58 protein-coding genes, 1 tRNA gene, 5 pseudogenes and 1 riboswitch (2 of these 65 only partly in view) are annotated in these 54,924 nt (G+C 57.9%); of the genes and pseudogenes, 37 read left to right on the forward strand and 27 right to left on the reverse strand.

What is annotated here, in order from left to right:
* The 5 genes from AC2FJC_RS11850 to AC2FJC_RS11870 all read right to left on the reverse strand — a co-directional run.
* Window positions 1–251: the 5' end (the start) of a hypothetical protein gene (locus AC2FJC_RS11850; protein ID WP_496739668.1), read on the reverse strand. 340 nt of this gene lie to the left of the window's left edge; 251 of the gene's 591 nt are visible here — the first part of the coding sequence; the start codon lies at window positions 249–251; its stop codon lies off the left edge, out of view.
* A gap of 174 nt (window positions 252–425) precedes the next feature.
* Window positions 426–707, reverse strand: a complete 282-nt coding sequence (locus AC2FJC_RS11855; protein ID WP_263953888.1) for a hypothetical protein — start codon at window positions 705–707, stop codon at window positions 426–428.
* Window positions 704–919: a hypothetical protein gene (locus AC2FJC_RS11860; protein WP_263953889.1), complete on the reverse strand. Its 216-nt coding sequence runs from the start codon at window positions 917–919 to the stop codon at window positions 704–706. The genes AC2FJC_RS11855 and AC2FJC_RS11860 overlap by 4 nt, the downstream gene beginning before the upstream one ends.
* Window positions 916–1,119 carry a hypothetical protein gene (locus AC2FJC_RS11865; RefSeq protein ID WP_263953890.1) on the reverse strand — a complete coding sequence of 68 codons (204 nt, stop codon included), beginning with the start codon at window positions 1,117–1,119 and terminating at the stop codon, window positions 916–918. Before AC2FJC_RS11865 ends, AC2FJC_RS11860 begins: the two co-directional genes overlap by 4 nt.
* Window positions 1,116–1,994, reverse strand: coding sequence for an ArdC family protein (locus AC2FJC_RS11870; protein ID WP_263953891.1), 879 nt, complete (start codon window positions 1,992–1,994; stop codon window positions 1,116–1,118). The genes AC2FJC_RS11865 and AC2FJC_RS11870 overlap by 4 nt, the downstream gene beginning before the upstream one ends.
* Before the next feature lie 725 nt (window positions 1,995–2,719).
* On the opposite strand from AC2FJC_RS11870, the gene AC2FJC_RS11875 reads away from it, so the two are divergent.
* A complete protein-coding gene (locus tag AC2FJC_RS11875; RefSeq protein ID WP_263953892.1) occupies window positions 2,720–3,451 on the forward strand; it encodes a hypothetical protein in 732 nt (243 codons plus the stop codon).
* 184 nt (window positions 3,452–3,635) lie between these two features.
* Here the strand turns inward: AC2FJC_RS11875 and AC2FJC_RS11880 are convergent, their stop codons facing one another.
* On the reverse strand, window positions 3,636–3,833 hold the full coding sequence (locus AC2FJC_RS11880; protein ID WP_263953893.1) for a hypothetical protein: 198 nt from the start codon (window positions 3,831–3,833) through the stop codon (window positions 3,636–3,638).
* Window positions 3,834–4,054: 221 nt separating this feature from the next.
* Window positions 4,055–4,288: pseudogene (locus tag AC2FJC_RS11885) on the reverse strand (hypothetical protein); the annotation flags it as partial.
* A 350-nt stretch (window positions 4,289–4,638) separates the two neighbouring features.
* Here AC2FJC_RS11885 and AC2FJC_RS11890 point away from each other — a divergent pair.
* A complete protein-coding gene (locus AC2FJC_RS11890) occupies window positions 4,639–5,235 on the forward strand; it encodes a DUF6088 family protein (RefSeq protein ID WP_263953894.1) in 597 nt (198 codons plus the stop codon).
* 2 nt (window positions 5,236–5,237) lie between these two features.
* Complete coding sequence (locus AC2FJC_RS11895) at window positions 5,238–6,245, forward strand: nucleotidyl transferase AbiEii/AbiGii toxin family protein (RefSeq protein WP_496739669.1); 1,008 nt, start codon at window positions 5,238–5,240, stop codon at window positions 6,243–6,245.
* Between the two features lie 74 nt (window positions 6,246–6,319).
* On the opposite strand, the gene AC2FJC_RS11900 is transcribed toward AC2FJC_RS11895, so the two are convergent.
* Window positions 6,320–7,183, reverse strand: coding sequence for a hypothetical protein (locus tag AC2FJC_RS11900; protein WP_263953895.1), 864 nt, complete (start codon window positions 7,181–7,183; stop codon window positions 6,320–6,322).
* A gap of 898 nt (window positions 7,184–8,081) precedes the next feature.
* Here AC2FJC_RS11900 and AC2FJC_RS11905 point away from each other — a divergent pair.
* From AC2FJC_RS11905 to AC2FJC_RS11930, 6 genes are all read left to right on the forward strand, one after another.
* The gene (locus AC2FJC_RS11905; RefSeq protein ID WP_496739670.1) at window positions 8,082–8,507 is read left to right on the forward strand and encodes a DUF805 domain-containing protein; all 426 of its coding nucleotides are present in this window, start codon (window positions 8,082–8,084) and stop codon (window positions 8,505–8,507) included.
* A gap of 343 nt (window positions 8,508–8,850) precedes the next feature.
* Window positions 8,851–9,510, forward strand: a complete 660-nt coding sequence (locus AC2FJC_RS11910; protein WP_496739671.1) for a hypothetical protein — start codon at window positions 8,851–8,853, stop codon at window positions 9,508–9,510.
* Between the two features lie 220 nt (window positions 9,511–9,730).
* Entirely contained in the window at window positions 9,731–9,913 is a 183-nt protein-coding gene (locus AC2FJC_RS11915) for a hypothetical protein (RefSeq protein WP_496739672.1), read from the forward strand.
* A gap of 219 nt (window positions 9,914–10,132) precedes the next feature.
* Window positions 10,133–10,594: a hypothetical protein gene (locus tag AC2FJC_RS11920; protein WP_496739673.1), complete on the forward strand. Its 462-nt coding sequence runs from the start codon at window positions 10,133–10,135 to the stop codon at window positions 10,592–10,594.
* Between the two features lie 5 nt (window positions 10,595–10,599).
* Window positions 10,600–10,923, forward strand: a complete 324-nt coding sequence (locus tag AC2FJC_RS11925; RefSeq protein WP_496739674.1) for a hypothetical protein — start codon at window positions 10,600–10,602, stop codon at window positions 10,921–10,923.
* Window positions 10,924–11,042: 119 nt separating this feature from the next.
* Complete coding sequence (locus AC2FJC_RS11930; RefSeq protein ID WP_496739675.1) at window positions 11,043–11,654, forward strand: hypothetical protein; 612 nt, start codon at window positions 11,043–11,045, stop codon at window positions 11,652–11,654.
* Window positions 11,655–11,751: 97 nt separating this feature from the next.
* On the opposite strand, the gene AC2FJC_RS11935 is transcribed toward AC2FJC_RS11930, so the two are convergent.
* From AC2FJC_RS11935 to AC2FJC_RS11960, 6 genes are all read right to left on the reverse strand, one after another.
* A complete protein-coding gene (locus tag AC2FJC_RS11935; RefSeq protein WP_496739676.1) occupies window positions 11,752–12,501 on the reverse strand; it encodes a TraB/GumN family protein in 750 nt (249 codons plus the stop codon).
* A gap of 136 nt (window positions 12,502–12,637) precedes the next feature.
* The gene (locus AC2FJC_RS11940) at window positions 12,638–12,838 is read right to left on the reverse strand and encodes a DUF3955 domain-containing protein (RefSeq protein ID WP_496739677.1); all 201 of its coding nucleotides are present in this window, start codon (window positions 12,836–12,838) and stop codon (window positions 12,638–12,640) included.
* A gap of 122 nt (window positions 12,839–12,960) precedes the next feature.
* Window positions 12,961–14,175, reverse strand: a complete 1,215-nt coding sequence (locus AC2FJC_RS11945) for a serine hydrolase domain-containing protein (RefSeq protein WP_496739678.1) — start codon at window positions 14,173–14,175, stop codon at window positions 12,961–12,963.
* A 999-nt stretch (window positions 14,176–15,174) separates the two neighbouring features.
* Window positions 15,175–15,636 carry a hypothetical protein gene (locus tag AC2FJC_RS11950; protein ID WP_496739679.1) on the reverse strand — a complete coding sequence of 154 codons (462 nt, stop codon included), beginning with the start codon at window positions 15,634–15,636 and terminating at the stop codon, window positions 15,175–15,177.
* Window positions 15,637–15,880: 244 nt separating this feature from the next.
* On the reverse strand, window positions 15,881–16,672 hold the full coding sequence (locus AC2FJC_RS11955; RefSeq protein WP_496739680.1) for a DUF3658 domain-containing protein: 792 nt from the start codon (window positions 16,670–16,672) through the stop codon (window positions 15,881–15,883).
* 397 nt (window positions 16,673–17,069) lie between these two features.
* The gene (locus AC2FJC_RS11960) at window positions 17,070–17,702 is read right to left on the reverse strand and encodes a tyrosine-type recombinase/integrase (protein ID WP_496739681.1); all 633 of its coding nucleotides are present in this window, start codon (window positions 17,700–17,702) and stop codon (window positions 17,070–17,072) included.
* Window positions 17,703–18,386: 684 nt separating this feature from the next.
* Between AC2FJC_RS11960 and AC2FJC_RS11965 the strand changes: the two genes are divergently transcribed.
* The 7 genes from AC2FJC_RS11965 to AC2FJC_RS11995 all read left to right on the forward strand — a co-directional run bounded on the left by AC2FJC_RS11965 (window position 18,387) and on the right by AC2FJC_RS11995 (window position 25,792).
* Window positions 18,387–19,358: a VOC family protein gene (locus AC2FJC_RS11965; RefSeq protein WP_496739682.1), complete on the forward strand. Its 972-nt coding sequence runs from the start codon at window positions 18,387–18,389 to the stop codon at window positions 19,356–19,358.
* 14 nt (window positions 19,359–19,372) lie between these two features.
* Window positions 19,373–20,887 carry a bifunctional 3-(3-hydroxy-phenyl)propionate/3-hydroxycinnamic acid hydroxylase MhpA gene (gene mhpA / locus AC2FJC_RS11970; protein ID WP_299353562.1) on the forward strand — a complete coding sequence of 505 codons (1,515 nt, stop codon included), beginning with the start codon at window positions 19,373–19,375 and terminating at the stop codon, window positions 20,885–20,887.
* Window positions 20,884–21,864 (forward strand): fumarylacetoacetate hydrolase family protein, encoded by a 981-nt coding sequence (locus tag AC2FJC_RS11975; protein ID WP_299353559.1) that lies wholly within the window; start codon window positions 20,884–20,886, stop codon window positions 21,862–21,864. The genes mhpA and AC2FJC_RS11975 overlap by 4 nt, the downstream gene beginning before the upstream one ends.
* Before the next feature lie 47 nt (window positions 21,865–21,911).
* The gene (locus tag AC2FJC_RS11980; RefSeq protein WP_496739683.1) at window positions 21,912–22,703 is read left to right on the forward strand and encodes a DNA-binding transcriptional regulator; all 792 of its coding nucleotides are present in this window, start codon (window positions 21,912–21,914) and stop codon (window positions 22,701–22,703) included.
* A gap of 132 nt (window positions 22,704–22,835) precedes the next feature.
* Window positions 22,836–23,849, forward strand: coding sequence for a TRAP transporter substrate-binding protein (locus AC2FJC_RS11985; protein ID WP_496688763.1), 1,014 nt, complete (start codon window positions 22,836–22,838; stop codon window positions 23,847–23,849).
* Between the two features lie 81 nt (window positions 23,850–23,930).
* On the forward strand, window positions 23,931–24,476 hold the full coding sequence (locus AC2FJC_RS11990; RefSeq protein ID WP_496739684.1) for a TRAP transporter small permease: 546 nt from the start codon (window positions 23,931–23,933) through the stop codon (window positions 24,474–24,476).
* Window positions 24,476–25,792, forward strand: a complete 1,317-nt coding sequence (locus AC2FJC_RS11995) for a TRAP transporter large permease (protein WP_299353548.1) — start codon at window positions 24,476–24,478, stop codon at window positions 25,790–25,792. The genes AC2FJC_RS11990 and AC2FJC_RS11995 overlap by 1 nt, the downstream gene beginning before the upstream one ends.
* A 146-nt stretch (window positions 25,793–25,938) precedes the next feature.
* Here AC2FJC_RS11995 and AC2FJC_RS12000 read toward each other — a convergent pair.
* A protein-coding gene (locus AC2FJC_RS12000; RefSeq protein ID WP_496739685.1) for an IS3 family transposase occupies window positions 25,939–27,065 on the reverse strand; the annotation gives its coding sequence in 2 pieces (ribosomal slippage) (window positions 25,939–26,801 and window positions 26,801–27,065; 1,128 coding nt in all).
* A 118-nt stretch (window positions 27,066–27,183) separates the two neighbouring features.
* Here AC2FJC_RS12000 and AC2FJC_RS12005 point away from each other — a divergent pair.
* The 4 genes and pseudogenes from AC2FJC_RS12005 to AC2FJC_RS12020 form a co-directional block, all read left to right on the forward strand.
* Window positions 27,184–27,260, forward strand: a tRNA-Cys gene (locus AC2FJC_RS12005).
* A gap of 376 nt (window positions 27,261–27,636) precedes the next feature.
* Window positions 27,637–27,954 (forward strand): HPF/RaiA family ribosome-associated protein, encoded by a 318-nt coding sequence (locus AC2FJC_RS12010; protein WP_157707881.1) that lies wholly within the window; start codon window positions 27,637–27,639, stop codon window positions 27,952–27,954.
* Between the two features lie 82 nt (window positions 27,955–28,036).
* Window positions 28,037–28,384 carry a hypothetical protein gene (locus tag AC2FJC_RS12015; RefSeq protein ID WP_157707882.1) on the forward strand — a complete coding sequence of 116 codons (348 nt, stop codon included), beginning with the start codon at window positions 28,037–28,039 and terminating at the stop codon, window positions 28,382–28,384.
* A 205-nt stretch (window positions 28,385–28,589) separates the two neighbouring features.
* Window positions 28,590–29,162, forward strand: a pseudogene (locus AC2FJC_RS12020) (tyrosine-type recombinase/integrase); the annotation flags it as partial.
* Between the two features lie 50 nt (window positions 29,163–29,212).
* Here the strand turns inward: AC2FJC_RS12020 and AC2FJC_RS12025 are convergent.
* The 8 genes from AC2FJC_RS12025 to AC2FJC_RS12060 all read right to left on the reverse strand — a co-directional run bounded on the left by AC2FJC_RS12025 (window position 29,213) and on the right by AC2FJC_RS12060 (window position 34,681).
* Entirely contained in the window at window positions 29,213–29,725 is a 513-nt protein-coding gene (locus tag AC2FJC_RS12025; protein ID WP_496739686.1) for a hypothetical protein, read from the reverse strand.
* Between the two features lie 76 nt (window positions 29,726–29,801).
* Complete coding sequence (locus AC2FJC_RS12030; protein WP_496739687.1) at window positions 29,802–29,939, reverse strand: hypothetical protein; 138 nt, start codon at window positions 29,937–29,939, stop codon at window positions 29,802–29,804.
* Window positions 29,940–30,071: 132 nt separating this feature from the next.
* Window positions 30,072–30,878 (reverse strand): transglutaminase-like domain-containing protein, encoded by an 807-nt coding sequence (locus tag AC2FJC_RS12035; protein WP_496739771.1) that lies wholly within the window; start codon window positions 30,876–30,878, stop codon window positions 30,072–30,074.
* A 194-nt stretch (window positions 30,879–31,072) separates the two neighbouring features.
* On the reverse strand, window positions 31,073–31,552 hold the full coding sequence (locus AC2FJC_RS12040; protein ID WP_496668427.1) for a hypothetical protein: 480 nt from the start codon (window positions 31,550–31,552) through the stop codon (window positions 31,073–31,075).
* A gap of 219 nt (window positions 31,553–31,771) precedes the next feature.
* A complete protein-coding gene (gene hflC / locus AC2FJC_RS12045) occupies window positions 31,772–32,860 on the reverse strand; it encodes a protease modulator HflC (protein WP_496739688.1) in 1,089 nt (362 codons plus the stop codon).
* Window positions 32,857–33,924, reverse strand: coding sequence for an FtsH protease activity modulator HflK (gene hflK, locus AC2FJC_RS12050; protein WP_496739689.1), 1,068 nt, complete (start codon window positions 33,922–33,924; stop codon window positions 32,857–32,859). The genes hflC and hflK overlap by 4 nt, the downstream gene beginning before the upstream one ends.
* A 107-nt stretch (window positions 33,925–34,031) precedes the next feature.
* Complete coding sequence (locus AC2FJC_RS12055) at window positions 34,032–34,376, reverse strand: hypothetical protein (RefSeq protein ID WP_073038017.1); 345 nt, start codon at window positions 34,374–34,376, stop codon at window positions 34,032–34,034.
* Window positions 34,373–34,681, reverse strand: coding sequence for a hypothetical protein (locus tag AC2FJC_RS12060; RefSeq protein ID WP_496739691.1), 309 nt, complete (start codon window positions 34,679–34,681; stop codon window positions 34,373–34,375). The genes AC2FJC_RS12055 and AC2FJC_RS12060 overlap by 4 nt, the downstream gene beginning before the upstream one ends.
* 280 nt (window positions 34,682–34,961) lie before the next feature.
* On the opposite strand from AC2FJC_RS12060, the gene AC2FJC_RS12065 reads away from it, so the two are divergent.
* The 3 genes from AC2FJC_RS12065 to AC2FJC_RS12075 all read left to right on the forward strand — a co-directional run bounded on the left by AC2FJC_RS12065 (window position 34,962) and on the right by AC2FJC_RS12075 (window position 36,200).
* On the forward strand, window positions 34,962–35,387 hold the full coding sequence (locus AC2FJC_RS12065) for a hypothetical protein (protein ID WP_496739692.1): 426 nt from the start codon (window positions 34,962–34,964) through the stop codon (window positions 35,385–35,387).
* The gene (locus AC2FJC_RS12070; RefSeq protein WP_235857928.1) at window positions 35,384–35,797 is read left to right on the forward strand and encodes a hypothetical protein; all 414 of its coding nucleotides are present in this window, start codon (window positions 35,384–35,386) and stop codon (window positions 35,795–35,797) included. Before AC2FJC_RS12065 ends, AC2FJC_RS12070 begins: the two co-directional genes overlap by 4 nt.
* Before the next feature lie 214 nt (window positions 35,798–36,011).
* Window positions 36,012–36,200: a hypothetical protein gene (locus AC2FJC_RS12075; RefSeq protein ID WP_099275886.1), complete on the forward strand. Its 189-nt coding sequence runs from the start codon at window positions 36,012–36,014 to the stop codon at window positions 36,198–36,200.
* Window positions 36,201–36,255: 55 nt separating this feature from the next.
* Here AC2FJC_RS12075 and AC2FJC_RS12080 read toward each other — a convergent pair whose 3' ends face one another.
* A complete protein-coding gene (locus AC2FJC_RS12080; RefSeq protein ID WP_496739694.1) occupies window positions 36,256–36,990 on the reverse strand; it encodes a Crp/Fnr family transcriptional regulator in 735 nt (244 codons plus the stop codon).
* A gap of 151 nt (window positions 36,991–37,141) precedes the next feature.
* Here AC2FJC_RS12080 and AC2FJC_RS12085 point away from each other — a divergent pair, with 151 nt between their 5' ends.
* The 10 genes and pseudogenes from AC2FJC_RS12085 to AC2FJC_RS12130 all read left to right on the forward strand — a co-directional run bounded on the left by AC2FJC_RS12085 (window position 37,142) and on the right by AC2FJC_RS12130 (window position 45,829).
* Entirely contained in the window at window positions 37,142–37,378 is a 237-nt protein-coding gene (locus AC2FJC_RS12085) for a hypothetical protein (protein WP_496739695.1), read from the forward strand.
* A gap of 133 nt (window positions 37,379–37,511) precedes the next feature.
* Window positions 37,512–37,799 carry a co-chaperone GroES gene (locus tag AC2FJC_RS12090; RefSeq protein WP_496739696.1) on the forward strand — a complete coding sequence of 96 codons (288 nt, stop codon included), beginning with the start codon at window positions 37,512–37,514 and terminating at the stop codon, window positions 37,797–37,799.
* Between the two features lie 44 nt (window positions 37,800–37,843).
* A pseudogene (gene groL, locus AC2FJC_RS12095) lies at window positions 37,844–39,481 on the forward strand (chaperonin GroEL).
* Window positions 39,482–39,586: 105 nt separating this feature from the next.
* On the forward strand, window positions 39,587–39,721 hold the full coding sequence (locus tag AC2FJC_RS12100; protein WP_496739697.1) for a hypothetical protein: 135 nt from the start codon (window positions 39,587–39,589) through the stop codon (window positions 39,719–39,721).
* Window positions 39,722–39,991: 270 nt separating this feature from the next.
* Window positions 39,992–41,302 carry a Na+/H+ antiporter NhaA gene (nhaA, locus tag AC2FJC_RS12105; protein WP_496739698.1) on the forward strand — a complete coding sequence of 437 codons (1,311 nt, stop codon included), beginning with the start codon at window positions 39,992–39,994 and terminating at the stop codon, window positions 41,300–41,302.
* Between the two features lie 395 nt (window positions 41,303–41,697).
* Window positions 41,698–41,823: a hypothetical protein gene (locus tag AC2FJC_RS12110; protein ID WP_268888901.1), complete on the forward strand. Its 126-nt coding sequence runs from the start codon at window positions 41,698–41,700 to the stop codon at window positions 41,821–41,823.
* A gap of 16 nt (window positions 41,824–41,839) precedes the next feature.
* Entirely contained in the window at window positions 41,840–42,226 is a 387-nt protein-coding gene (locus AC2FJC_RS12115) for a DUF302 domain-containing protein (RefSeq protein ID WP_496739699.1), read from the forward strand.
* Between the two features lie 67 nt (window positions 42,227–42,293).
* Entirely contained in the window at window positions 42,294–42,911 is a 618-nt protein-coding gene (locus AC2FJC_RS12120; protein WP_496739772.1) for a TVP38/TMEM64 family protein, read from the forward strand.
* Window positions 42,912–42,976: 65 nt separating this feature from the next.
* Window positions 42,977–45,310 (forward strand): annotated as a pseudogene (locus tag AC2FJC_RS12125) (heavy metal translocating P-type ATPase).
* Between the two features lie 39 nt (window positions 45,311–45,349).
* Window positions 45,350–45,829 (forward strand): annotated as a pseudogene (locus AC2FJC_RS12130) (DUF411 domain-containing protein).
* Window positions 45,830–46,415: 586 nt separating this feature from the next.
* Here AC2FJC_RS12130 and AC2FJC_RS12135 read toward each other — a convergent pair.
* From AC2FJC_RS12135 to AC2FJC_RS12145, 3 genes are all read right to left on the reverse strand, one after another.
* Window positions 46,416–47,708 carry a type II toxin-antitoxin system HipA family toxin gene (locus AC2FJC_RS12135; RefSeq protein ID WP_496739700.1) on the reverse strand — a complete coding sequence of 431 codons (1,293 nt, stop codon included), beginning with the start codon at window positions 47,706–47,708 and terminating at the stop codon, window positions 46,416–46,418.
* On the reverse strand, window positions 47,708–47,953 hold the full coding sequence (locus tag AC2FJC_RS12140; protein ID WP_496739701.1) for a helix-turn-helix domain-containing protein: 246 nt from the start codon (window positions 47,951–47,953) through the stop codon (window positions 47,708–47,710). Before AC2FJC_RS12140 ends, AC2FJC_RS12135 begins: the two co-directional genes overlap by 1 nt.
* Window positions 47,954–48,050: 97 nt before the next feature.
* Complete coding sequence (locus tag AC2FJC_RS12145) at window positions 48,051–48,914, reverse strand: hypothetical protein (protein WP_496739702.1); 864 nt, start codon at window positions 48,912–48,914, stop codon at window positions 48,051–48,053.
* 693 nt (window positions 48,915–49,607) lie between these two features.
* Window positions 49,608–49,817: riboswitch (cobalamin riboswitch) on the forward strand.
* An 83-nt stretch (window positions 49,818–49,900) separates the two neighbouring features.
* On the opposite strand from AC2FJC_RS12145, the gene AC2FJC_RS12150 reads away from it, so the two are divergent.
* The 4 genes in view from AC2FJC_RS12150 to AC2FJC_RS12165 are tightly spaced (at most 3 nt apart) and all read left to right on the forward strand, a layout consistent with a single transcriptional unit that may run on beyond the window.
* Window positions 49,901–50,290 (forward strand): DUF1636 family protein, encoded by a 390-nt coding sequence (locus tag AC2FJC_RS12150; RefSeq protein WP_496739703.1) that lies wholly within the window; start codon window positions 49,901–49,903, stop codon window positions 50,288–50,290.
* Window positions 50,287–51,342 (forward strand): cobalamin biosynthesis protein CobW, encoded by a 1,056-nt coding sequence (gene cobW / locus AC2FJC_RS12155; protein ID WP_496739704.1) that lies wholly within the window; start codon window positions 50,287–50,289, stop codon window positions 51,340–51,342. The genes AC2FJC_RS12150 and cobW overlap by 4 nt, the downstream gene beginning before the upstream one ends.
* 3 nt (window positions 51,343–51,345) lie before the next feature.
* Entirely contained in the window at window positions 51,346–54,639 is a 3,294-nt protein-coding gene (gene cobN, locus AC2FJC_RS12160) for a cobaltochelatase subunit CobN (RefSeq protein ID WP_496739705.1), read from the forward strand.
* A protein-coding gene (locus AC2FJC_RS12165) for a ferredoxin-like domain-containing protein (protein WP_496739706.1) crosses the window boundary here: on the forward strand, window positions 54,636–54,924 show its 5' end (the start). Its footprint extends 839 nt past the window's final position; 289 of the gene's 1,128 nt are visible here — the first part of the coding sequence; it begins with the start codon at window positions 54,636–54,638; its stop codon lies off the right edge, out of view. The genes cobN and AC2FJC_RS12165 overlap by 4 nt, the downstream gene beginning before the upstream one ends.

The following is a 54,924-nucleotide window of genomic DNA, read 5'->3' on the forward strand; positions in this document are numbered from 1 at the left end:
TGCCGCGTCAGCACCGCATCGAAGCTCGCAAGCTCCTTTGGCGTCAGCCGGACATTCACCAGTTCGGAGCGCACGCGCGCATCAAGCTTGCGGCTTTGATCGGCCTTCAACGTGTAGAAGATGCTGCGGGTCGTGACGCCGAATTCGCGCGCCAGATCCTCGATCGGCACCCCCTCGGCACGCTTGCGCACAATGGCAAAACGCTGGTTTTGCGTCAGTCGCTTGTGCCGTGGTGCGCGCGGTCGGCCCATGTGAAGTAATCACCCCTATTTCTTGCCAGCATCATACAGGCAGCCCTGTTATGGCATTTCGCCACAATTGATTCAATATTATAATATTGCATCAACTGTCTGTATTCCGTTTGGAGCAGCCATAGGCTGCGACCGCAGGGCAAAGCCCGGCCCCATGCGCAAGGCATGGCACCACTAATCGTGGTTCCACGCCTCAGCATCGCCAAGCAATTGCAGCGCTATTGCGCGGGCTGCGCCTTCGGCGCTGGCATAGGTTTTATGATCGAGCAGCTCGTGTAGATCAAAGGGCTGTTGCGGGTCGTCCGGGGTCTCGACCCGGACATAGATCGCCCAGCCATCAATCCGTGCTGGATCATCGCAATACTCCTGCCCGCCATCGGGCAGATTACAGAACCCATGAAGATGCACGCTGGCGCGGCCCTCTCGGGCCGCTTGTTTGATTTCAGAATACGTCATTGCAAAACCTCCGCGCTGTCTGTGATGAAAAACTCTTCTGGCAGCCCGTTCAGGCATGTGCCGTCACGATTGGTCAAACCGATTGCTGAGCCGTTACGTGTGAATGTGATGAGGTACTTCTCGAGGCAATCACGCGTTACGACATACCCGACGTTCATCCCGTGAACGCGGTTGCCCGCGTCCACTGCTGTTTTGATCTCGGCCAAGGTCATCGCAACGCCTCCTCGAGGATCGCGAGGGCTCCCAGACAGTCGTCAATGGACTGCTGATCTTCGCCTTCCAGATCGTTTCGCTCCAGCCGGTTCAATACCGTGTAGAGCGTCGCGCGCGCCTCACCGGCGGCGCTCCGAAGGCTCACGGGATCCTCCAGACGCGCGGTCGAGAAATCATCGCTGTGATAATCAGGGATCATGCTGCCACCTCCTTGCTTTGACCTGCTGCGTGCAAAACAAAGTCGGCCGCCTTCTGCGCCTCAGACGCCGCACGAAAAATCGCCCGCTTGTCTTCTTTGAGGGCCGTCAGCCAACCCTCGACATAGGCTGCGCTTTGGCCAAACTCCGGCGCAACGCCGATTTGTGCCCCCAGAAAACAGGCTCCGATCTCGGCCACTAATTCTTCGAAAGCATAGGCCTCACGGTTCGCAAATTTCTTGATCCGCTCCAGCCGCTTTTCGTTGCCAGTCCAATGGATCACCTCATGGGCCATAGTCCCATAATAGCCTGCCGCATTGTGAAACGTGGCAATCGGCGGCATGTGGATGTGATCTTTGGCGGGGCTGTAATAGGCGCGCGGGTCGTCGCTGGTGAGGATCTCCGCCCCTGTCCGGCTGAAAAACGCCTCAAGCTCTGGATCTTCCGCCGTCCCAAGGTCGCGCGGCGCTTCGGGCCGGATGTAGTAATCCTCCGGCAATCCCTCGATCTGATCCGCATTGAAAACGCGATAGGCGCGCGCATAGGGCAGCTCTTCCTCGATGCCCAACTCGTTCTCTCGGGTGAAGGTCCCGTATTTGACCACGGTCGACGACGTTTCACCCTTGCGGACCTGACCACCCAGCTCCTGCGCCTGTTTGTAGGTCATCCAGCGGCTGGACACATAGCCATGCTTGGCCGCCATGACCCAGAGCATCAGGATGTTGATCCCGCGATACTCCTCCCCGTTGTGCCGTGTCGGCAAGGCAATGCCGGACGCGCTCCCTGTCCACGGCTTGCGCCATGGCGGCGTGCCTGCCTCGATCTCTGCAATAATGGTTTCGGTGACATGGGCATAAACATCAAACTTCGGTGCCATTTGTGGCCTCCTTGATCAAAGTGACGCGGGTGAGGCTTCGCGCCCCCTTCCGCCGATGGGCTGCGCCTCGGCCACCTGATCTGACCGAATACGCATGTATTCGGCGGAACAGAGTGGGAGAGGGCAAAGCCCGACCCACGGCCCTGAACGGGGCTGTCAATCGGCCACATTTGCGAAGAAAATGTCTGCGCCAAAATCAGACGCCAATTTGCCCCGCGAGGAATGGCTCGCCCGCGAGACAGGGGAAATTGGTGGCTGCTTTTGGGGATGGACTAAGGTTGACCGCCACGGTCAGGGATGTTGGGCGGACCAAGTCAGAAGAAAGATGCCTGGATTGGGGTGATCGGGCCAAAGGCCCGTTGAGCCCCTGTTCAGTCGATTGGAATTTGTCGCCCGCGCACCAAAGCGCGGGCTCGTTTCCATATTCGGGAAGATATTTTTTCAGACCGTCGGAAAGAACGAAACTCGGTAGGTAGGAGCCTTTCATGCTGAACCACCTGAAGCCGACATTGAAACTTCTTCGAAAACGAATATTTCGTTGCGCTGCCGCATGTCCGCTTGGAGCCCAATGTGTTCGATGCTGCGGCTGGTACGGATGTCCGCTTTGACTTCACCAAGACGGTCGAGCAGACTGTTATCGAAAACCGACCCACACCCTATGAACGCAATACTTATGAGGGACGATGATACTTAGATTTAAGCATCTTCTGTTTTCAGTTTTTCTTTTGAACGCCGTTCAGGCGTTTGCCCACGCACCCTACTACACACAAGTGGAAAAACTTGAGTTGCAAGATGGTGAAATCGTATCATTGAAGCTCTTACACGGTGACGGCATCATCGCAGGTGATCCGGTAAGGGCAATCGTCGTAGATAGCGACTTGAGGGTTCGGGCTGTTTCCCCTTTGGCATTGAAGCTACATATTTTTTGCGAGCAACAAGATGGCATTCGGCGTTGCCGCGTCTATGACACTGTCACAGCCGCTGTATATCGACTTGATCCTTCAAGTTGGGCCTTGGGGCCAGTAATTGAAGAGCTGGGCAAACCTTTGCGTACCGCCTATCCTGAAGACATGGGGCAAAATTTTGGGTTTGCGCAGCGCCCCGCGACCCTTTTGGAGATCATCCGGTTTGAGGGTGATAAGGTCATCTCATTTCCTATCATGGCAGGCCTTTCTTTGATTTGGTGGACTTTGACAGCGTTGCTCTACACCCCTCTGGCTTGGCGACTTTATCTCAACAAGGGCCGCCTACAGCCGTCGAACCTGTCGTCAGTGCTGTTGATCCTACTGCGCTTGGGGGGAGTTGCTGGCTTTCTGTCCATTGCATTAGTCGGCTGGGCTTGGGAACCATATTCGATCTATTATGCAAGTTTCTTTGCCTTACTAGGTCTCATAGTCGCGCTTTTTCTCAGCCGACCTAAACGCAATTTGCCCAAAAGCGGTCATCTGGTTGGATGAAACCAACGACAGCAAAGTCCGCAGAGCACCAGTTCCCCCAACTGCCGATTTTGCACTTGCAGCGAAGGTCCGGTCTGAGGAGTTGCACCGATGCGATATCGGATACTTGTTGAAGTCCAATTGGCAGCGATCCACACTCAGTTTCGGGCTTATCCGGGGCGGAAAACCCGCCCCGGCGCACCGGTCACTCGGTAACCGGATCGTCATCGCGGCGTGGGAAGGCGACCATATCGACGTCGGGGAACATGCTGTGTTTGACATTGATCGAGGTGATGTTGCCGCTGTCGTCGGTGTTGACGAAGAGAACGCCGCAGCGGTCCCAAAAGTTCTTGCCATCTTTTTCGCCGGATTTGACGTTCAGTTTCAGAGTTTGAGTAGCCATTTTTTGATCCTCACTTTGAGTGTTTCGATGAACATGACCAAAGCGGGTACCGAGGGAATGTCAGCGGGAAAGTTGCCTCGCGAGGAATGCGCTGGCGCAGGGGAATTTTGTCGTTGAAGTGGGGCTTGCACCGCGTCCTTCACGGCCTGCCCGCTTATGTTCAGCAATCAGAAACACCGCGTTAAGGATCGGCCATGGCACAAGCAAACTGACTGATCGCGTCATACCGCACCAAGAAGACGATGGGTTTTGGCAAACCGATGAGGCGTCGACGGCCGCAACGCCGCGGCAACAGACTTTTCAAAAATGCCATCAAACTCTGAAGACATGCCCTTGCTGCACTTTTCGACCATGATCTCTACGTCTAACGCAGCCAAGAACGCGAAGACTGTGTCTAGTTTGGGGCCGCGCCTTCCAGCCTCGGCTTTTGAGATGGTTTCCCGCCAAACACCGCTGCGCGTTGCGAGTTAAGCCTGCGTCCAGTTCTTCTCTCGACGAGCCTGGCGGATTGCATGGCCAAGGTTTTTGGGAGTGCGAACAAGGTTCTGCAAATCCGTTCTCCTGCCGTGATTATGATACTCAGATCATAAACCTCAATTATGATCGTTAGATCATACGTCAAGTGGCCTAACTCCTAGCCGTTTACGCTATAGCGTAAATTCACGCAGTTTTCGCTGTAGCGTAAATTTGACACCGCCATACTACCTCACGCTTTCATCCCTGCCGCACGGACCTAATCTGTCGCTTTCAACAGCTCATTGACTTTCAGAAAAACATACCCTATTTTCTGACAAGGAGTTCAAGCATGATTACGTCGAATATCAAGCAACGCATCATCGGAAAGGGACGCGGGGCAATCTTTGCACCGGCTGACTTTCTTGATATCGGGTCCCGCGCAAGCGTGGACCAAGCTTTGTCGCGTCTGGCCGATCTGGGCGTGATCAGACGGCTGACACGGGGTCTATATGACTACCCAAAGAAGAGCCCGCGCTTCGGGTTTCTGTCGCCATCCGCAGATGACATCGCAAAGGCCGTCGCCCGTAAGGACGGTCAAATTCTGCAACCGTCGCCATCAATGGCCGCCAACCGGTTGGGCATCTCAACTCAGGTGCCTTCCAAGCCTACCTACATGACAGACGGCCCTACGCGGACCAAAAAAGTTGGACGGCAAGTCATCCAATTCCAGAACGCGTCCTCCAAGACGCTCGTCGGCGCAGGCCATAAGACTGGGATTGTCTTCCAGGCATTGCGTTACATTGGCAAGGATCGTGTAGACAGCCAAATAGTCGACCAGCTTGCTCGCACACTGGATGACAAGGACCGGATGCTGCTGGCAAAGCAAAGCAGGCATGTCCCTGCTTGGATGCACCCTATCGTGCAACAGATTGTTGCGCACGCATAAGTATGGAACAGTTCGCCAACGACGCACCCGAACTCAGAGACGAGGCCTTTCAAGAAACTGCAGCGCAGCTTGGAATGTCAAAGGCAATCATCGAAAAAGACTTCTGGGTTTGCTGGTCGCTCAAACAGCTTTTCGCATTGCCAGTCTTTGGCGAACAAATGATTTTCAAAGGCGGGACATCCCTCTCAAAAGCCTATGACGTCATCCACCGGTTCTCTGAAGATGTGGACCTCTCGCTCGATCGAGAACGGCTTGGTTTTGTCGGAGATCGTGACCCAGAAGGTCCTGATCTGTCAGGTAAGAAGCAAAAGAAATTGCTTCAAGAATTGCAGGAGGTGGCGGAAGATGCCGTCGGCGGCCAGCTGTTGGCTGAGATCCAAACAGCGTTTGACGCCAACTTAGAACAGGAGTTCACGCTATCGGTCGACCCAAATGATGCGCAGACCATTCTCTTCGAATATCCCTCGATGGCTGAGAGTACTGCCGGGTACGTCCAACCAATTGTGCGTTTTGAATTTGGTGCGCGCGGCGTACAACTTCCAGCCGAGCAAATCGACATTGCACCATACTTGCATCAGGCGTTCCCCGATCTTCTGACTGACGGTCAGGTCGGCGTGAAAGTATTGGGCGTCGAGCGCACGTTCTGGGAAAAAGCCACCATTTTGCACATGCTCTACCATCAGGATGCCGCCAAGCCTCTCGCGGATCGAATGTCGCGCCACTACTACGATATGGCGCAGCTGATTGGGCACGAGGCCAAGGATCGCGCGCTCCAAAGTCTCGATTTGCTGACACAAGTGGCACATCATAAATCGGTCTTTTTCAAATCTGCCAAAGCGAACTACGAAGGTGCCAAACCTGGCTCCCTTCGCCTGACACCGAACGACAGTCTCACCGCTGCGCTTCGAAAAGACTATGCGGGCATGCGGGAAATGATCATCGGTGACGTGCCCGCCTTCGATGAAATTCTGGCAAAAATCGAGACCTTCGAGGCTGAAATCAACAGCTGACCCCGTTGCCCGATTGCTCGTCGTGCTTCTCAAGGCCTGCAGAGCGAGAACCGCTCTTTTCAGAACAACCCTCGTCACGCCTGCAGCCCCGCCGCGCGGACCTGATCAGGCGTCACCAGCTTCGAGGTTATCAAGCCCTCGATTTGCCGGTTGGTAATATGGCGGCACAGGGGATGGCGCTCGTGGATCCACTCGGCGAGGCTGGCGCGGCCTTTGGCTTCGGCCTCTCGCGCCTTCACGCGGTCAGCCTGTATCTGAGCGAGCCCCTTCTCCCAACGCCGCATTTTGAACCAGTTGTCCGAAAAACAGACCTTGGTGCGCGTGTAGCCCTCGCTCTCCTTCGCGTAGGCTTTGACCGCCTGCAGCAGGTCGTCGGGCTTCACACCGGCCTTCACGGCCGCTGCAATCAGACGCAGACTGGTCCGCTGGTCTCGGATCCTGTCCTTGGGATACGCGGCTAGGATCTTCTCAGATTCAAGATCTTCAACCTCCTCCACCGCCTCGCGCCTGCGCGTAGGTGGTTTATGGATGGTTTTAGGATGGTTTGGGGTCCACCGTGAACCCCGTACCCCGTTCACCGTGGACCCGGTACCGGGTTCAGGCTGGACGGGGTTCACAGTGACCCCCGTCTCAATGTCGGGCTCGGCCGTGGGTTCGAGCGCGGCCACGCGCTCCAGAACGATGCGGTAAATGACAGTGTAACCGTTCTTGCAGTGCCGCCGCCCCGTCTCGATCAAAATGCCTTCGCGCAGGAAATCGATGATGGTGCGCTTCACCGTGCTCTCGCTAAGCTCTGTGTGGCGCTGGATCGTCCCTTTAGAGCACCAGATGCCTGAGCCGTCATCGCTTGCCTTATCCGCCAGGAACATAATGATCTGCTTGCGCGCGGCGCTGCCAAAGCGGCGCTCGGCGCATTCGTTTGCGATGCGCCAGCTCATGATCTCACCGCCAATTGGGTTGAGATCAGACCGGAAATGCCGTAGGTATTGGGACGGAAATATTCTTCTATGCCGTTGAGGTGGGTGGCCGCCCCCTCAGCGGTTTTTCTTTGCCTTTTTGCCAGAGGAAAAGCCGATGAAAAACCGTTTACTTGGGCCTCGTAACCTATTGAAAAGTGACCCTGAACGAAACAAGTCCGTTTACAATTTTTCCCTTTAAAATCAACAAAATTTTCCGGATTGCAAATCCGTGTACACCGGTTCGATTCCGGTACTCGCCTCCATTTAAAAACAAGCACTTAGCCGAATTCTTGTAGCTATACGCGAATTTCAAACACGGATATTTGAAACAACAGCGCTGAGCCACCCCTGTGGCTAGTATCCTCAACGCAAGCGCGTTGGCGAAAAAATCGAGGCGACTGCCTTATCTTGAGAGGACAATCAAGAAACCAAGACACAGACTTCTTAAGCAGTTTCTCAGCATCGCTGCCGTTGAGCGAGAGACAGTCTAATGTCAGGTATGCGGGACAGAGCCGCCTGATGCCGGTGCAGCGAAAATCAACTTGATTGCTCTACCGTCTGACGGCATTGCCCGCGGCGGCGCAGCACGATTTCCCCAAACCGGCCATTCAAATCGTGCAAATTGGCTGAAACCCAATCCGGCCATTCGCTGCGCTCCCCTTCGATGTCTCGCATACGGACGAAGCAACCCGATTCAGGCGCGGCACCTCGGCAAGTTGGCCAAGACTTGCAAATCATTCCCCAACACAAGAAAGTATCTGCCAATGGTTTCAGGGGGTGAACAAACATGGGTTTCGTTGAAGCAATCAAGACGTGCCTCTCAAAGTACTTCGTTTTTTCGGGACGCGCGGTGCGGTCTGAGTACTGGTGATTTGCGTTGTTCGTAGTTCTCGTCAGCGTTGTCTTGGCGGTTATCGACGCTTCTCTATTTGGCATGGACCCTGAAACCGGGGAGGGTACCCAAGTTCTGACCCCAATTTTCCAGCTTGCCGTCGTCATACCCATGCTTGCCGCTGGATGGCGTCGACTGCATGACACCGGAAGACCTGGCTGGTATTTGCTTTTGCCTGCGGCATTGAGCATCGCGACCATGTTCATGCTGTTCAGCGGTATCGCTGTTTTTTCAGTTCTGGAGCAAGGAGTGGACGATCCTGAAGCGCTGAGGGGCCCTGCAGCCTTCTTGGGCGTAACAGGCTTGATGGTTGTCGGGGTTCTTCAGTTCATCCTCACAGTTCTCATGATCTGGTGGCTGACCCGACCTTCACAAGAGGGAAGCAATCAGTTTGGCCCGCGCCCGGGTTGAACAATAGAAAGCTTCGAATTGCGTAATTGGCAGAGTTTTATATCCCGACGTATCCCGTTCAAAACCATTGGCGAAACCCCGGCTGATGGCTTTCTCCGTTTTGCTTGCGCATTGGTATAGTCGCTTGGGCCAATGGGATAGTTGCAGCTCGGTTAAACTCGACTCAGCTACGGCAATCGTGATTTACTGATCTACACCTATCAACAAGGGACCAATCTATGTTTTCCACTATCTATCGCGGTCTCCCCTTCGCGTTCGCCGGTCTCTTTGCCGCCACGACCGCGCAAGCTGACTGGAACTTCAGCTCGGGCATGTATCCCAACGCTTTCATCCAAACAGGGACATGACTTTGGAGTTGCAATGCGATCGGGTCCGTTTCGCGCCGGCAGGTTATGAAGACTCGCAGAATATCGTTTCCAAGCAAGGTTTGTCGTTTCGCTTCATGAAGAACGGCTCGACAGAGGTCGGCGCCTTCCAAGCGGGGTCCGCAAATGCGGAGATCTCTATCGTCGATAACTTTCCTGTAGAGGTCCGGTTCTTCGACCAGTCAGACTACGACTTTATTCTGGATCAGATCGCCCGGAACGCCGTTCTGAACCTGTCGATGATCGACCGGGACACCACCTATGGCATCTTCACGCTCAAAGGCTCGTCCGCCGCTGTCAAATCGTTGCGCGCGGCCTGCAACTCGGGCGCATCGGCGTCTCAGTCCCAAGGCATGGAAGCGCCTGAGGGTATCGTCTACTGTGGCGGCGGCGCCGTTCAGCGGGTCATTGAGTATACAATCGTTGGCCAGTCCAGTGACCAGTGGGATGCCGTCGTGACCGTCAATGGTGAAACTGTTCGTGCCATGACCTCATACAGCTTTTTCGGAAACTCTCAGCCGCCGGCCGGTTTCCAGGTCGCGCTGCTTGGCGAAGACCGTTCCGAGTTCCTTGTCTTCAGCGACGAGGGGCGGAACTGGATCGAGTTCGGCGACTACACCTACGAACAATGCAATTGATGAAGCGATCTGCGGAGCGAAAAGCACGGGCCTTTGCGCGTACAAATGCGTGCGTTGGCCAGTCTCTCAGATTTTCAGGGAATCAACCGAAAGAAAGGCAACCAACATGAACACAACACTTAAACTCGTTTCCAGCTTACTCTTGGGGACTCTGCTCACAGCCTGCGTGGAAGATACCGGCTCCTCAAGCTCTTCCCCCAGTCGCGCGAACCAGGATTGCTTGACAGCCGTCGCCCAAGCGACGGGCAATAGTCAAGTTAGGGTCCTGTCGTCCGAGGCCCGCGAGGCCAATATCCGAGTGATCGTTGGCGTCGGACCAGATGCAGCACCTTGGCAGTGCATCACCTACGGAGATGGAACGACCGAAGGCGTCATGTCGTTAACAGACGAAGGTAGCCTCTGACGCGGCCATGGCGCGTATCTCCAGTATGCCTTCCGTGCGACGACAACGTCTATTCAATCGCACTGTTCGTCTGCGCGGCAGGCACTCTTGGATTGACCGGACAAAAAGCGCGATCGGCTGCCCGTAACGAGTGAGCCGAGGTAGGCTTCATGAATGGAAGGAAAAACAGCAATGCGGCCCCTTATCGTATCCATTTGCAAAGCCCCCTGGCGGCTCCTCTTGCCCGCGGTCTCCGCAGTGTTCTGCGCAGCCTCGGCGAGCGCCCAGGATCTGTCCGATTTGCCCGGCCAATTGCTGGAAAAGGTCGAGGCCGCCCAACAGGCATGTTCGGATTTCGAGAACGGTCAGTTCGCCCTCGAATTCGAAGCCGTACAGCGCGTCGACCTTGATGGCGACATCTATAGGGACTGGGTTCTGAACGAAGCCGGGTTTGCCTGTTCTTCGGCAGTATCTCTCTATTGTGGTACTGGCGGTTGCATGTCTCACTTCCTCGTCGAGGATCGCATGTTCTCGCTTCTCAATCAGGGATGGGACATGGCGAACATCGGCCCGTTCCGTGTGCTTCTGGCGGACGTACACGGCTCGCAATGCGGTGGCATCAACCCCACGCCCTGTATCGTGGCCAGCGCGTGGGATCCCGAGGAGAAAGTCTGGCGCAACACTGTCGCACAGTGGGAGTAGAAAAGATGATCCGCCTCGAAAAGGTGATGTCCGTCATCGCTGGCTGCGCCGTTGCACTGGCCCTGACGGGATGCGTCGAAGCGCCCCCCGAAGTCGCGATCAGCGAACCAGACCCAGAACTGGTCTTTGTCCGCGGCTACCGCGGTACCGGGGACGAATGCCAACTGGTCGGCGAAACCGCATTCACGGTCGATTTCCTCGACGATGCGGCCGATCTCGTGGCCTGCCCGACAGGAAGCGCTGCGATGTCAAGCCTGATGACCGAAACCGGGGCGCCGATCGTCACCCAAACCAACAGCTTCACGTTCTTCAGTATTGGAATCCGCTAAACTGGAGGCAGAACAAAGACGTTGAGCAGTCCGCAAAGACGAAGATCGCAAAGTAAAGGGCAAAAAAAGTGATGGCAGCGAAACGCGTTGGTTGTTTTCTTTGGGCCGAGAATTGAGTGATGAAGATCATGATTTGGATATTGCTCGGCCTGTTCGTGGGAGCCTGCTCCACTCTTTGGGTAATGAAGCAACGCGCTCATTGGCTGGCTTCCCTCGAGTTTCAACTCAATCCGCCGCCCGTACCAGCATCAGTCCTTACTGCAATTCGGCAAGCTGAAAGCAGGTCGTATGCACAAAGATCATTTCTTCGTCGACTGATGGAGGAGGCGCAGGACGTCCTAGTTTTTGCTTCCCCCCAAACGGCGTACAAGATGAACTTTTCCGTTGGCCGGTATCGGATCAAAGCGAGTAGTATCGAGGCAATCCTGCCTTGGGCCATTGCGCAGCGTTTCGTCGTTCTTCAGGACACGAGCCCAACCGCCTTTGCTCACGCACTCGCATATTTCGCGGAACAACCCGCACTGAATGACTGGCAAGCGGCAACGTACCTCGAATGGCTTAAACAAGATCACCCGTTGCTGGCTGACGAGTCGTGGTCGGATATAGCGGTAAAACCGGCACTCGTCGCAAAGCTTTATTCCGGCTACATGGGTGCAGGCGGAGCGTGGGATGATTGGCGCGAAGACCTTACCCCGGGACCGGTTGCCGTAGAACGTTTGCGTTTGAAATAAGACCCAATTTTGAGCGAGACTTTTGGATGGCCACAATGAATTTCTAAGTTTGGTCGTTGAGATAACACTCAAGGCTACGCGAAACGAACTGCCTTGCTCAGTCCAAACGCCGCCAGCTTGGATCGAGGGCCATTAGCCTTTGGACAGTTCCCGCACCGTGAGCCGCGCCATAAAGCACAACAACACTCCCTGAAGCACTATCGATGGCCTCCGCCAGATACTGGTTTCGCCAGTCGATCGTGACCCGCGTGATTTGCGTTACATCTGCAGTCGGCATGACAAATTCCCCGATCGGAGTGGTCAGGTTTTCCTCGCTGATCTCGAGAGGGCCAATCAAGGTCTCATAGGCATCCGCAAGCTCCGCCACCGTCAGGTCGATGTTGACATCCTTGCCTCCAGGAAAGCCTAGGAATTGCGCGTTATCCTGCGCCACCAAGCCACCGGATGCATTCTCCGCGTAAAAGGTTGGCGAGGGAAGAAAGCCAATCATAGCCCGCGCCCTGCGCTTGTCGTCAAGCGTAGCATCATCAAAGTCGATGAACTCATAGAACAGATCCATGCCATGCGCTTTGAGGTGTTTCACTTCGCCCGCCACGGCTTCATAGAACGCGGGCTCAGCTTGATGGATCATCGGAATGAAGTGGAGAGACCGTGATCCGTTCGTGAACGTGAATACCTTCGCGCTGTACGCCGATCCATCCACGTAAAACTGTTCCTCGGAGAGCACGTCTATGTCGCCTTCTGGCCCTTCTGGCAGCGTCCCGGGAGTGACGTGCTGAGACGCGCCTGCCAACGTTGCCCAAATTGCCACAACCATAGTTGCGACACTGGTTCTCAAAAACATCATACGATACTCCTTTTTGGCGTTCACATTGCTGCACTTGCGAGGGTCAGCCTGATGGTGGAAACAGGAGCGACAATGGTCACACAGACCAACAGCTTCACATTTTTCAGCATTCACTACCGTTGATAATGAGGGCGCTCTATCGACGCCGATCCAGGATGATCGATAGTATGACAAGCGCGACACCGAGCGCCGCAAAGATGAATGTAAGAGGCAAGAAGAAGCTCTCCTGAAGGACTCCTTCTGCGTCGACATCGCCATAGAAAAGCGCCTCCGCAAGCCATGAAAAACCAGCCAAAGCAAGACTGGCAAGGCCAAAGATGCGCAGTCTATTCCTCATGTGTCACACCTATTTTTAGACCACCAAACCTTGATGAGCATTTACACTGGTTATAGGTGACAGTAGTCCTGCCGTACACCCGGACCGACGAGTAAGGTAGATTTCTTGGAGTCCCCAGACGTTTATTCTGGCAGGGCACCTGTTTTGCGAAGGGCATCTGAAATCAACAACGCACCAAATCCGAGGGCATTACTCGAAGACGTAGCCCAGGCAACAATCGACATGTCTCGGTCAATGAATGCGGCCACCTCAGACTCAAAACCAAGGGTTTGACCGCCGTGGCCCCACAGATTATCGCCTTTCATCGCGAGGCCCAGTCCGTATCCGGATAGCGCCGGATGTGTGGTCTGAATGGTATCCATCATTTCTGACAGCGTTTCCGGTTGTTGGAAGAGTTCACCTGCGACAAGCGCTTCAATGAAGGTATGCATGTCGTCGACTGTTGAAATCACAGCGCCAGCAGCCCACCCCTGCGTCATGTTCCAGTCGGTCGTTTCGTAGTCGTCGCCTTCAAGAAATGACCGTGGCAATCCAAACGCAGACCTCGGAATACCGTTCCAGAGATAGGTCTGATTCATGCCAAGAGGTCCGAAGATCCGCGTTTCGAACGACTTTCCGATCGGCTTTTTCTCCAGCTTCTCGATGACCATCCCGAGAAGCACGTATCCTGTATTGCTGTAACTCCAGGAACCTTCCGCACCAGGTGGAAAATTCGGCTCCCCATGTTCTATGACAAAATCAACCATCTGTTGTGGCTCAAGCGGACGCACAAGAGCGTCACGGCTTGTGGTGGCGCCCTGCATCAGACCTGGTGTGCCGTCAGGAGCATTGTCAGTATAGCTGAAGATCCCGGACGTGTGCTGCGCCAGATGACGTAGAGTTATTGCCTCTCCGTGCGGTAGCCGCGCCGCAAATTCTGGGAGGTGCATGGACAACAGGTCGTCGATACCTAGTCGCCCTTCTTCCATTAGCTGCAGCAGGACAACCGCTGTCATCATCTTCGTGTTGCTTCCAATCTGGAATGGCATCGCGCAGTCGATCGGAGTGGCAGCCGAAGGGTCAGCAAATCCAGTCGCGGCTATGTACTGCCAGTCTCCGGCGCGGACTGAAAGAACAGCGCCAGGAGCTGAACCGAGCGGCGAGTCGATGACCTGTGTGAGGACGCCATCCAGAGCATCTGCGATAGCAGACGAGGCAGTGCTTTTGTCTGTGCAAATGCCCGATTGGACCTCTTCGGCATTGGTTGAAAGCGCCGCCGAGAGTGTCACAATGGCCGTCGCCACTGAAAGTAGTCCAATGTTCAAAGCGCGGCTTCTCGTCTTGCTTTGCGCCGGCATTCTGCGCCTCCATAGGGCTATTAGTGCATCTACTGTATCAAGATTGCTGTTCGTCCCATCCAAGCTGCAAGCGACAAAACACGCTCCACAGCTTTTTCTTCAGACACCGCTAGAGACGGTACCATCGCGTTATAAGCGCTTGATGAGAAACCGAGCAGACACTCTGCTCGGCTTCCTGACCGGGAACAGAAGTCTTCCGACCGACCACCATTCAAGCTCTTACGCAACGCTCATCACAAAGCCGAAGTAGGTGTCTATGGTCTTTGGACCCTTATCGGGGCTTTCACAACTCCGGTGTACATTTTGCTCTGACGGACCTGCACCTCCAGACACCGGACACATAACGGCTAAGCGGGCTAGGTGAAGTCTCACACCAAAGTCGCGGCAAGGAACATGAAGACTTCTCCCCACATTCACACGCACATTAGGTCGTAGGTGGGCGACATTCATTATCCAGGCGCTCGTACTATCCCCTTGAAGACCAGCCTGCATTGTATCCGCTTGCGAAGTAGGGTTCGAAAGTCGAATCGTATCCGTCATGACGCTCGTAGGCCATGCTCATACCCATGCCGCGGTCTTGGACACCAAGGGCGTAACCGTCTCGATAGTATTCGCACTCGTTCGCGCCAAGATTTGATGGGCAAGTGCCGCTGGAAACTGCTGCGCCAGGGGTGGTGGTCGTTTCCACGCACCCCGCCAAGGCAAGTGAGAGCGCTGTCAGACCGCAAAAAACAAGACTTTTCCTCATGTTGATCTCTTCCATCGATGTAACACCCATCCAGTAAACACTACCAGTTTACGCACGGCAACGCCAAACTGATGCGCTTCGGCTCTCCTAGGCGCATACTGCGCGATAACCGTGCGACGCAGGAAGAAGAAACTTGCGATGCACAAGTGCCTTGTTCTTATGGCTTGAGCCGCACTCCGCGCACTGCCCTCCTCTTTAATGAAAGATGGTCGACTTTGAAGTCAGTGTAGGAGCACCCTGGTTGACCATTTCTATCTCTCGACATCGATCGAATAGAAATAGGTCCCGCAGGTGCCTTCTTCGATTGCGCCACCCGGCATCTCCGCACCGCTGAACATTGCAATACCTAGGTACTCGGACCCGGAGAGTTCCTCCGTCCAGCCCGCCATGTAGGTTATGCTCTGATCTCCGCAGAGGGTGTTGTCCTGCCGAAGAGGTCCTACGTCGCCTGTAACTCGGAACACTTGTGCCGCAGGCACGTCACCGGAAACTCCCCATGCACCCGAAGCAGCTTGGTTGACGATCTCGAGTTCCAGAAGTCCACCTGTCTCAAACACCATTCGGCTGGTCGACAAAATCACCGGCCCGGTAATCGCCAAGGCCGTTTCGCTATAGGGATTGAAGGCTCTTGGTTCTTCTTCAAGCGGTTGTGCTACTGCCGGATTGCCCGAGACCCCCATCAATATGAATGTCACCAATGCCCAACGGTTCATTTTCTCTCCCAAGACTTCGAAGCCAACGCTCGCTAGGACTAGCGTAACCCCACATTTTGGGCTCAGGTCCATGCGGATTTCCTGTACCGGTTAGGTCTGGTGCCGCATGTTTCAGTTGCAGAGAGCTCCTGCGAACGACGCTATCGGGCACGAAGCCTCAATTTCGCTGGGCTGACGAACGATCCGCGCAAAACTTGGGGATCGGCTTGCCACGCCAAGCCCTCGATTGATGCGATGAACTCATCTATGTTGCCGACAGGCGAATGGCGTTTTCAAACACTCGACCTGTCTTTTTCTGTACCTCAATCAATCCGTTCTCGATCATGGCCGCCATTCGACTGGCGAAGAAGAGATCGCTCACCCGGTTGTGGGCGTCGCATCGGCTCATCGCAAGTCCCACGACACGACCGGCAACGGACCAATCGGTCGTGCAACTCGACAAGATTAGGGCATCATAAAAGTCAGATTGCACTCTAGCGACACGTCCCGCTACCCATCGGCGCAGTACACCCTTTTCTGCGCAAAGGCGCCGATATTCAGATGAATGATGTTCCCGCTCTGCACTATTCAATTTGCGAGCGTTACTGCAAATACCGGCCAGATATGAAGGCTGCCACATAGCGACGTAGTGCTGGTCGCTGCTTTCAGAAACATTGGCATGCGACAGCGTGATATCGGTACCGTGCACCCAGTCGCAAACCATATGAAGAAAAATGGTCTCTGATACGTTTTCGCCGGCCCAAACAACAACTTCCCTTGTCTGTATTCTGCCAGCTTCAGCCATAAGACGGCGCCAGGATACAAGAATGTCACTTGCCTCTTCTGGTCTTTCACCAATTTGAATAAACAAGTGCTGAAAGTAGCTTCTGCGCACTTGCAGATCGCCCAGCGGACCATGGCTGAGATCATCTGGGATGCCAATGACAGTGCCCGGCATTGCATCCGACTGACAAGCCGCGCGAAGGCATCCCACGGCACTATCGCCAAGTGCCACGTGAAGATAATTGTTGTCTAGAGTTCCACCAAGTTCAGACATATCGGTCGCTGCTATCCAGAAAAACAGTATGAGAAATGCTCGGGTATTTGCTCAACAAACACAAACTTTTGAAATTTCACGTCGTTATCTGCATTGCTAAGCTAACGGACCCCGCCCGGGCTCCAGGATTGCAAAAGGCTGCATAAAGCATAGTCGCGTGTCAAGCGCTGTTCCTTATCGCAACTCGGTCCTTGCCCTTTCAGATTTCGCTGCGATTACAACGAAAGGCCGCTCTTCTTTCTGTGGTGCCCGCACGGCGTCAGTGATCAGCTTGCAGCACCTGCGAGCATCAAAGCCAAACCACTTCCGCTTCGGGCTCGGAGCCGCCCGTCGCTGGGATTTTGACAAATGACCGGTTTTAAAAGACGAACGGCTGGTGAAGCCGTTCGCCCCATTTTCAGATGTCTATTTTCTCAGCGATGCTGAGAGCGTCCTCAAGCTCAACACCAAGATATCGAACGGTGCTGTCGACTTTCGCATGACCGAGCAGGAGTTGCACTGCACGTAAATTGCCAGTCTTGCGATAGATTTGCGCTGCCTTTGTGCGTCTCAGTGAGTGCGTGCCGTATCCGCTCGGCTCAAGGCCGATGGCGCATACACATTCACGAACCAGGCGTGCATATTGCCGCGTTGATACATGCGGTCTGTCGTGTATCCGGCTTGGAAAGAGAAAAGCAGTCCCAAGCATCTCTGGGCTGCTTACCCAAGTCCAGATGGAAACGCGCGTGTTTTCAGACACCTCGAACTGCACCGGCCGGTTTGTCTTGCTTTGTATGATCGTCACGCGGTCGCGCACCCGGTCTCCGATTACAAGATCGGCGACCTTCAGTCGGACGAAGTCGCAACCTCGCAATTTGCTATCGATCGCCAGATTGAACATCGCCAGGTCCCGGAGGTTGCCAGCCAATTCGAGCCGGGCGCGAATGGCCCAGACCTGCTTTGGAAGCAATGGACGTTTCTGACCAACCAGTCGGCCCTTGTTCCAGGGCGCGCGCTTCTGTTGGAGTGCGGGGAGTTGAATTTTGGACATGAGCTTTCCTCAATCCATCCCTCCCGCTCCATGCGTCGACACCGCGTTGACCGGTGGATTCTACGCAAGAAATCGAATGGCAGGTTTCGGAAAACCGTCTGGTTCAATGATGCTGTACTGCCGCAAGGCGGCTTCGAGCCCATTCTGTAAATTCGGCTTTCCTGCTGCGTGCGCTCGCAGCGTGGAAAATGCTGCATCAGCGTAAGATTAGGTGCTGCCGCGCAGTGGGAAAACCAGCCATTCGTGCAGAGCGCAGCAAGGATCAAAGGTCGAATTCACAGATTGCGGACAAAACGGTCATTCGCAAAACCGTGCCTTCTGTCGCCATAGGCCCATTCACGACCTTATGAACTCTGTCAAACGCTGTGGTGCAGTTTCACAAGAGCAGCCGTTCATGCATCGTGCAGCATCCATTGCCAGAGAACAGCGGACGCGTGGGCAAATTGGTCCGTTTCGGCGGCAGCATGTCCACGCCCCAATCCAGCGTGGTGTCAGAAACCGGAAATGATCCATTTTTTCGGATCAAGGCTGCGTGCAAAGATGCAATCTGCGCAAAAAACAACGCTGTTTTCAAAGGCGCTCCACGAGCACACCTTGTCCGCCTGGCGGACACTGAGCCGGACAGAAGTTCTCTCCGGTACCGTCTTTTTCTAGTTTGGTTGCGCAGCTGTGGAAGGAAATGAAATGCCAATTCAATCTTTGGGCTATCTTGGTGTGCGATCCGACCGGACGGATGACTGGAAGCAATTCGCAAGTAAAGTACTTGCCATGCAACTCGCTGATCACGGCGGGCGCCAACTTTCTTTCCGGATGGATGATTTGGTGCAGCGCCTGGTGATATCCGATGAACCCGGCGAAACGCTTGCCTTCATCGGCTGGGAACTTTCGCAGAAATCAGACCTGCAAGATTACGCCGCCCGGCTGGACAATGCGGGACATAAGGTTGGGCAGGGAAGCCGTGAATTGGCAGACCGCAGGTTTGTCGAAGACCTGATCGTATTTCACGATCCTGCGGGAAACCGGATCGAACTGGTGTGGAACCCACAAAAAGCCGAAGACCCCTTTACGCCGGGGCGGCCGATCGACGGCTTTAAAACCGGCCCGCTTGGAATGGGGCATGCGGTGTTGCACGTGCCCGATGCGACGGCTCTATTACCGTTCTATCGCGATGTGCTGGGATTTGCCGTCAGTGACTATGGTCTGAAACCAGTGCCGCTCTACTTTTTCCACGTCAACGGGCGGCATCACAGCTTTGCCATAGTTGGCTCGGGCAATTCGGGGTTTCACCACTTCATGGTCGAATATCACAACCTTGATGACGTTGGTCAGGGTTATGACCTAGCCTGCCAGGAAGAGGATGGCATTGCCTATACGCTGGGGCGCCATACCAATGACTACATGACCAGCTTCTACGCCAACAGCCCCTCGGGTTTCTTTGTCGAAAACGGATGGGGTGGGCGCGTGATCGACCCCGCGACCTGGGAGCCACATGAAACAAAGTGCGGCCCCAGTTTCTGGGGTCACGACCGTCTTTACTTGTCCGAGTCAGGGCGGGAACCTTTTGTCGACATGCGGCTCAAGGTCGCTGAGGACGGGTTGCGCGCGCCGCCCGTAGTCGATTGCCCATGGCTATATGAAACCCGTGGGCGTGGCTGAGAGAGGGGAACCTGATGGCACAGATTACCAAACATTTTGATGTCGCCATTGTCGGCTATGGGCCAACTGGTGCGACGCTGGCCAATCTGCTCGCCGAATGCGGTGTGAGTGTGGCTGTCATCGAGCGCGAGGCGGCGATTTATCATCTCCCCCGGGCTGTGCACTTTGACGGTGAAACCATGCGGGTTTTTCAGGCCGCAGGCGTAGCCGAGCAGCTGAATGAAAAAGTGCGGGTCAATCCGGGTATGCGCTTTGTCGATCAACAAAGAAATCTGCTGATGGACTGGCCCCGTCCGCAAGGGATTGGACCGCAGGGGTGGCATTCAAGTTATCGCCTTCACCAACCTGACCTTGAGAAGCTGTTGCGTGACAAACTGACCAGCCGCGACACTGCGATGATTCTGACAGAAACTGAGGTTGTTAGCGTCGAGGATCAGGGCGAAGAGGTTACTTTGTACTGTCGCAAAGCTGGCGACGAGCACAGCACAATGGTTAAGGCCAATTTCGTTGTCGGCTGTGACGGTGCTCGATCTTTGCTGCGTGAAGCCATCGGTTCTGGCATGGACGATCTGGGGTTTGACGAACGTTGGTTGGTCGTGGACCTATTGCTTAAGAGGGACCGCCCCGATCTGGGTGATCACACGGTTCAGTTCAGCAACCCTGATCGTCCAATGACCTATTGCCGAAGCCCGGAAAACCGGCGGCGGTGGGAAATCACGGTTCTAGATGACGAAACCGACGACGAGGTTTTGCAAACCGCGCGCATATGGGATTTTCTTGCGCCCTGGATTGGCCCCGAGGATGCGGATCTGGAACGGAGCGCGGTCTACACGTTTCGATCTGCAATCGCGCAGAACTGGCGCAAAGGTCGATTGATGATCGCCGGAGATGCCGCACATCTGACACCGCCTTTTATGGGGCAAGGCATGTGCGCGGGGATCCGTGACGCCGCCAATCTGGCGTGGAAACTGGCGCTTTGCGTCAATGGCGAAACCGGAATTGACTTGCTGGACAGCTATCAAGCCGAGCGCGCGCCCCACGTGCGCACGTTCATCGAAACGGCGGTGCGCTTAGGTGGTTTGATCAATACGATGGATCGCGACACCGCGCTGGCACGAACAGAAGCTGATTGCGACGGAAAGGCTCGCATGGAGTTCACCTCGCCCCCACTTGGTCGCAGTGATTTGGCCAGCCTCGTGGTTGGCAACACGCCGCACACCGGGCACCTGTTCAGCCAGCCGACACTCAGTGACGGTCAGCGGCTTGATGATGCCATCGGGTATGCACCAGTGCTTGTGGTGCGTCACAAACTGCCCCGTGATGTCGTGCCAGCCATGCGCGTTCTTGATGGAGAAGCGCATCCTGCCTTTGCAGATGCGTTGGACGAAATTGGGGCAAATGCCGTTCTGCTGCGCCCTGACCGATACATCGCCGCTAGCGCCATGACTCAGACAGACATCAAAGCAATTGCAGCTATGAGCCTGCCAACCCCTTACAAAACCATCATAGAAAGAGAGCCCGTAAAATGAAACTTGCTTCCCTGAAAACTGGCGGGCGCGACGGCACGCTGGTCGTTGTGTCCCGAGATCTTTCCCGTTTGACTTTGGCCACATCCGTGGCACCCACACTGCGCGAAGCGATCGAAGACTGGCAGACCGCCGAGCCTGCCCTGCGCAACCTTGAAAAACAACTCGAGGACGGCGTCGTCGATTCCATGTCGTATGATCCGGCGGCACTGGCCTCACCGTTGCCGCGAGCGTTCCAGTGGGCGGACGGTAGCGCCTATCTCAGCCATATGCGGCTTGTACGCAAGGCGCGCGGCGTTGACATGCCTGCAAATTCGGAATCCGACCCGTTGCTCTATCAAGGTGGTGGCGACGGGTTTCTTGGACCGGTCGACCCAATCCCCTGCGTCGATACCGATTGGGGTCTGGATTTCGAGGGCGAAATTGCCGTGGTCACAGATGACGTGCCGATGGGATGCACGGCCAAGCAGGCCAGATCGCATATCAAACTGATCATGCTGTGCAACGATGTAAGCCTGCGCCATGTCATGCGCCCAGAACTGGTTAAAGGATTTGGCTTCTTCCAGTCGAAACCCGCAAGTTCCTTCTCGCCCGTGTGCGTAACCCCCGACGAGCTGGGAGAGGCCTGGACTGGTGGGCGCATCAACCTGTCACTAGTCACGACTTACAACGGTGACGAATTCGGATGCGTCGACGCGGGCGCGGATCTGAACTTTGAGTTTCCCGAGCTGATCGCCCACGCCGCGCGTACCCGCGACCTATCGGCCGGCACGATCATCGGGTCGGGCACTGTCAGCAATGAAAACCACCAAGAGGTGGGTTCATCCTGTCTGGCTGAAAAGCGTATGATTGAAACCATTCGCGATGGCGAGCCGACAACCCGGTTCATGCAACCCGGCGACACAATCCGGTTCGAGATGCTGGACCACGACGGCACCAGCGTGTTCGGCGCTATTGACCAGTCGGTTGTGGCCGGGTGAAACTGCATCATGGGCGGACAGAACGCCCCCCTGATCGTGATGGATAAATGGCGGCAAACTCTGAAACTGTCCGCGCGCTTGCGCGTGGATTGAATATCCTGCGATATCTCAACCGGGTCGGCGCAACCCGTCCGGGTGAAATCGCGTCAGAGCTGGGTTTGCCTCGCCCAACGGTTTATCGCTTGCTGCACACGCTGGAAGAAGAGGGCTATGTCCTCTGTTCCGCCAGCGATGCCCGGGTGCGTGTGTCGCCTTTGGCCGCGGCATTGGGAGACAATGTGTCGGTGCGCTCGCGCCTTTGTCAGGTGGCGGCACCAGTTATGGCGGAATTCACCGAAACCCACGCCTGGCCAGCCGATCTTTCCACCTATGAAGACGCCCATATGGTGATCCAGGAATCGACCCATGGCCGCAGCCCGTTGTCGGTGGACCCAGGGATGGCCGGCTTTTCCCTGCCCATTCTGCGCTCGTCAGCGGGGCGGGCCTATCTTTCGGTCTGTGGTTCGCGCGAGCTGGAGATGATTATCGAGTTATTGCGCGCCGAAAACCTTCCCGAAGACATGCCGTTCCTCAGAAAAAGATGGCTGGAGGAAAACCTGACGATCTATGCCGAACAGGGATACGCCACCCGTGGCCCACACACATTCAGGCCCAAAACATCCAGCCTGGCCGTGCCTATCCTAACTGATGATCGCGCGGTCGGCTGCTTGTCGATTATCTGGGTCACCAAGGCCATGAACATGGATCAGGCGATCAAGCGTTATGCCGACGCTTTGCAGTTTGCTGCGGCGAACATCGCCACCGAATATGAAACCCTTGAAATTTCGGGTCGGCCTTAACGGCGTCTGTGGGCATATGGCGCGCTTCAAAACGCTAAGTGTCCGCCACGCGGACAGCTGGAGGCAAGAGCATATTTTTTTTGTGCTCTGAAGCGCTAGAATTTCGCCAAGAAATGGGAGGAAACACACATCATGAAACATACTTTGATCACAGGTCTTGCCGCCGGCGCGATGTCGATTGCATCCATGGCAGCGCAGGCCGCTGACACCACACTGACGATTTCGTCTTGGGCCCCGCCAACGCATGGCGTCAACGACATGATCTGGCCTGAGCTAACCAAAATGATCGAAGAAGCCACCGACGGGCGGGTCAGTGCCGAAGTCAAATATGGTCTGGGCAGCCCTCCGGCGCAATTCGACCTGGTGCTTGACGGTGCGGCCGATATCACCTGGATCTTCCACGGCTATTCGCCTGGCCGCTTCGTGTCGACGAAAATGATCGAACTTCCGGGCTACGAGGGTAACGCCGAGGCCGCGTCGGTCGCAAGCTGGCGGGCGTATGACACATTCTTTGCCGATTTGAATGAGCACAAGGGCGTCAAGGTTCTGGCGATGATGACCCATGGCCCGGGCGTACTGCATTCGAACGTGCAGATCACCGCGCTTGAAGACATTTCTGGAATGAAGTTGCGACTAGGTGGCGGCGTGTCTGGCGATGTCGGGGCTGCACTGGGGGCAACGGGCATCCGTGTGCCCGCTCCAAAAGTCTATGAAACATTGGAATCGAATGCCGCAGACGGTGTGATGATGCCGATGGAGGCGAAGAAGAGCTTCAAACTGTTCGAAGTTGCCAAAAACTCTTACGAAGTTCCGGGCGGGTTCTATCGTGGATCTTTCGCCATCATCATGAACCAGGACACATTCGACAGGCTGTCTGATGCCGATCGCGCTGCACTGGATAAGGTATTTGGCGAAAACTTGTCACGCGCTGCGGGCAAAGCCTGGGACCAGATCGATGCGGCTGGCATCGAATCGCTGCACGCGAATTCCGACAATGCACTGACACAGGCCTCGGCTGACGATGCGGCCAAGTGGCAGGCACTTACAGGACCGCTGATTGAAAAGGTCCTCTCCGAGGTCAGTGCAAAGGGCGTCGATGCAGTTGCCGCGCATGCCTTTATCGTCGAGCAGATGTCCGCCGAGTGACCTGACCGCACGTTCAGCGTTTCAAAACACCAACAACAAGGCCCTTCATTGGGCCTTGTTTCATACAGTGGACCCACCATCATGACTGAACAAGATGACCAAACCTCAAATCCAGCGCAAAACTGGGACATGTCGCTGCGACAAACAAGTCCCTGGCGCTATATCGCCGTTGCCCCGACATGGTTTGCGGCCGGTATCTTGTTCCTGTTGATGTCGATGACATTTGCAGATGTCGTTTTGCGCAGCCTGTTTGGCAACCCGATTGAATCGGCAACCGAATTAACGCGACTGTTCATGGCCATCATCGTGTTTTCGTCTCTGCCTATCGTCAGTTGGAAAGGCGCGAACATCGTGGTTGATCTTTTGGACCCGCTATTTTCCCGTCGCCTTGCGGCCCTGCGCGACTTTGTAATTGATCTTGCGTGCGGAATCTTTCTGTTGTGGCCCGCAAAGCGGGTCTGGGAACTTGCCGAACGTGCGCGCGAATACGGCGATGTCAGCGAATACCTCAACCTACCACAACACTATGTCGGTTGGTTCATCTCCGTTTTCACCCTTGTCACTGCAATCACCTTCATTGCCCGTGCCGTCGCGCGAGTAATTTCCCCAACAAAGGCAAACTTCTGATGCTGTTTTCCATCCTTGGCCTGGCTGCGGTCCTTTTCCTTGTGTTCCTGCGGATGCCGATTGCGATAGCAATGGGGTTTGTGGGGTTTGTCGGCTATGCTGAACTGCGCGGGTTTCGTGCCTCGATTTCTATGGTCGGTCGGTTGATCATAGACACCGCACAGGACTACGGGCTGTCGGTTGTCCCACTGTTCATCCTGATGGGGCTTTTCGTGAATAAGGGCGGACTGTCGCGCGAATTGTATCAGGTATCTTACGCCTTTATGGGTCACTTTCGAGGTGGGCTGGCAATGGCGACAATCGTTGCTTGTGCCGGATTTTCGGCCATCTGCGGCTCGTCCCTGGCGACTGCTGCCACGATGTCAAAAGTCGCGATGCCTCAAATGCGCAAATACAATTATGCTGACAGCCTGTCGACGGCATCCATCGCCGCCGGGGGCACGTTGGGGATTCTTATACCGCCCTCTGTCATTCTTGTTATCTATGGTTTGCTGACCGAAACCAGCATCGGAAAATTGTTCATCGCCGGTATCATCCCGGGATTGCTCGGGGTCGTTCTTTACCTTGCGGCAGTGCGCTACACGATCCTGCGCAACCCAGAGGCCGGCCCCGCCGGGGATCGCGCGAGCTGGGTTGATCGTGCCAAGGCTTTGAAAGGCGTGTGGGCGGTACTTCTGTTGTTCTTCATTGTAATCGGCGGGTTGTACGGAGTTTTGGACTTCTGGCCACTGAATTTGACATTTTCCCCGACCGAGGCGGCAGGTATGGGCGCGGCAGGAGCCTTTCTGATCGCTTTTTCGCGGCGCAGACTCAGCTTTGCTGCAACGATGCAGGTCTTGATCGAAACCGCCCAGACGACCGCCGCTCTGTTTACTGTTCTGATCGGCGCCTGGGTGTTTTCAAACTTTGTGAACCTTGCCGGCCTGCCGGAAGCGCTGCGCGCCACGGTTTCCTCTGCGGGTCTGGGGCCAATGACGGTAATGCTGATGATCCTTGGCGTCTATGTCATCCTCGGATGTGTTTTCGAAAGCCTTTCGATGCTATTGCTGACTGTGCCGATCTTTTTTCCACTGGTCACGAGCCTAGGCTTTGATCCGGTCTGGTTCGGCATCATTGTTGTCGTCGTCACCGAAATCAGCCTGATTACACCACCGGTCGGATTGAATGTCTTTGTCCTCAAAGGCGTTGTTGGGAACGTGTCGACAGCAACGATCTTCAAAGGCGTCACGCCATTCTGGGTCGTCGACATCATCCGCTTGGCCGTGTTGGTACTTGTACCAACACTGGTGCTGTTCCTGCCAAACTCTATGCACTAGCGAGTGGTGCCTCCCAAAAGGACGCTAACCAACTCTCTGATATGGCGTGTTAAAACGTACGGCTCGCGGCGTTCGGCGCTCAACGAACCTAGTTAGAGATTGGTTAGCCTTCTGATCAGCCCCATCTAAGTGGTCCAGTTTGAGTGTTAGTGCATGATCGGCCTGGTTTCCACCGGAACGATGGCCTCCGGAGCCGGTGGGCGGTAGCCCAGAGCACTATGCGGTCGTTTTGTGTTGTAATGTTTTCTCCATTGTTCAATCAGGATCTGGGCTTCACGCAGACTGTAAAATACCTCTCCGTTCAGCAGCTCGTCTCTGAAGCGCGCGTTGAAGCTTTCACAGTATCCGTTCTCCCAAGGTGATCCTGGTTCAATGTAGGCCGTTTGGGCACCGACCGCTGCGATCCAATCTCGAACGGCCTGAGCAATGAACTCCGGGCCATTATCTGATCTGATGAAAGCAGGAACGCCACGCAGGATGAAAAGATCTGTCAGCGCGTCAATAACTTCTGCCGAGTTCAAGCGCCTCTTCACCCGGATCGCCAGACATTCTCGGCTGTGTTCATCCAGAATGTTCAGTGTCCGGAACGCTTTTCCGTCATCCGTCCGATGGTGCACGAAGTCATAGGACCAGACATGGTCACGATATTCAGGCCGGAGTCGAACACACGACCCGTCGTTCAGCCAGAGCCGTCCTTTCTTCGGTTGCTTCATTGGAACTTTCAGCCCCTCACGCCGCCATAGGCGCTCAACACGTTTGTCGTTGATTTGCCAGCCGGCGTCTCTCAGAAGAGTTGCTATCCGACGATAGCCGTAGCGACCATACTGGCGCGCCAGTTCGATCATGTCGGCCACCAGGCGGTCTTCATCAGCGCGGCCAACTGGCAGTCGCCTCTGTGTTGATCGGTGCTGCCCCAAAACACGGCAAGCCCGACGCTCTGAGATATGGAACCGGCTTCGCACATGGTCAACACACGCGCGACGACGCGAAGGGCACAGTAGTTTCCCCGTGCAGCTTCCGACAGGATCAGCTTGTCCAATGTCAGGTCAGACACGGCCCGACGCAGCCGGTCATTCTCCTTCTGAAGTCGCTTTAGTTCCTTCAGTTGGTCGGTTCCCATACCGCCATATTGCTTGCGCCAGCGATAGAAGGTTTGTTCTGTAATCTGCACTTGTCGGATGGCGTCTACGCGCGGCATCCCTTGGCCGCAAAGCACCTCAACCTGCCGTAACTTCGTGACAATCTCTTCAGGCTTGTGTCGCTTGATTCCCATATCTGATCCTCCGTTTCCTAACTATACGGGCGGACCACTTCAGTGGGGGAGGATCACGCAAAGAGCGTTGAAACTTTCGCTTTTTGTTCACTTTTTGTCAGGGGGTGTTTTGCACCCATAAGCCGTTGTTTTCGCTGCCTGTCTTTATGGATTGCAAATCCGTGTACACCGGTTCGATTCCGGTACTCACCTCCATTTAAAAACAAGCACTTAGCCGAATTCTTGTAGCTATACGTGAATTTCAAACACGGATATTTGAAATTATAGCGCCGAGCCGCCCCCGCCGCTCTAACTCGCAACGAAAGCGCATGTGTGAAAAATCGAGGCTATTGCCTTCTCTTGACGGGCAAACAAAGGACCAACACACAGACTTCTTAAGCAATATCTCAGCATCCCTGCCGTTGATCGAGAAACAAACGAATGTCCGGTGCAGGACAAACCTGCCATCAGGGAAGCTCCATTGGCCCGACATTTGATTCAAAGCAACGCACGGCGCTGCCTGTCGTGATAGAGTTGTAAGCTCTACAACGTTATCCCTTTCATTTTTTGGGATTTTTCGAAGGACGCCAAAATGCATATCGAAGTCAGTACAGATAACAGCATCAAGGGGAGTGAAGCGATCACGGCCCAAATTACGGGATTGGTACAGAACGACCTGGCCTACCTTGCAGAACATATAACCAGAATCGAGGTCCATCTCAGTGATGCCAACGCCGACAAGTCCGGCCCAGATGATATAAAATGTGTTCTGGAAGCACGGCTCAAAGGCCAGCAGCCTATGGCCGTCACGGATTCGGCCTCGAGTTTAGAACAGGCAACGAGGGGCGCAGCCGGCAAGATGAAAAGCGCACTAGAAAGCACTCTCGGGAAACTAACGGACCGTCGCTAACATATTCGGCATCAATCTTTCATTTCACCGATCGATCTACACCCTCGGGCAATAAGGCATCTGACAATGATGGAGTTAGATTATGACAGACGAAGACAAGCTTTGGGCACTTGAAGAGCGGTTTTGGACGGAAGGCGCTGACAATGCGCGGAAGATGACGACAAAGGGCGCCGTATTTGTTCTCCCTTATCCGCCGGGAATACTTCAAGGCGACACTGTGTGGCGCGAGAGCTTAGTCGCGCAGAGGTGGCGGTCCGTCGTATTTTCGGAGCGCTACTATAAACAAGAAAAGAATGTTACCGTTTTGGCCTACCGTGTCTCAGCAGAACGCGGGGACACACCGATCTACGAAGCCCTTTGCACTTCCACCTACCTGCGGGATGAAGGCAAATGGCTTCGAGTTTTGCACCAACAAAGCCCCATAGCATAACTGTTCCACGGGCGCTGGCACCGGCTTGCTGTGCGACTGTGGCGTTCCGAATGGTCAACGTCCGATTAGGGCACAGGACGAAGCCGCTGCCGAGGCAATGGCGCTTGTTGCGAGTGTTGCACGATGCTTCAGGGACCGCGCGTTATGCGATCTGGCTGACTTGTTTGACGATTGAGGTTTCTCAATCGACAGGCAGGAGGATTTCATGGTCAGCGAGAGAACCACACCGATGCGGGAGCGGATGATCGAAGACATGCGTATTCGGGGCCTGGGGAACAAATCCCAGCAGGCGCACCTCCGGGCGATCAAGGATTTTGCCGGTTTTCTGGGGCGCTCGCCCGACACGGCGACGCCGGAGGAGCTTCGCGGGTATCAGCTTCACATGACTGACACCGAAGTCACGCCCTCAGTCTACAACAGTCGCATCACCGCTCTGCGTTTCTTTTTTTTCGATGACCAGCGGGCGGGATGAGATGAAGCGGTACATGCAGTTTCGCTCAGAACCGTGCAAACTACCTGCGGTGCTCAGAGTCGAGGAAGTTTCTGATCTTCTGTCGGTCGCCCCCGGTCCGGGGTCAAGTACCGCCCGGCGCTCAGCATTTCCTATGGCGCGGGGCTTCGGACCTCCGAGGTCTGCAATCTCACCACCTGCGATATCGAAAGTGATCAGATGCTGATCCATGTTGTGCAAGGCAAGGGGCGGAAGGATCGCAAGGTGATGCTGTCGCCCGGATTGCTCGACCTTTTGCGCGACTATTGGTGCGAGGCACGCCCCGATCAGGGCACAGGCCGAAGACTTGCTGCCGGTTGAGTACTTCCAAGTGGTCTTCACTCTCCCATAGCCGACGTCCCTGTCGGTCGTGGAGGCATGCCCTCGTTTTCAGCAGCATGGATTGACGCCATGTCACGTGCACCTAGACGCGCCGGGTTCCGGTCCAGGACATCCCTGTCAGACTGGGGCGTACCGTGCCCCGAATAGAGATGCCGCATATGTGCTGCAGAGACCCCGTCGGCCTCCATCACGAGGCGTACCATCGGATCAGCCAGCATTTCCTCAAGGAAGAAGTCGGTCAACTCTCTGCCTGTCAGCTTGTCCTTGGCGCGGGCATGGTCCAGGTCGGCAAGGGAAACGGTCAGAGTTCGCGCAAGCCCCGGATGCGATATCCGGGGATGAAGTTTCACCAGGACGGAGGCTTTCCAGGCTGCGGGATCCTGTTGATCTGGGGGTGAAACCAACTCCGTTTCGATCTCGTACTCTCCCGCCGGGAGCGTCTCGTCAAAGCCTGGAACGGTGAAGGGCCGAGAAAAAACCGCAACGGACTTGCTCGTTAGATCTTCCATTGGCGCGTTCCTTTCCCTTGTTGCTGTGAATGGTCCGCGCCGCTCACAGGAATGAGGCGCGTAACCTGTGTACGTCTCAAGATGTCTTGGACTTCGCGGGTGCTTCCTTGCTAGCGGCCTTGGGCTCGGTCTCCTTGGCAGGGGGCGTTGCTGTTTTCGCAGGCTTGGGCTTTAGCGCAGCCGCAGCCCTGGCGGTCAGGTCCTTGAAGGACATTTCATCGATCCTTTGATTATCCGACGCCAACTCCTCGTCCATGTCGGACCGGGATACCTCGCATCGGTACTGTATATATGGGGGCTGGCGACCCGAATTGCGATGGTGCATCGAAAAGGAAGCCGAGGTCAGTCAGGCCAATTCATCTGTCCAAACCTTGAATTCCATCAAAGTGTTCTGGCCGAATGTCTGGGTCAGAGGGACATCGGCAGCATCGCGACCGCGCGCGATCAGGATTCTCGCAAACCTCGGCTTGTTGTTCCGCGGGTCGCACATGTGCCATTCACCAGCGAGAAAGACCTCCATCCACGCGGCAAAATCCCTGGGTGGATGAGGGAGAGGTTCACCGATGTCGCTCAGGTATCCGGTGCAGTAGCGGGCCGGAATGTTCATGCAACGACACAGCGCGATGGCAAGATGTGCAAAGTCGCGGCAGACACCGTGTCGCTCGGCGAGGGTCTGCGATGCGGTGCGCGTCGCCTTCGCCTGCATGTAGTCGAAGCGGACATGTCCATGCACGAAATCACAGATCGCCTGGACGCGTGACCATCCGGGATCCGCGGTCTCGAAAAGGCACCACGCCTCCTCCGACAGAAGGTCGGTATCGCAATACCGGCTGCCCTGCAGAAACACGAGCGTCTCGAAAGGCAGATCCTGAACCGCGTGCTGCTGCGCGTCGGGAATGGAGGGATCAGGCTGGCCCGAGTCGCGGAAGATGCCATCCGTCGACAGGCAGAAGTCGCCCGCCGGAGCCAGGACGCGTGTACACCAGTTGCCGAAGCCATCCCGGTAGCTTTCGAGCGGCACGCTTGGCGACGTCACGAGGTAATCGGCACGCTCCAGATCGCCAAAGCGCGAGTAGTGGACGTTCAGCATCGCAATCAGTGGCGTCGGCTGCGGGAAGCTGTAGCGCAGACGGCACCCGATGCTGACCCGCATGCCTGACAAACGGCCGCGCCTGGTCATGTCATGATCATCTTGCAAGGATGAGCGTCCGGTCAACCGTCGCGTGGGCGTGGGCGTGGGCGCGGGCGGGGGCGAGGAGCCTCTGAAATTCGATCGCGATGGCATTCCTTCGTTCTCGGCCACCTTGATTGCGAATTCTTCCGGGAGTGTCGGGTGGGTGCAACCGGTCATCGGGGCGACAATTTGTGCAGGGCCGCAGCGGCAAGAGCATGTTCCTTCTGGTGGTAGTCGCCGCGGAACTTGCCATCGACCCGCACCTCCCAGATGCCGTTTCTTTCGCGTACCTGAACTCCACCGCGCTGTGCTGGCCGGTCCATGAAAGCCCCCTTTTCTCCTCTGCTTTTCGGTTGCTCGGGTTGCTTGTCGTTCATCTCCGGCTCCTTCGCGTTGGGCGCGCGCTCCTCTCCGAGAAGCATCACGGCGCGAACGAATTCTTCCGCATAATCATCGGTTTCGCGATAATCGTGTTCGTGCGGCGCCATGCGCATCGGTTCCACGAACCGTTCTCGCAGATGGTCGACGAAACGCGGCTCGGTACGGGCCATGAAGGCGATCAGGGTCTGCAGGATCCGTTCATGGGCCAGCACGCGCCGTTCAAGATCGGTCGTCTCTGCGGCCGCCCTGGTAAGATGTTTCACTGATGTCATAGCGTATTGTCCTCCTCGCTGCGCGGTTCGACGCTGGATGTCGTGTGTTCGAGCGAGGCAGGCAGTCCTTCGCCTCGTCGCGATCCAACTCTTGCCATACACCTACCAGCCAAGCGCAAATCGTGTGCTGACGCAGATTAGGGGCACGGAAATTAAGAGGGTATGTCTCGCTTGGAAGCGGAAAAAAGCCTGAGCAATCCACGTGCCATGACCAAGAAACTATTGCCCCAGCTCGACATCTGTGCGTGTCACGATTGGCGTCGAGGGGTCTTGCGCTGGTCGGGCCCTGCCGGTTGATGCCACGCCACCGTCGTCCGGGACGCTGCCCGGATCGCGGACGGGGTCTGCCTCGCCCTGCATGCCGCGCAGGAACTGGAACAGATCGCTGTCCGTCGTCAGGACTAGCGTCGTGTCGTCGGAGATCATGTCGCCGTAGGCCTGCATGGTTCGTGTGAAATCGTAGAATTCGACCGAAACGGCATCGACATTGTAGGCGCCCGCATAGATTGCTGCTGCGGCGGCATCGGCGGCACCGCGGATTTCCTCGACAGCGCGATAGGCTTCGGACTGGATCTTGTTCAGATCCCGCACCCTGTTGCCTTGAATACGGGCCGCTTCACCGTTGCCTTCGGACAGGAATCTTTCGGCGATCTGCCGGCGTTCCGAGATCATGCGGTCATAGATCTTGGGTCGCACGCTCTCATTGTAGTTTATGCGCTTGAAACGAATGTCGAGAAGCTCAATCCCGAAGACGCGCACCTTCTCCGCCGCCGCCTCGAAGATCTGCTGCTCGACCAGCGCCCGCCCCTTCGTGATGGGAACCAGTGCGCCAATGTCCTGCGCAAGCTCCTGATCAGTCAGAAGCGTGTCCCGAAGCGGCGTTCGGCCCCTGGTCGTGCGCACAATCTCGATGAGTTCGTGCTTGGCGACGGCGTTTCGGGTCTCGCTGCCGAGGATATCGTCGAGGCGCGATTGGGCGCTGCGCTCGTCGCGCAGGCGCAGGAAGTATTGCAACGGATCGGTGATCTTCCAGCGCGCGAAGAGATCGACCGAGATATAGAGCTTGTCCTTGGTGGGCATGTCCGACGGCGAGCCGTCCCACTCCAGAACCCGGCTGTCGATCCGGTTAACCTCCTGAACGAAGGGGAGTTTTATCTTAAGACCGGCCTCGGTGATCGGCGCGCCGACCGGTTTGCCGAACTGGGTGATGATGGCTTGCTCCACCTCCCCGACCGTGTAGATCGCGGATGATGCAGCGGCGATCCCGGCGACGGCGATCCCGACGGTAATGGTCGAAATGGTCTTCATGGTTGCTCTCCTGTCTGTCGATCCAGGTTCAAAAGCGGCAGGATGCTTGCCGTGGACCCGTCGACAATGATCTTGGAGCCAATTCCCGGCAGAACATCCTGCAGGGTTTCGATGTAGATCCGGCGCCGGGTCACTTCGGGCGCCAGACGGTATTCCGTCAGGAGCGCCGTGAACCGGGCCGCATCGCCCTCGGCTTCGTTGATCCGCCTCAAGCGATAGCCATCGGCTTCGCGGATGCGCTGGTCTTTTTCGCCTTCAGCCAGAGGTATGACGCGGTTGTATTCGCGGCGGGCCTCGTTGATGATCCGCTCCTTCTCTTGTTGCGCCTGGTTGACCTCGTTGAACGAGGCTTGAACCGGCTGGGGCGGATTGATGTTCTTCAACTGCACCTGGTCGATGCTGATGCCCATCGCGTATTTGGTCGCGAGCGATTGCATCTTCAGCAGGGCTTCGCTTTCGATTTCCTGGCGCCCGACGGTGATCACCTCGTCGACTGTGCGGTCTCCCACAACTTCGCGCATGACGGACTCCGAGACGTAACGCAGGGTCGCGCTCGGCTCACGCACCTCGAACAGAAATTTCCGAGGTTCGGAAATCCGGTACTGCACCACCCACTCCACGAGCGCGGCGTTTAGATCGCCAGTCACCATCTCGGTCTCGCGGCGACCGTCCGTCGGGCTCTGATAGGGATCAGAGGTACCAGGAGTCGTGAACCCGAACTCTTGTTTCAACTGGCGCTTGACCGGGACCAACGTGGTCACGTCGATCCCGAACGGGATCTTGAAGTGCAGCCCCGGAGGGACCTCGGCCGCGTACTTCCCGAACCGTTGGACTATCGCAACAGAGTCGCTCGGCACCGTGTAATATGAAGACCACGTTCCAAACGCCGCAAGTGCAATGGCAGCCCCGATTACAAGACGCTTCACCGGTGGCAGACCGTCTGGCAGGATGCCATTCAGCTGATCCCGGCCCAGCCTGAGAATTGCGTCAACCTCAGGGGGAACGCGGGTCTGCTTGTTTTTCCAAGGTCCGCGATCTTCCGGTCCATTGTTATCAGAAGGCATCGCAAGCTCCTATTTCGGTTTTGGCACTCGGTGCGATGCCTGGCTCGCGCGTTTGACGGTGCGAACCGTTTTGCGCCATCACATCGTCGGCTCTGAACAGCATGACCTCAGAGTTCCAGTTCCTTCAGGCAGGCTTGCGCAATGTCTCGGTCTGGGGCATCGGTTCCTGGCATCGTCGCCCAGCCGGCTGTCATGAGAGCGTCGCGCCTCTGGTAGGTTGAGGCTGCACGGATCGTTGCAAGCTTGTCCACCCGAGCCGGGTCTGACCGCGCCATGTCGAGGCAGACCGGTACCATTGAGGCGACGACATCATTACGGGACATCGCCACCGCCCGGTCATTCGAAGTGCCGCCGGTCACCCAGCCACCCCATGTAAATCCGACGACGCCGACAAAGACAGCACCGATCACGGCACCATAGATGCCGGGTTTGAGCCATTCGGGAGTATTCATTTCAAGTCCTCCTGCAGAGAAGGCGCCGCCTCGCCGTGATTGTTCTTCTCAGTCGCGGCCCGATCCCGGCTCAGCGCCTCTTTCACGTCGCTGTCGGAAATCGCCCGTAACTCGGTACGTCCCGCATGACCGCCCCTTCCGCGCACCGTCAGGTAGGTCGCCGTCCATCTATAGGCCTCGAAGCTTAGCCCCTGGAGAAGCTCTTCTTCGACGAGAACCTCATAGTCGCCCGCGGGCAAATCGCCCGGGAATCCCGGCAAGGTGAACGGGTTTGAAAACGTCACCGTCGATCTGGTCGACCGCATGTTCATCTCTGGTCTCCGCGATGTTGGCAGATCCGTCGCTCACCACTGTTGACGGCCCCTTGGAGTCCGGGACGGACCAGTCGAACGATTTAGTATCTTGTACCTCGGGATCGTCCGACTGGTGCTGACGCATGTTAGTCCCGGGCACCGAACCGGCTGCGACCCCGTCCTTTGGGCAGTCGCCCACACTGACCTGTGTAAGGGCGGCGAGACCGACCTGCGCGTATCCTTTGGGAAACAGGGGCGATCTGCGTTCCTGCAACCCTTGAAAGGATTGACGATGGCCGACCTCAATGTTCTCAACCCGCACCCGCCCGAGTTTGATCGGTTTCTCCATGCTACCGTCGGCGAGGACCGGAACGGCTATGCCGTGACTGTGCTCTCCACGCTCGCGCGGCTCGGTCTCGATCCATGGAACGAAACCGCTGAACTGGTCACGCTAGGACACGACGGCGCGCGCGCGCGGTTGGGAACGCTGCTTGCCCGGTTTCAGGATGTTCCCTCGCTCGCAAGCGATCATGGCAGGGTCGCACGAGACTTGAGCCAGCTGCTTCCTGAAGGCCGGACGTCAGGTGCCCTGCAGCGCACTGCCTCGACGGTGGCCGATGGCCGCCCGGGAACAAGCGGAGCGATCTGGGCGGTGCTCGCGATCATCTTTGTGCTGTTTCAGATGTTCATGGTTGGCGGGTCGGGGTCAGGCGAATGACCGTATCAACCGCGACCGCGAGGAGACCGGCCCATGCGGCACACAAGTCCGGTACGCTTTCTCCACACGAACAGGGCAAACTCTGGGACATGGAGGAACAGTTCTGGACCAGCGGCGCCGACAGTGCGCAGGCGACCACAGCAACCAACGCAGTTATGGTCTTCCCCTATCCGCCCGGCATCCTCCAGGGCGACCAGATCTGGCCCCATCTTCGCGAAAGGACCGGCTGGCGTTCCGTCGTCATGGCCGAACGGCGCGTGACGCGATGCGGTGACATCGCGATCCTCACTTACCGGGTCTCGGCTGAAAAAACCGACGTGCCGATCTACAAAGCGCTTTGCGCCTCAACGTACCTCAACGATGAGGACACCTGGCTGAGGATTTCCCACCAGCAAACTGTGGTGATTTAAGAACCGCAGAGGCAATCGACCTGCCGCGGGCGCCGGGACTAACCTGCGTCAGTGCGGCGAGGCCCTGGCACGGTTAGATGAGACGTGCCCGCCGAATATTTGGTGGCGCATCTTTTTCCGAGTACCCGAGAAGCGTGTGGGCGTGCCGATCCCCAAAGGGTCGGCATGTCGGCGCGCTTCTTATTCTCGGAACGTCCAGGAAAGGACAATTCCAATGACTCCCGAACAGAACAAGACTGCCGAGAAGATGACCTCCGTGAAAGCCGCGTGGGACAAGGCGCCCGCTGGTCCGAAGAAGGACGCGGCGCTCAGGCACTACGAGGCAGCCGAGAAGGCGAACACGGCGAAGAACGAGGCCGAGACCAACAAGGAACTCGATGCGGCGAGCGAGAAGCTCTCGTGACATCCGACACCTGATGCAAACCTTGGCCGCCCCTCGCTTTGCGGAGGGCGGTTTCTCATTTCAGAAGCGGTCCGACTTGATCAAGATAAGCTGGATCGAACTCGGCAAGTTCAACCAATCCACTGTGGTCGTGAAACGTCACATGCCCGTCCCGAAAGGTCACCAGCCCGCTTTCACGGAGTTGCCGCAGGACGCGGTTCACGTGAATCGCGCTAAGCCCCAGCGCATCTGCCAAGTGATACTGGGTCAGCGGGCAATCATACCCATCCTCAGTCCCCATGCCCACCAGCGCCAGCCGTGACCCGAGCTCCAGCAGGAAATGCGCCATGCGGGCGTCCGCATCACGCCGACCAATGCCGACGAGATGTTCAACCACCATCGCCTCATCCCTTGACGCCGCCCAGAGTATGGCGGTCGCCAAGCGAGGGGTCTGCGCGAACGCATTAAGAAGGTCGCTCTTCAAGACTTCCGCAGCCTCGATGTCGACGATGGGTTCGAAGCTGTGGTCCGACGTGCGCAACAGGACGCTGCGCAATCCCAGAAAATCCCCTGGCACCTGGAAATCCACGATCTGCCGGGTCCCGTCGGCCTGCAGTTTGTAGGAACAGACCCAACCCGCGGACAGAATATACGCGGCCTGAGCCGACTGGCCCTGATGCACCATATCACGCCCTGCAACGAAGGAGCGGCGACGCTGATGCAGGCGTTCAAGCACGGCCAGCTCGACCTCCGACAGGGCGACGAAGGCCGAGAGCTTGCGGGTAAGGGGGCTGTGTTCAACTGATGTCATGTGGGCCTCCCGGCGTGTCGTGACCCAAGAGCAGAATTCGGCTCGGGCACTGCTCTGGATCAGTCCAGCATAGAGCACTTCCTGCGAGATGTACGGATGCATCTGAATCTCGCCTTCTCTCAGGTTCAAGATGCCAAGGAAGGAAACTCAGATGTCCACCGCAAGCGAACATGCAGGCCAGGCCGCCCTATCGATCTGCGAGGCGCTCCTGCTTGCCATGAACGATCGCGGGTTGCTGCCGGAGCATGAGATCGTGGGGGTTCTTCGCGACGCCGCGGCTACCCATGAGAACGCCGTCGGCGCCGACCTCGAAATGGAAAATCATCAGGCCGTCGCCGAATTGATCAACGCGATCATCGCTGGCGGAAACTCGGTTCGACGCTCGTGAAACGCTATGGCCGCGGTGTCGATCCGTATTCTCGACGCAGAAACTCAACAGGATGCAGCCGCCTTGCGCGCATTTCGGCCGAGCATTCGACCAGAGCAGGCCCACCAACGAAACCTCGACAAGGAGCACGTCGATGTCATTCACTCCACTCCACGACCGGGTTCTTGTTCGTCGCATTGAAGGCGATGAGACGACCAAGGGAGGTCTCATCCTTCCCGACACCGCCAAGGAGAAACCTCAAGAAGGCGAAGTCGTCTCCGTTGGTGCCGGCGGAAGACGCGAGGACGGCGAGCGCATCCCGATGGACGTGAAATCCGGAGACAAGATCCTGTTTGGAAAATGGTCCGGATCAGAGATCAAACGCGATGGTGAAGACCTTATGATCATGAAGAAGAGCGATATTCTCGGCGTGATCGCATGAGTCCATAATCCCTCATTGCACCCTCAGTCCAAGGAACCCAAGAAATGTCCGCTAAAGAAGTTCGGTTTAGTACCGACGCCCGCGACCGCATGCTGAAAGGCATCAACACTCTGGCCAACGCCGTGAAGATCACCCTTGGACCCAAGGGCCGGAACGTCATTCTCGATAAATCCTGGGGTGCGCCACGCATCACCAAGGATGGTGTGACCGTTGCCAAGGAAATCGAGCTGTCGGATCATTTCGAGAATATGGGAGCGCAGATGGTCAAGGAAGTCGCGCAGCGCACCAATGACGAGGCTGGCGACGGCACCTCGACCGCCACCGTGCTCGCCCATGCGATTGTCCGGGAGGGCATGAAGTCGGTCGCGGCCGGCATGAACCCGATGGATCTCAAGCGCGGGATCGACAAGGCCGTTGCCGCGGTTGTCGCCGAGATCAAGACAATGTCCCGACCGGTCGGCGACAGCGACGAGATCGCGAAGGTCGGCTCCATTTCGGCAAACGGAGAGGTCGCGATCGGCCGCCAGATCGCCGATGCGATGGCCAAGGTCGGAAATGAAGGCGTGATCACCGTCGAGGAGAACAAGGGGCTGGAGACCGAGACTAAAGTGGTCGAGGGCATGCAGTTCGACCGCGGCTATCTGAGCCCCTATTTCATCACGAACGCGCAGAAGATGGTCGTCGAGCTGGATGACTGAGTCATCCTGCTTCACAAAAAGAAACTGACCACCCTCGCATCCATGGTGCCTCTGCTCGAGGCGGTGATGGAGGCCGAAAAGCAACTTCTGATCGTGGCCGAGGACATCGAGGGCGACGCGCTGGCGATGCTGGTCGTCAACAAGCTGCGCGGCGGCTTGAAGGTGGCGGCCGTCAAGGCGCCCGGCTTCGGGGATCGCCGCAATGCGATGATGGAAGACCTCGCCGTGCTGACGGGCGGTCAGGTGATTTCCGTGGATATGGGCACCAAGCTGGAGAATGTCACCATGGACATGCTCGGCACGGCGAAGAAGGTCGCAATCACCAAGGATCACACGACGATCATCGACGGTGCCGGCGAGAAGGACGCGATCGCGGCGCGCGTCACCCAGATACAGGCACAGATCGAGGACACCACCTCGGACTACGACAAGGAGAAACTGCAGGAAAGTCTGGCCAAGCTTGCCGGCGGCATTGCCGTGATCCGGGTCGGAGGGGCAACCGAGATCGAGGTGAAGGAGCGCAAGGACCGCGTCGACGACGCGGTGAACGCCACCCGCGCCGCGGTTCAGGAAGGCGTCGTGCCCGGTGGCGGCGTGGCCCTCGTTCATGCCAGCAAGGTGCTGGCTGCGCTGAAGGGTGAGAACAGCGATCAGGATGCCGGGATCAAGATCGTCCGGCGCGCTATCCAGGCACCGCTGCGCCAGATTGCCGGAAATGCCGGGGTCGACGGATCGGTTGTCGTTGGCAAGGTCATCGAGAATGACAGCCGGAGCTTCGGTTTCGACGCGCAAGCCGAAGAATACGGCGACATGCTGAAGGCCGGCGTCATCGATCCGACGAAAGTCGTCCGGATCGCACTGGAAAACGCCGCGTCTATTGCCGGGCTATTGATCACGACCGAGGCGATGGTCGCGCAAAAGCCCGAAAAGGGCGGCGCCGGTAACGAAATGCCCGATATGGGTGGAATGGGCGGAATGATGTGAATGGGCGGGGCCTGTGCGCAGGAGCCTCGGGACGAGAAATCACATTCCCGATGGACATGAACACCGATCTAGTCAGCACAATAATTCACAATAGGAGAAACGGAAATGACCAAAGGCAACAAGCAACGCGGCAACCGCGAAGCGAAAAAGCCTAAGCAGGTGAAGGAAAAGGTCGTTGCAACAGCCGACTTCACGAAGGGCAAAACCTTGACCAATCTAGGCGAGCACAAGAAGAAATAGGTAGAGGGCCAAGTGATTGGCTATCACTGAATACGGAGCCTGATGGCGGCGGGACACGACGCGCATAACACTTTGGCAGAGCTTCCGCTGCGCAAGGCTGCACCTATGAGACGAGAAGCACTGGAGATTTCTTTCATTCGCGGAGGCCCGGACGCTTGCCGCCTGAGCCGTACGCGACGCGGCTGAGGCGCCGGCAACTGCTTCTCGCGGTCAACGCATCCGCTTTGCGATGACAAAGACTCTGTCGCCCCCAAAAGGTATGCTTCTCCCGTGATCGATACTCATCAAGGCCTGCCCCACGAGGCCGCCGACAGTATAACGAAACCATTCGCACGCTTCCTGAAGATCGAAGCGGCAGCTGGTGGACTCCTGCTCCTGGCTGTTCTGCTGGCTTTGGGGCTGGCCAACTCACCGTGGCAAGAAGGCTTTCTTCGTTTCTGGGAGACCCCCATCGGCCTCACATTCGGCTCGTTGGATTTCACCCGCTCTCTGCGGCACTGGATCAACGACGGTCTGATGACCCTTTTCTTCTTCGTGCTTTCTCTGGAACTCAAGCGCGAGTTGGTGCTGGGCGAATTGCGGAACCCTCGACAGGCCGCCCTGCCGTTCGCAGGCGCCTTGGGTGGCATGGTCGTGCCGGTCTCTCTGTATCTTGCGCTGATGTCCGGCCAGCCCGGCATACATGGCTGGGGAACCGTGATGGCAACCGATACGGCCTTCGTGATCGGGTGCCTGGCGCTCTTCGGAAGCCGGATCCCGCCCACCTTGCGATTGTTCCTGCTGTCTCTGGCCATCTTTGACGACGTCGGTGCTATCCTCGTGGTCGCCTTCGGTTACGGTGAGGCGTTGAACTGGTCGGCTCTCGGATTGGGCTTTCTGGGGATTGGTATCGTCGCAGGCGCGTCGCGCCTCGGGATCAGAAGCGTACCGGTATATTTCCTTCTGGGGGCGGCAGTCTGGTTATGCTTCGACGCTTCCGGCGTCCACGCGACTATTGCAGGCGTCATTCTGGGCCTGATGACGCCAACGCGCATATGGGTGAGCGATGCCCGCCTGCGTGAGATCCTTGGGCGCGTACTCGCCGTTCCGACCGGCGAACGTCGACAAGGAGATGCCGCAAGCCACCGCGACCTGCGTCAAGCCGGCAGAGCGGTCACTGAGTCGCTCTCACCAGTCGAACGGCTCGAGATGATGCTGCACCCCTGGGTCGGCTTTGCAATCATGCCGATCTTCGCACTGGCAAATGCCGGCATCACGATTCAGGGTGCCGATTTCGTACAACCGGTCTCGCTGGCGATCATTGTCGGCCTCGTGTTGGGAAAACCGATCGGCGTCCTCGGGTTCAGCTGGTTTGCCGTACGATCCGGCCTGGCGCAACTCGCGCCGGGCTTGTCGTGGCCCTTCATTCTGGCCGGCTCTTTTCTGACGGGGATCGGTTTCACGATGTCGTTGTTCATCGCAGGCCTCGCATTCGACAGTTCCGTCCTGAATGCGGCAAAGTTGGGTATTCTCGGCGGATCAGCGCTCTCGGCGATACTCGGCATCTCGCTTCTGATTTGGCTCACATTGCGAATGAGGTGACGAAAATACTTAGCCGATGCGCTGCGCGACCTCGTTCATGTACCCTTACTGTCCATCGTCGATGTCGAAGCCGATCAGTTCTGAGATGCTTTGCTGCCCAAAGTTGCTGCAACAGCCGACGACGCAGCGCAACGTGCAGCAACTGCCCGTAAGGGAGGGAACACGAATTGGAACGACACGGGAACCGGTATGGGCCTTGGCTGGCTCTGCGCTCTACTGATCCTCGTACTGGTGATCTTGGCCATAGAGGCACCGATCAAACTTCTTCGACAATTGGCGGAAGCCGGAAAGGGCGCCCCGCCGTCCAGACACCGATCCTATGCTATACTGCGCATGCAGTAGTGAGGCCTGTTTATTGGGCGCCCCTTAGGGGTGCAACCTAGGAGGACGAGAAGATGAATTGGAACGACATGGGCTTCGGAATGGGTTTCGGAATGGGGTTTGGCTGGCTGTTCGGCCTGTTGATCCTTGTGCTGGTGGTTTTGGCCATAGCGGCGCTGATCAAATATCTTCGGAAATAGGAAAAAGGACTTCGCAATGACCTACACGATCAATCGCGTGATCTCCGGCGCAGGTATCGACGACATTGACTCTCGCGCGCGCAAGGCGCTGGCGGATCAGGGTTTCGGCGTTCTGACCGAAATCGACGTCAAGGCGACGATGAAGAAGAAGCTCGATGTCGAGATGCCGGCCTATCGCATCCTCGGCGCCTGCAATCCGAAGATGGCGCATCACGCCATCGGGATCGAGCCGCGTGTGGGTGCGATGCTGCCGTGCAACGTCATCCTGCGCGAGGTCGAAGATGGCGTCGAGGTCAGCGCCATCGACCCGGTCGCGTCGATGCAGGCGATCGAGAACCGCGAGCTCACGGCTGTTGCGGGCCAGGTCCGAGACCTTCTCGCGAAGGCCGTAGCTTCGATCTGAGGTGGGGTTGCGCGCAATCATCCTCGTGGTGATGGCGATCCTCGGGATCGCCGTGCTCGGTGCCTGACTGTTCGCGCCTTCTGCTTTCGACCAGGCACGCGGCCTGATGGACGGCGAGCGTCTGGAAATGCTGGTGGCGCGCGCCGGGATCTGGGGGCCGGTCCTCATCGTCACGCTTATGACCCTCGCGGTTGTAGCCAGTCCGATCCCGAGCGCGCCGATCGCGTTGGCCGCCGGTGCGGCCTACGGGCATGTTTGGGGAACGGTTCTGGTCGTGATCGGCGCGGAACTCGGAGCACTGATCGCGTTCGGCCTCGCACGGATTCTGGGGCATGATATCCTGCGGCGGGTCTTTGGTGACCGCGTAGATGCCGGGCTGCTCGGCTCGCAGACCGCGTTGACGGCGACGGTTTTCGCCAGCCGCCTGATGCCCTTCGTGTCCTTCGACATGATCAGCTACGCTGCGGGGCTCAGCCGCCTGCACGCCTGGCGGTTCGCCCTCGCGACGCTGGCCGGCATCATTCCGGCAAGCTTCCTGCTCGCCCATTTCGGGGGTGAGGCGGTCAGCGGAGACTTTGGGCGAGCGACCTGGGCAGTGCTCGGTCTCGGCCTCGTGACGGGCTTACCGCTGCTCTGGGTGGCGATGCGGAGAAAGCCTGAAGAGAGCGTTCGCGACCAAGATTGAATAGGGCTTGACCTTCCAACCGCTGGAGGTGGCAAGCTGAAAAAAGACCGAAAGGCGGACAGACCATGGAACAAGATCACCACCACGCGGCACCCGACAAGCCATCGGGGGACGAGACGGCGAAAGACCCGGTCTGCGGGATGACGGTTGCAGTCAAGCCCGATGGACTTCACGCCGAGTTCCAGGGCGAGCCCTTCCATTTCTGTTCGGAGAAATGCCAGACGAAGTTCACGGCGGATCCGTAGTTCTACGCCTCGGGAAGGGCCGCCGGACAAAAGAAGGCCGCACCGGCCAACATCCAGTACACCTGTCCGATGCATCCCGAAATCGTGCGCGATGCACCAGGCGCCTGCCCGATCTGCGGCATGGCGTTGGAACCGATGGTGCCCTCCGACGAGCCCAGCGAGGAGCTGACAGACTTCACACGCCGGATGTGGATCTCGGCTGCCGCCGCGGTGCCGCTTATTATCCTGACGATGGGTGAACTGGTGGCGCTGCCGGTGCGCGACTGGATCGGGCACCGGGTTGCGGGCTATCTGGAATTCCTGCTGGCAACACCGATCGTGCTGTGGGCGGCGCTGCCGTTCTTCAAGCGCGGCTGGGACTCGATCGTGAACCGAAGCCCGAACATGTGGACGCTGATCAGCATCGGCGTGGCGGCGGCCTACCTCTACTCGATTGTCGCCACCTTCCTGCCAGGCGTCTTTCCGGAACAGTATCGGATGGGGCACGGCGTGGGGACGTATTTCGAGGCGGCGGTTGTGATCGTGACACTAGTCTTCGTGGGCCAGGTTCTCGAACTGCGCGCACGCGAGCGCACCGGGGATGCGATCCGCGCGCTCCTCGATCTCGCCCCAAAGACGGCGCGGCGTATCCTGCCAGACGGTACCGAATACGACGCGCCGCTGGAAAACATCATGGAGGGAGACCGGCTGCGCGTGCGACCCGGTGATGCGGTCCCGGTCGATGGGACGGTGATCGAGGGCCGGTCGTCGCTTGACGAGAGTATGCTGACGGGTGAGTCGATGCCCGTCGAGAAAGGCCCGGGCGATGCGGTGACCGGAGCGACGATCAACAAGAATGGCTCTCTGGTTATGGAGGCGGGAAAGGTCGGATCCGACACCGTGCTGGCGCAGATCGTCGCGATGGTGTCGAACGCGCGCCGCTCGCGCGCGCCGATCCAGGGTCTGGCTGACCGGGTGTCGGCGGTATTCGTGCCGACCGTGGTCGCCATAGCCGTCGTCGCCTTCATCGTCTGGCTGACCGTCGGCCCCGAACCTGCGCTGGTCTTCGCGATCGCTTCGGCGGTGTCCGTCCTGATCATCGCCTGCCCGTGCGCGCTTGGGCTGGCCACGCCGATCTCGATCACAACGGCAGCAGGACGCGGGGCACAGGCGGGCGTACTGATCAAGGACGCCGAGGCGCTGGAACGCATGGCGGCCGTCGATACGCTCATCGTGGACAAGACCGGCACTCTGACCTTGGGCAAGCCGAAGCTGACTGACACCGTGGCGCTGGCGGACGTTCCCGAGGCCGCCCTGCTGTCGCTGGCGGCGGCGCTGGAGCGCGGTTCGGAACACCCACTAGCCGAGGCGATCGTCGAGGGAGCCGAGACGCAGAGTGCCCCGCGTCAGGAGGCCACGGACTTCGGTGCCGTCACCGGCAAGGGCGTACAGGGCAGCGTCGGTGGGCGTGCGGTGGCGCTCGGCAACGCGGCGATGATGCGGGAGATGGGTCTGGACACGGGTGCGGCCGAGGCGCGCGCCGACACCCTGCGCGCCGAGGGCAAGACGGCGATGTTCGTCGCTTTCGATGGCGCGCTCGTCGGCATCGTGGCGGTCGCCGACCCGATCAAGGACTCGACCGCACAGGCGATCCGCGAACTTCATGCCCAGGGTCTGCGGGTCATTATGGCGACCGGCGACAACGAGCGCACGGCGCAGGCGGTGGCGGGCAAACTCGGGATCGACGAGGTGCGCTCGGGCGTGCTGCCCGAAGCCAAGAAAGACCTGATCGACCAGTTGCGTCGAGAGGGCCACAAGATCGCGATGGCGGGCGACGGGGTGAACGACGCGCCCGCGCTGGCCGCCGCGGATGTCGGCATCGCGATGGGCACGGGCGCGGATGTGGCGATGGAAAGCGCCGGCATCACCCTGCTGGGCGGTGACCTGATGGGCATCGTCCGGGCGCGCAAGCTCGCACGCGCCACTTTGCGCAACATCAAGCAAAACCTGTTCTTCGCCTTCGCTTACAACGCGCTTGGTGTCCCCATCGCAGCAGGACTGCTCTACCCCGTCACCGGCCTTCTCCTGTCGCCGATGATCGCGGCGGCGGCCATGAGCCTGTCCTCCGTCTCGGTGATCACCAACGCCCTACGGCTCAGGCGGGTCAATCTCTGACCTGCCAGTCCATACATGCGAACTCGAAAGGAAACGCAGATGACCCAGAACGCTTTTTCCCGCCGCACGCTTCTATTTGGCGGCGCCGCGCTGGTGGCTGCATCGCCCTTCAGGACCCTGGCGCTAGGCGCCGGTCCGGCGATCCACGTGATGAAGGATCCGAACTGCGGCTGCTGCTCGGCCTGGATCGAGATACCCGAAAACGATGGTTTCGCCGTAACGACCGAGGCGAGCCCCGGGACGCTTCTGATGCGCTACAAGCTGGACAACGGCATCACGTAGGAGATGGTCTCCTGCCATACGGGGCGCGTGAATGGCTACATGATCGAGCGCCACGTCCCTGTTGCCGACATTCGCCGTCTGCTGGTGGAACGCCCCGACGCGGTGGGCCTCGCAGTGCCCGGCATGCCCTACGGCTCGCCCGGGATGGGGCCGGAAAGCGAGCGCGAGGCCTATGACGTGTTCCTGATCCAGCGCGACGGATCGACCGAGGTGTTCACCTGCTACGCTGCCGCGTGACCTTGAAGCTGCGATTCCGCTTCTGATCAGGGACGAGAACACAGGCGTGCCTGCTCCCGCATCACGGCGTAATCGCTCAGAATCTCGGCGTTGGCGGATCCGTCCGGCAGAAAAGCCAACTCCTTGGCCATTGCTCGTCCCCGATGAACACTACGAGGCCCCGAAGAGTCCAATCTGTGCCAGCGCATCGAAACACCCGCTAAGGAGTGCGAAATCACGCGATCTAAACATGAACACACACTGCACACGACACCGCGCAAGCCACTGATATTCTACCGGAATTGCCACCATCCATCACTGAACAGGCGCATAGCACGTCTTCGAACGACCGCTTCGAACCGGACTACAGACCTTGGTGCAGAGCGCAGCATTCGGTAGTATGGGCTCTCACTTAGCCTTCGCTGCAATCCACCTTAAGGTCCGCATTGCCGCCCATCACATGGAAAACCCGCTGCATCGAATAGAGTGGGGCCTCTGCGACCTAACAATTGCGGCGTTCCCTGGATCCACATACGTGTTGTTGCAGGAACTCGGCCTGCCGCTCAATATGATCTACCTTTCATAAAGCGTAAATATGATCTGCGGATCATACGGCATGAAAGGCAGCCGCCCGACGTCGCACGCCAGCAACAATGGCTTCCGCCAATGGTTGTGGAAACTCATCCGGCAGGTCGGCTAGTGTTTTGTCCAGGGCGGGTTCAAGCTCTGTCGCGACGTTCGACAAGACCTCTTCCGCCAGCGCCACACCAAAACCTGCCGCCTTCGCAGCCTGCAGGAAATGACGCGGCACGACCTCGTTCATCCGGTAGTGCCCGTCGACCGCCATCGCGAGGCGCATCCGGTTCTGGCGAATTTGACCGTCATCCACGGCTTTCTGGGCGCTCAGCACATCATAAAGCGGGGTCATGCGGAAACCTCCGGGGCGCAATGCAATGCTGAAATTCTTCGCATGCCCATCTGTCGCCCCCAACAGCCAAAACAGCACCTGCGCGCGGAAGAAGGCGCGCTGATCTGCTTCAGGGTCATCACTACCAGTCAACAACCCGATCCCTTCAGTGATCCCCGGCCCGCCATCCATTTGGTATTTCTGGCTGGGTGGAACTGTGAGCGCCTGGCAAAAGTCTTCCTGCGGGAGGCGGATCAACCGGCCATCTTTGGTCCAGCGCCGATCGAACCGGGTCACAACAAGGCTCCGCACGTCCTCGAAGTCGGCAATCTCGACTTCAGCCACATCCATGCCCATGGCCCGACAGAGGTTCATGCAGAAAAATTCGTTCTCAACACTGTCAGACAAATCGATCCCTGCGGGCAGAACGCCAAGCTGCGTCTTGAGGATATGGGTCGTTGGGGTAAGCCCCGATGGACGGATCCACGCGCCCTCGTGGCGCAGCAGCGCTGTTTTCTCCTGCGCCCCTGCGATGGAAATGCGGAAGTCGTCTTCCTCGTCCAAGCCAAGGGGGGCACTTGCGAGGTTGCGCAGCAGATCCGCAATCTGTGCCTCGGAAACGGGCTCTCCCGCGAGTGCGCCAACCTCGGGGATCTCACCCGAAACGAACTGCAAGGCCCCCACACAATCGCGGCCGATCTTCTCCAGCATGTGCCACGCGTCTGTGCCGCCTGCGCGCACCCGGGCAGCGACGCGTTCACGTATCGCCTGATTGTCGGGCAACAGGTTTTCCAAGTAGGCGATAACAGGGCCGCCCTGGTGTGCCTCTTCACGCAAAGGCAGCGAAAGCGAGATGGGCATGACATGTTCCCATGCCAACCAGTCCGGATCATAGATAAAGCTGATCGCGCCTGAACCAGCGAGACGCACAGCCCCCACCAACCGTCCGTTCAGAAGCACTTGCATGGTGCCGCTACGCCCGTGTTTGGCCATCAGAAGATATCCTCAATCTGAAGCGAGCCACCGCGTTCCACCAATCGGAACTCAAGCCCAAGTGCCGCCATAACAGCGAGCACTGTGGCGAGCTTGGCTCCCGCGTCACCATTCTCGAGCGACGAAATCGTCGCGACGCGCAAATTCGTACGCGCGCTGATGTCGCTTTGAGTCCAGCCGCGCGCTTTGCGCGTCCGGCGAAGTGCCTCGCCGATCTGCTCGGCCGTTCGTGCTGTGAGGTCCATGATGTGGCTCCTTTTACGGCACAGCGTAAATTAAACCAAATTACGCTGCAACGTAAATATCTACTTTTTACGCCATGGCGTAACAATCGAGCCGCACTTATGCCTGCAGCCCCGCAGCTCGAACTTGCTCAGGCGTCACCAGCTTCGAAGCAATTAAGTCCTCGACCTGCCGGTTGGTGATGTGACGACACAGGGGGTGGCGTTCACGGATCCACTCGGCGAGGCTAGCGCGACCTTTGGCTTCGGCCTCTCGCGCCTTCTCACGGTCCGCCTGTATCTGGGCAAGCCCCTTCTCCCATCGGCGCATCCTGAACCAATTGTCCGAGAAACAGACCTTGCTGCGTGTATAGCCCTCGGTTTCCTTCGCATAGGCTTTGACCGCCTGCTGCAAGTCATCGGGCTTTACCCCGGCCTTCACGGCGGCTGCGATCAGGCGCAACGTAGTTCGTCGGTCTCGGATCCTGTCTTCGGGATAGGCCGCTAAGATCTTCTCAGCTTCAAGATCTTCAACCTCCTCCGCCGCCTCGCGCCTGCGCGTAGGTGGTTTATGGATGGTTTTAGGATGGTTTGGGGTCCACCTTGAACCCCGTACCCCGTTCACCGTGGACCCCGTACCGGGTTCAGGCTGGACGGGGTTCACAGTGACCCCCGTCTCAATGTCGGGCTCGGCCGTGGTTTCGAGCGCGGCCACGCGCTCCAGAACGATGCGGTAAATGACGGTGTAGCCATTCTTGCACTGCCGCCGCCCTGTCTCAATCAGAATGCCCTCGCGCAAGAAGTCGATGATGGTGCGCTTGACCGTGCTCTCGCTGAGCTCTGTGTGGCGCTGGATCGTCCCCTTGGAGCACCAGATGCCCGAGCCATCATCGCTCGCCTTGTCGGCCAGGAACATAATGATCTGCTTGCGCGCAGCGCTGCCAAAACGGCGCTCGGCGCATTCGTTTGCAACCGCCCAACTCATCAAATTATCCCAAGGTTAGAAACGATTTTGTGAGCATTCTGAATCGCAAAGAGCGTTGAAACTTTCGCTTTTTGTTCACTTTTTGTCAGGGGGTGTTTTGCACCCATAAGCCGTTGTTTTCGCTGCCTGTCTTTATGGATTGCAAATCCGTGTACACCGGTTCGATTCCGGTACTCGCCTCCACTTCTTTTCAAACACTTAGCTTTCTGCGCTGCTTTCGCAAATTCGGGCGTATACACTTGGGTATCATGTTCCTACTGGCTTCTGGAACAGCATAACCGTCGCCGTTGATGTCCGGGGTTAAATGTCGAAGCGGTTTGAAAGTAATGCCACACGTGCCAAATCTTTTCCCGCTAACAAACGGCGCGACGCACAATGCGTCAGTGGTAGAGGGATGTGCTTTGTCTTTGTCGCGCCTTTGCCCGCTTCCTTAATATTGCCCAAAGGTTCGCACAGAACGCGATTGCCCAAGTCGCGCCTGTTGCGATTGCCGGTCCAGCGATTCCGTTTGCACAACCGCACTACCTGATTGCCAAGCACGGAAGCGCTCAATCATCCGCGGCTGCGGGGCTGTTTTGCGCCTGGCTTCGTGATCGGATCGCATCGGATGCCGCTGACTGACTTCGGCTGGTCGCTTTTCTGACGTAACCGGTTTTCAAACCCTGGTCGTGCTTGACAAGCCCCCTGCCCGTGCCGCATGTCGCATGCGTTGGTGTCCATCCTCGGATGGATGAAAAGGGAATGTGCCAGCGATGTCATCGCCAAGCACAGCCGCCCCCGCGACCGTGACCGGAGAGGGTGCCCAAAGCCACTGGCCCAATAGGCCGGGAAGGCGGGACATCCGACAGGGCAAACGCTCTGACATCCGCAAGCCGGGAGACCTGCCAGCACCCGAAGTTGAAACCGGGCGGGGTGTTCCGGTGTCGGGTCCATGTCGCACACGTGGCCCGCATGAAACCCCGTCCCCCGTACAAAGGATTAGGGGGATGAGAGACGTGACCGAGACCGCACCAGTTGAATTGCTGGTCTGCACGACATGCCGCCGTGGGTTGCCCATCGAAGATGACGCCCAGCGACCCGGCACTTTGCTGCACAAAGCGCTTGAACAGGCGGGCTTGCCTGACGGCGTGGACCTGAAGCCGGTGGAATGCCTGTCGAACTGTGATCAGGGATGTTCGATCGTTTTGCGTGGTGGCTCGTCCCGATGGACCTTTATTTATGAAAACCTCGACGAGACCGACCACGTCGAGACCATCGTCGAAGGCGTCACCAAATATCTGGCCGCTGAAGACGGTCTGGTGAAATGGCGTGAGCGCCCCGAACATTTCCGCAAAAACTGTGCGGCCCGCATTCCCCCGATTGGAGCCCTGAAATGAGCAATCTCGAAAAACTCCCCGTCACTGTGATCACCGGCTTTCTGGGCTCGGGCAAAACTACGCTGGTCAAGCACCTGATGCAGAACCCGCAGGGCAAGCGTCTGGCTGTGGTCGTCAATGAGTTCGGCGATGTGGGTGTGGATGGCGATATCCTGAAATCCTGCGCCATCCCGGATTGCCCGGCGGAAAACATCATGGAATTGGCTAACGGATGCATCTGTTGCACTGTGGCCGATGATTTCATCCCGACCATCGAAGCCTTGATGGCGCTGGAGCCGCGTCCTGATCACATCCTGATCGAAACGTCCGGTCTCGCCCTGCCCAAACCGCTGCTCAAGGCGTTTGATTGGCCCGATATCCGCTCGAAAATCACCGTTGATGGTGTGATCGCTCTGGCGGACGCCGAGGCCGTCGCCGCTGGGCGTTTCGCACCAAATGTCGAAGCCGTGGACGCCCAGCGCCTAGCTGACGACTCGATCGACCACGAAACGCCCCTGTTTGAGGTGTTCGAGGATCAGATCTCCTGCGCGGATATCATCCTGCTGACCAAGCCCGATCTGGCTGGCCCCGAAGGCGTGGTGAAGGCCAAAGGGATCATCGCCGCCGAAGCTCCCCGCCCCCTGCCCGTAGTGGAAGTCGCCGAAGGCGCCGTGGACGTCCGCGTCGTATTGGGCCTCGAAGCCGCCGCCGAGGATGACATGGACGCGCGCCCGTCGCATCACGACGGCCACCACGACCACGAACACGACGATTTCGAAAGCATCATTGTCGAGTTGCCCGAACAGACCGACCCGGCGGAACTGGTCGCCAATATCGAACGTCTGGCCAATGAGCTGAACATCCTGCGCGTCAAAGGCTATGCCGCCGTTCAGGGCAAACCCATGCGTCTGCTGGTGCAGGCCGTTGGTGCCCGCGTACGTCACCAGTATGACCGCCCGTGGGAACCCGGTGAAGAGCGCCGTTCGCGTCTGGTGGTCATCGCCGAACACGACGACATCAAAGAGGCCGCGATCCGCGATATCCTCGTGGGCGTGACCGAGGCCGCCGAGTAAGCCATGCACGTCGTCTTCCGCGAAAGCCACGGGCTCGAGGAAACCGAGACCCCGACCGATCTGGGCCAAAGTCCGGCGGATCTGGTGGTGCTGTCCTTTTCGGACAGTGACCTTGGTGCTTTCGCGGCGGGCTGGCATCGCGGTGGCGGGGCCGAAGGGCGAATGCCGACAATGCGGCTGGCCAACCTGACAGCACTGAAACACCCGTTGTCCGTCGACACTTATGTCGAGCAAACGCTCGAGGGCGCCAAGGGCATTCTGATCCGTTTGATCGGCGGCGTGCCTTACTGGTCCTATGGCTTGCAGCAAGTTCTGGCGCTGGCGCAATCCAAGGGGATCGCACTGGCCGTCCTACCTGCCGATGGGCGTGAGGATACGCGGCTGGATGATTACTCCACCCTGCCCGTCTCAACCCTGCGGCGGCTTGCGCATCTGTGTGACACCGGCGGCGAAGTCGCGGCGCAAGCGGCCTTGGCGCAAATGGCGCTTGCGGCGGGGCTTTATGCCGGGCCGGTGATGGGCGCTAAGACCTTGCCAGAGTGCGGTGCGTGGTGCCCGGATCGTGGCGTAATCCCGGTCGAAACAGCATTCTCGAGCGACGCGAGGCGTATCCTCGTGACCTTCTACCGGGCTTATCTGACATCTGCAGACACCGCCCCGGTCGCAGCCCTGATCCGCCGATTGCGGGAACGCGGGTTCGAAGCAGTAGGTATGTTCGCCCCCTCGCTAAAAGCACCTGCCGCCGCCGATTGGCTGCGCGGGAACATCGCCGCCATTAAACCGTCGGCCATTATCAACGCCACTTCCTTCTCGGGCAAAGGCGCATCGGGTACATCGCCGCTGGACGCTGCCGATGTTCCGGTGTTTCAGGTTGCTCTCGCAACGTCCCGCCGCAAAGCCTGGGCCGAGGCGGAACGCGGTCTTTCGCCCGCTGATTTGGCTATGCACGTTGTCCTGCCTGAAGTGGACGGGCGAATTTCTGCAGGCATTGCCTCGTTCAAGGAACCGGGCAAGCGTGACCCGCATCTGGAGTATTCACGTTTTGCCCACCGGGCTGAACCGGAACGGATCGAGGCCATCATCGACCGTGTCGTCGGCTGGCTGAACCTGAACGACAAGCCCAAAGGGGATCAGGTGCCCGCCTTGGTGCTGTCCACCTATCCCGGCAAGGATTGGCAGATGGCCCATGCGGTGGGCCTCGATGCTTTGGCCTCGGCCGAGGCGATGCTGGCCGACCTGCAAGGCGAAGGGTATGACACCGCTCCTGCCCAGCCGATTTCTGATACGTTGTTGGACGCGCGGATTACGTGGTCGCTTGGCGAATATCTGACTGCGCTAGCAGAATTGCCGGAACAACTGCGCGCAGACCTCGAAATCGTCTGGGGCAAGCCCGAGGATGATCCGGCCTTTGCAGATGGCGCGTTCCACTTCACCGCCCTGCGCCGCGGCAAGGCGCTGGTCGCGTTGCAACCTGAACGCGGCACACCCGAGTTGCGTGATGACGATTATCATGACCTGTCGCGTACCCCGCGCCACAGCTACGTGGCCTTCTACCTTTGGCTGCGCAAAGGTCTTAGTGCGGATGCGCTGATCCATATCGGCGCGCACGGCACGCTGGAATGGCTGCCCGGCAAGTCGGTCGCGCTGTCCAACGAATGCTGGCCCGAAGCGCTGATCGGCGACCTGCCTGTCATTTACCCCTTCATCGTCAACGACCCTGGCGAGGCCGCGCAGGCCAAGCGCCGGATCGGGGCGGTCACGCTGGGTCATATCCCACCGCCGATGAGAGAAAGCGGTACCCCGGATCGGATGGTTCGGCTGGAATCGCTGCTGGACGAATTCTCGAACGCTGATGGCTTGGACCCCAAACGTCGCGACCGCCTGCAAGAAGATATCCGGGACGAAGCGCAAGCCATCGGGCTGGAGAGCGACCTTGGCCTCGATCAGGCCACCTGCATCGCCGAGGCGATCACTCGCATCGACCGTTTCGTCTGTGACATCAAAGAAAGCCAGTTCGGCGACGGGTTGCATATCTTTGGACGTGTGCCCGAAGCCACCGCCAATTTTGACACGGCTCCTTCTGCCCATGCCGAACGCCGGGCATTGATCGACGCGCTGGCTGGCAAACGGATCGAGGCAGGCCCGTCCGGGTCCCCCTACCGCGGACGGTCAGACGTGCTGCCCACCGGGCGCAATCTGTATACCACCGATCCGCGCTCAGTCCCCACCCGTGCAGCCTATACCCAAGGCGTCAAGCTGGCAGAAGAATTGGTGCGGCGACACCTGCAGGAAGAGGGCGATTATCCCAAGGGGCTGATCGTTGATCTCTGGGGTTCAGCCACGATGCGCACGGCGGGCGAAGAGTTTGCCATGGCGCTGCACTTGCTGGGCGTCAAACCCGTTTGGGACAAAGGGTCCGAGCGGGTGTCGGGCATCGAAGTGCTGCCCATCACTGACCTCAGCCGCCCGCGTCTGGACGTGACGTTGCGTGTCTCAGGCTTGTTCCGCGATGTGTTCCCGACCCTTTCGGCGCTTTATGGTCAAGCTGTTCGCGCGTTGTCGGAACGCGATGAAGCGCCAGACTGGAACCCATATGCCGGGCAGGCCCCGGCAGCGCGCGTCTTTGGCCCGGCACCGGGCAGCTATGGCGTGAACATGACCCAGCTGTCCGAAATCTATACGGATGAGGCCCGCGCGCAGGCGGGTAAGGCATGGCTTGAGGCCAGTTCTTTCGCTTTGGAAGGCGAACACATCACACAGGATATGGACGGCATTACCCAACGGGTCACGAATGCCGACAGTTTCGTGCACCTGCAGGATCTGACCGAAACCGATCTGCTGTTGGCCAACGACTATGCCACGCACGAGGCTGGTTTCGCCGCCGCCAAGAAAGTCACTGGTGGTACGGCGCAGCTATACCATCTGGACAACACCAACCCGGATAGCCCGCGCGCCCGAACGTTGCCTGAAGAAATCAGCCGTGTGGTTCATGCGCGTGCCGCCAACCCGAACTGGATTGCAGGCATGCAAAGGCATGGCTTCCGAGGCGCTGCCGAAATTGCGGCGACACTGGATCACATGGCCTCTTTCGCCCATCTGTCAGGCACGGTCGCGCCGCATCTGTTCGACCTCTATCACGACGCCACTTTGGGCGACGCCGAGGTCGACGCGTTTTTGCAAGAGGCCAACCCGCGCGCGTATCAGGCCATGCAGGACAGGTTCCGCGCGTTGTTGGACGCGGGCCTTTGGAACACCCGCCGCAACTCAATCCGGGCCGATCTGGAGGGGCTGGGATGAGCGCCCCGGTCGTTCAGGGTTGGTGCCCCGGTGCGCATCGGCCGATGATGTCGGGCGATGGTCTGGTGGTTCGGGCGCGCCCGCGTCTGGCCCGTTTGAGCGCGGAACAAACACGTGGTCTTTGTGAGTTGGCCGAGCAATTTGGCAATGGCACGATCGACCTGACCAACCGCGCCAATTTACAGCTGCGCGGGGTAAAAGAAGACGATCATCAAGCATTGCTGGCCGAGCTGGCCGCGCTGAACCTTTTGGATGCTGAGCCCGGTATTGAAATGCGCCGCAATA

The organism is Ruegeria sp. CDSB117 (genome assembly GCF_059611005.1).

Bases quoted from the DNA above. Each gene is read 5' to 3' on its own strand.
- AC2FJC_RS11855 (WP_263953888.1), bottom strand. From the start codon at position 707: ATGACGTATTCTGAAATCAAACAAGCGGCCCGAGAGGGCCGCGCCAGC.
- AC2FJC_RS11860 (WP_263953889.1), bottom strand. From the start codon at position 919: ATGACCTTGGCCGAGATCAAAACAGCAGTGGACGCGGGCAACCGCGTT.
- AC2FJC_RS11865 (WP_263953890.1), bottom strand. From the start codon at position 1,119: ATGATCCCTGATTATCACAGCGATGATTTCTCGACCGCGCGTCTGGAG.
- AC2FJC_RS11870 (WP_263953891.1), bottom strand. From the start codon at position 1,994: ATGGCACCGAAGTTTGATGTTTATGCCCATGTCACCGAAACCATTATT.
- AC2FJC_RS11880 (WP_263953893.1), bottom strand. From the start codon at position 3,833: ATGGCTACTCAAACTCTGAAACTGAACGTCAAATCCGGCGAAAAAGAT.
- AC2FJC_RS11890 (WP_263953894.1), top strand. From the start codon at position 4,639: ATGATTACGTCGAATATCAAGCAACGCATCATCGGAAAGGGACGCGGG.
- AC2FJC_RS11895 (WP_496739669.1), top strand. From the start codon at position 5,238: ATGGAACAGTTCGCCAACGACGCACCCGAACTCAGAGACGAGGCCTTT.
- AC2FJC_RS11900 (WP_263953895.1), bottom strand. From the start codon at position 7,183: ATGAGCTGGCGCATCGCAAACGAATGCGCCGAGCGCCGCTTTGGCAGC.
- AC2FJC_RS11910 (WP_496739671.1), top strand. From the start codon at position 8,851: ATGACTTTGGAGTTGCAATGCGATCGGGTCCGTTTCGCGCCGGCAGGT.
- AC2FJC_RS11925 (WP_496739674.1), top strand. From the start codon at position 10,600: ATGATCCGCCTCGAAAAGGTGATGTCCGTCATCGCTGGCTGCGCCGTT.
- AC2FJC_RS11930 (WP_496739675.1), top strand. From the start codon at position 11,043: ATGAAGATCATGATTTGGATATTGCTCGGCCTGTTCGTGGGAGCCTGC.
- AC2FJC_RS11935 (WP_496739676.1), bottom strand. From the start codon at position 12,501: ATGATGTTTTTGAGAACCAGTGTCGCAACTATGGTTGTGGCAATTTGG.
- AC2FJC_RS11940 (WP_496739677.1), bottom strand. From the start codon at position 12,838: ATGAGGAATAGACTGCGCATCTTTGGCCTTGCCAGTCTTGCTTTGGCT.
- AC2FJC_RS11945 (WP_496739678.1), bottom strand. From the start codon at position 14,175: ATGCCGGCGCAAAGCAAGACGAGAAGCCGCGCTTTGAACATTGGACTA.
- AC2FJC_RS11950 (WP_496739679.1), bottom strand. From the start codon at position 15,636: ATGAACCGTTGGGCATTGGTGACATTCATATTGATGGGGGTCTCGGGC.
- AC2FJC_RS11955 (WP_496739680.1), bottom strand. From the start codon at position 16,672: ATGTCTGAACTTGGTGGAACTCTAGACAACAATTATCTTCACGTGGCA.
- AC2FJC_RS11960 (WP_496739681.1), bottom strand. From the start codon at position 17,702: ATGTCCAAAATTCAACTCCCCGCACTCCAACAGAAGCGCGCGCCCTGG.
- AC2FJC_RS11965 (WP_496739682.1), top strand. From the start codon at position 18,387: ATGCCAATTCAATCTTTGGGCTATCTTGGTGTGCGATCCGACCGGACG.
- mhpA (WP_299353562.1), top strand. From the start codon at position 19,373: ATGGCACAGATTACCAAACATTTTGATGTCGCCATTGTCGGCTATGGG.
- AC2FJC_RS11975 (WP_299353559.1), top strand. From the start codon at position 20,884: ATGAAACTTGCTTCCCTGAAAACTGGCGGGCGCGACGGCACGCTGGTC.
- AC2FJC_RS11980 (WP_496739683.1), top strand. From the start codon at position 21,912: ATGGCGGCAAACTCTGAAACTGTCCGCGCGCTTGCGCGTGGATTGAAT.
- AC2FJC_RS11985 (WP_496688763.1), top strand. From the start codon at position 22,836: ATGAAACATACTTTGATCACAGGTCTTGCCGCCGGCGCGATGTCGATT.
- AC2FJC_RS11990 (WP_496739684.1), top strand. From the start codon at position 23,931: ATGACTGAACAAGATGACCAAACCTCAAATCCAGCGCAAAACTGGGAC.
- AC2FJC_RS11995 (WP_299353548.1), top strand. From the start codon at position 24,476: ATGCTGTTTTCCATCCTTGGCCTGGCTGCGGTCCTTTTCCTTGTGTTC.
- AC2FJC_RS12010 (WP_157707881.1), top strand. From the start codon at position 27,637: ATGCATATCGAAGTCAGTACAGATAACAGCATCAAGGGGAGTGAAGCG.
- AC2FJC_RS12015 (WP_157707882.1), top strand. From the start codon at position 28,037: ATGACAGACGAAGACAAGCTTTGGGCACTTGAAGAGCGGTTTTGGACG.
- AC2FJC_RS12025 (WP_496739686.1), bottom strand. From the start codon at position 29,725: ATGGAAGATCTAACGAGCAAGTCCGTTGCGGTTTTTTCTCGGCCCTTC.
- AC2FJC_RS12030 (WP_496739687.1), bottom strand. From the start codon at position 29,939: ATGTCCTTCAAGGACCTGACCGCCAGGGCTGCGGCTGCGCTAAAGCCC.
- AC2FJC_RS12035 (WP_496739771.1), bottom strand. From the start codon at position 30,878: ATGCGGGTCAGCATCGGGTGCCGTCTGCGCTACAGCTTCCCGCAGCCG.
- AC2FJC_RS12040 (WP_496668427.1), bottom strand. From the start codon at position 31,552: ATGACATCAGTGAAACATCTTACCAGGGCGGCCGCAGAGACGACCGAT.
- hflC (WP_496739688.1), bottom strand. From the start codon at position 32,860: ATGAAGACCATTTCGACCATTACCGTCGGGATCGCCGTCGCCGGGATC.
- hflK (WP_496739689.1), bottom strand. From the start codon at position 33,924: ATGCCTTCTGATAACAATGGACCGGAAGATCGCGGACCTTGGAAAAAC.
- AC2FJC_RS12055 (WP_073038017.1), bottom strand. From the start codon at position 34,376: ATGAATACTCCCGAATGGCTCAAACCCGGCATCTATGGTGCCGTGATC.
- AC2FJC_RS12060 (WP_496739691.1), bottom strand. From the start codon at position 34,681: ATGCGGTCGACCAGATCGACGGTGACGTTTTCAAACCCGTTCACCTTG.
- AC2FJC_RS12065 (WP_496739692.1), top strand. From the start codon at position 34,962: ATGGCCGACCTCAATGTTCTCAACCCGCACCCGCCCGAGTTTGATCGG.
- AC2FJC_RS12070 (WP_235857928.1), top strand. From the start codon at position 35,384: ATGACCGTATCAACCGCGACCGCGAGGAGACCGGCCCATGCGGCACAC.
- AC2FJC_RS12075 (WP_099275886.1), top strand. From the start codon at position 36,012: ATGACTCCCGAACAGAACAAGACTGCCGAGAAGATGACCTCCGTGAAA.
- AC2FJC_RS12080 (WP_496739694.1), bottom strand. From the start codon at position 36,990: ATGACATCAGTTGAACACAGCCCCCTTACCCGCAAGCTCTCGGCCTTC.
- AC2FJC_RS12085 (WP_496739695.1), top strand. From the start codon at position 37,142: ATGTCCACCGCAAGCGAACATGCAGGCCAGGCCGCCCTATCGATCTGC.
- AC2FJC_RS12090 (WP_496739696.1), top strand. From the start codon at position 37,512: ATGTCATTCACTCCACTCCACGACCGGGTTCTTGTTCGTCGCATTGAA.
- AC2FJC_RS12100 (WP_496739697.1), top strand. From the start codon at position 39,587: ATGACCAAAGGCAACAAGCAACGCGGCAACCGCGAAGCGAAAAAGCCT.
- AC2FJC_RS12110 (WP_268888901.1), top strand. From the start codon at position 41,698: ATGAATTGGAACGACATGGGCTTCGGAATGGGTTTCGGAATGGGGTTT.
- AC2FJC_RS12115 (WP_496739699.1), top strand. From the start codon at position 41,840: ATGACCTACACGATCAATCGCGTGATCTCCGGCGCAGGTATCGACGAC.
- AC2FJC_RS12135 (WP_496739700.1), bottom strand. From the start codon at position 47,708: ATGGCCAAACACGGGCGTAGCGGCACCATGCAAGTGCTTCTGAACGGA.
- AC2FJC_RS12140 (WP_496739701.1), bottom strand. From the start codon at position 47,953: ATGGACCTCACAGCACGAACGGCCGAGCAGATCGGCGAGGCACTTCGC.
- AC2FJC_RS12145 (WP_496739702.1), bottom strand. From the start codon at position 48,914: ATGAGTTGGGCGGTTGCAAACGAATGCGCCGAGCGCCGTTTTGGCAGC.
- AC2FJC_RS12150 (WP_496739703.1), top strand. From the start codon at position 49,901: ATGAGAGACGTGACCGAGACCGCACCAGTTGAATTGCTGGTCTGCACG.
- cobW (WP_496739704.1), top strand. From the start codon at position 50,287: ATGAGCAATCTCGAAAAACTCCCCGTCACTGTGATCACCGGCTTTCTG.
- cobN (WP_496739705.1), top strand. From the start codon at position 51,346: ATGCACGTCGTCTTCCGCGAAAGCCACGGGCTCGAGGAAACCGAGACC.